This window comes from Bradyrhizobium sp. Mp27, from assembly GCF_029953005.1.
Classification (GTDB): domain Bacteria; phylum Pseudomonadota; class Alphaproteobacteria; order Rhizobiales; family Xanthobacteraceae; genus Bradyrhizobium; species Bradyrhizobium barranii.
In genome coordinates, this window is the sequence record NZ_JASAUS010000019.1 from 1 (window position 1) to 56,913 (window position 56,913).

Annotated in this window: 47 protein-coding genes, 1 tRNA gene and 3 pseudogenes; 22 read left to right on the forward strand and 29 right to left on the reverse strand. The window is 64.8% G+C overall.

Going from position 1 to position 56,913, the window contains the following annotated elements:
* Positions 1–106: 106 nt before the first annotated feature.
* The 4 genes and pseudogenes from QJT78_RS13235 to QJT78_RS13250 form a co-directional block, all read right to left on the reverse strand.
* Positions 107–1,180, reverse strand: a complete 1,074-nt coding sequence (locus QJT78_RS13235) for a HAMP domain-containing sensor histidine kinase (protein ID WP_028151531.1) — start codon at positions 1,178–1,180, stop codon at positions 107–109.
* Entirely contained in the window at positions 1,167–1,859 is a 693-nt protein-coding gene (locus QJT78_RS13240) for a response regulator transcription factor (RefSeq protein ID WP_028151532.1), read from the reverse strand. Before QJT78_RS13240 ends, QJT78_RS13235 begins: the two co-directional genes overlap by 14 nt.
* Before the next feature lie 100 nt (positions 1,860–1,959).
* Positions 1,960–2,561, reverse strand: a pseudogene (locus QJT78_RS13245) (hypothetical protein).
* 343 nt (positions 2,562–2,904) lie between these two features.
* Positions 2,905–5,241 carry a Tex family protein gene (locus QJT78_RS13250; RefSeq protein ID WP_028151534.1) on the reverse strand — a complete coding sequence of 779 codons (2,337 nt, stop codon included), beginning with the start codon at positions 5,239–5,241 and terminating at the stop codon, positions 2,905–2,907.
* Positions 5,242–5,569: 328 nt separating this feature from the next.
* On the opposite strand from QJT78_RS13250, the gene QJT78_RS13255 reads away from it, so the two are divergent.
* The gene (locus tag QJT78_RS13255; RefSeq protein WP_028151535.1) at positions 5,570–6,700 is read left to right on the forward strand and encodes a ring-opening amidohydrolase; all 1,131 of its coding nucleotides are present in this window, start codon (positions 5,570–5,572) and stop codon (positions 6,698–6,700) included.
* Between the two features lie 111 nt (positions 6,701–6,811).
* Positions 6,812–8,281 carry an amidase gene (locus tag QJT78_RS13260; RefSeq protein WP_038942776.1) on the forward strand — a complete coding sequence of 490 codons (1,470 nt, stop codon included), beginning with the start codon at positions 6,812–6,814 and terminating at the stop codon, positions 8,279–8,281.
* A 38-nt stretch (positions 8,282–8,319) separates the two neighbouring features.
* Here QJT78_RS13260 and QJT78_RS13265 read toward each other — a convergent pair whose 3' ends face one another.
* A complete protein-coding gene (locus tag QJT78_RS13265) occupies positions 8,320–8,637 on the reverse strand; it encodes a hypothetical protein (protein ID WP_028151536.1) in 318 nt (105 codons plus the stop codon).
* A 149-nt stretch (positions 8,638–8,786) separates the two neighbouring features.
* Between QJT78_RS13265 and QJT78_RS13270 the strand changes: the two genes are divergently transcribed.
* Both QJT78_RS13270 and QJT78_RS13275 read left to right on the forward strand, forming a co-directional pair.
* Positions 8,787–9,695 (forward strand): PaaI family thioesterase, encoded by a 909-nt coding sequence (locus QJT78_RS13270; RefSeq protein ID WP_038942775.1) that lies wholly within the window; start codon positions 8,787–8,789, stop codon positions 9,693–9,695.
* A 68-nt stretch (positions 9,696–9,763) separates the two neighbouring features.
* Positions 9,764–10,129: a hypothetical protein gene (locus QJT78_RS13275; RefSeq protein ID WP_038942774.1), complete on the forward strand. Its 366-nt coding sequence runs from the start codon at positions 9,764–9,766 to the stop codon at positions 10,127–10,129.
* On the opposite strand, the gene poxB is transcribed toward QJT78_RS13275, so the two are convergent.
* The 3 genes from poxB to QJT78_RS13290 are packed head-to-tail and all read right to left on the reverse strand — an operon-like array spanning position 10,126 to position 13,502.
* On the reverse strand, positions 10,126–11,862 hold the full coding sequence (poxB, locus tag QJT78_RS13280) for a ubiquinone-dependent pyruvate dehydrogenase (RefSeq protein WP_028151539.1): 1,737 nt from the start codon (positions 11,860–11,862) through the stop codon (positions 10,126–10,128). The genes QJT78_RS13275 and poxB overlap by 4 nt on opposite strands.
* Positions 11,863–11,920: 58 nt before the next feature.
* Positions 11,921–12,574, reverse strand: a complete 654-nt coding sequence (locus QJT78_RS13285; protein ID WP_028151540.1) for a 2-dehydro-3-deoxy-6-phosphogalactonate aldolase — start codon at positions 12,572–12,574, stop codon at positions 11,921–11,923.
* 13 nt (positions 12,575–12,587) lie between these two features.
* Positions 12,588–13,502: a 2-dehydro-3-deoxygalactonokinase gene (locus tag QJT78_RS13290; RefSeq protein ID WP_028151541.1), complete on the reverse strand. Its 915-nt coding sequence runs from the start codon at positions 13,500–13,502 to the stop codon at positions 12,588–12,590.
* 240 nt (positions 13,503–13,742) lie between these two features.
* On the opposite strand from QJT78_RS13290, the gene QJT78_RS13295 reads away from it, so the two are divergent.
* From QJT78_RS13295 to QJT78_RS13305, 3 genes are all read left to right on the forward strand, one after another.
* Entirely contained in the window at positions 13,743–14,840 is a 1,098-nt protein-coding gene (locus tag QJT78_RS13295; protein WP_028151542.1) for an LLM class flavin-dependent oxidoreductase, read from the forward strand.
* A 57-nt stretch (positions 14,841–14,897) separates the two neighbouring features.
* Positions 14,898–15,452 carry a flavin reductase family protein gene (locus tag QJT78_RS13300; protein WP_038942768.1) on the forward strand — a complete coding sequence of 185 codons (555 nt, stop codon included), beginning with the start codon at positions 14,898–14,900 and terminating at the stop codon, positions 15,450–15,452.
* Positions 15,453–15,678: 226 nt separating this feature from the next.
* Positions 15,679–16,638, forward strand: a complete 960-nt coding sequence (locus QJT78_RS13305; RefSeq protein WP_038942767.1) for an IS5 family transposase — start codon at positions 15,679–15,681, stop codon at positions 16,636–16,638.
* 148 nt (positions 16,639–16,786) lie between these two features.
* Here the strand turns inward: QJT78_RS13305 and QJT78_RS13310 are convergent, their stop codons facing one another.
* The 3 genes and pseudogenes from QJT78_RS13310 to QJT78_RS53155 all read right to left on the reverse strand — a co-directional run bounded on the left by QJT78_RS13310 (position 16,787) and on the right by QJT78_RS53155 (position 24,058).
* Positions 16,787–18,643 carry a sigma-54-dependent Fis family transcriptional regulator gene (locus tag QJT78_RS13310; protein ID WP_028153293.1) on the reverse strand — a complete coding sequence of 619 codons (1,857 nt, stop codon included), beginning with the start codon at positions 18,641–18,643 and terminating at the stop codon, positions 16,787–16,789.
* A 235-nt stretch (positions 18,644–18,878) separates the two neighbouring features.
* Positions 18,879–22,181, reverse strand: coding sequence for a carboxyl transferase domain-containing protein (locus tag QJT78_RS13315; protein WP_281460248.1), 3,303 nt, complete (start codon positions 22,179–22,181; stop codon positions 18,879–18,881).
* 194 nt (positions 22,182–22,375) lie between these two features.
* Positions 22,376–24,058 (reverse strand): annotated as a pseudogene (locus QJT78_RS53155) (cache domain-containing protein).
* 235 nt (positions 24,059–24,293) lie between these two features.
* Between QJT78_RS53155 and QJT78_RS13330 the strand changes: the two are divergent.
* A complete protein-coding gene (locus QJT78_RS13330) occupies positions 24,294–24,794 on the forward strand; it encodes a hypothetical protein (RefSeq protein ID WP_028153296.1) in 501 nt (166 codons plus the stop codon).
* An 11-nt stretch (positions 24,795–24,805) separates the two neighbouring features.
* Positions 24,806–25,285, forward strand: a complete 480-nt coding sequence (locus tag QJT78_RS13335; protein WP_281460249.1) for a hypothetical protein — start codon at positions 24,806–24,808, stop codon at positions 25,283–25,285.
* A 142-nt stretch (positions 25,286–25,427) separates the two neighbouring features.
* On the opposite strand, the gene QJT78_RS13340 is transcribed toward QJT78_RS13335, so the two are convergent.
* Positions 25,428–26,027, reverse strand: a complete 600-nt coding sequence (locus QJT78_RS13340; RefSeq protein ID WP_028153298.1) for a TetR/AcrR family transcriptional regulator — start codon at positions 26,025–26,027, stop codon at positions 25,428–25,430.
* A 171-nt stretch (positions 26,028–26,198) separates the two neighbouring features.
* Here QJT78_RS13340 and QJT78_RS13345 point away from each other — a divergent pair, with 171 nt between their 5' ends.
* A complete protein-coding gene (locus QJT78_RS13345; RefSeq protein WP_028153299.1) occupies positions 26,199–26,576 on the forward strand; it encodes a tautomerase family protein in 378 nt (125 codons plus the stop codon).
* A gap of 34 nt (positions 26,577–26,610) precedes the next feature.
* Here QJT78_RS13345 and QJT78_RS13350 read toward each other — a convergent pair whose 3' ends face one another.
* Together QJT78_RS13350 and QJT78_RS13355 are read right to left on the reverse strand one after the other, a co-directional pair.
* Positions 26,611–27,540, reverse strand: a complete 930-nt coding sequence (locus QJT78_RS13350) for a GTP-binding protein (protein ID WP_038942764.1) — start codon at positions 27,538–27,540, stop codon at positions 26,611–26,613.
* A gap of 4 nt (positions 27,541–27,544) precedes the next feature.
* Complete coding sequence (locus QJT78_RS13355; RefSeq protein WP_028153301.1) at positions 27,545–29,035, reverse strand: amidohydrolase family protein; 1,491 nt, start codon at positions 29,033–29,035, stop codon at positions 27,545–27,547.
* 285 nt (positions 29,036–29,320) lie between these two features.
* Here QJT78_RS13355 and QJT78_RS13360 point away from each other — a divergent pair, with 285 nt between their 5' ends.
* The 3 genes from QJT78_RS13360 (at position 29,321) to hflX (ending at position 33,168) form a co-directional block, all read left to right on the forward strand.
* Positions 29,321–30,316, forward strand: coding sequence for a tetratricopeptide repeat protein (locus QJT78_RS13360; RefSeq protein ID WP_028153302.1), 996 nt, complete (start codon positions 29,321–29,323; stop codon positions 30,314–30,316).
* Positions 30,317–31,155: 839 nt separating this feature from the next.
* Complete coding sequence (locus QJT78_RS13365) at positions 31,156–31,602, forward strand: hypothetical protein (protein ID WP_155258087.1); 447 nt, start codon at positions 31,156–31,158, stop codon at positions 31,600–31,602.
* 162 nt (positions 31,603–31,764) lie between these two features.
* Positions 31,765–33,168 (forward strand): GTPase HflX, encoded by a 1,404-nt coding sequence (gene hflX / locus QJT78_RS13370; RefSeq protein ID WP_080586527.1) that lies wholly within the window; start codon positions 31,765–31,767, stop codon positions 33,166–33,168.
* A 157-nt stretch (positions 33,169–33,325) separates the two neighbouring features.
* Here the strand turns inward: hflX and QJT78_RS13375 are convergent, their stop codons facing one another.
* From QJT78_RS13375 to QJT78_RS13385, 3 genes are all read right to left on the reverse strand, one after another.
* On the reverse strand, positions 33,326–34,348 hold the full coding sequence (locus QJT78_RS13375; protein WP_049807530.1) for a class I SAM-dependent methyltransferase: 1,023 nt from the start codon (positions 34,346–34,348) through the stop codon (positions 33,326–33,328).
* Between the two features lie 393 nt (positions 34,349–34,741).
* A tRNA-Glu gene (locus QJT78_RS13380) sits at positions 34,742–34,816 on the reverse strand.
* Positions 34,817–34,873: 57 nt separating this feature from the next.
* Complete coding sequence (locus QJT78_RS13385) at positions 34,874–35,218, reverse strand: hypothetical protein (RefSeq protein ID WP_028150710.1); 345 nt, start codon at positions 35,216–35,218, stop codon at positions 34,874–34,876.
* Here QJT78_RS13385 and QJT78_RS13390 point away from each other — a divergent pair.
* The 4 genes from QJT78_RS13390 (at position 35,217) to QJT78_RS13405 (ending at position 38,699) form a co-directional block, all read left to right on the forward strand.
* A complete protein-coding gene (locus QJT78_RS13390; protein ID WP_028150709.1) occupies positions 35,217–36,224 on the forward strand; it encodes an RluA family pseudouridine synthase in 1,008 nt (335 codons plus the stop codon). The two genes, QJT78_RS13385 and QJT78_RS13390, sit on opposite strands and share 2 nt — an antisense overlap.
* 216 nt (positions 36,225–36,440) lie before the next feature.
* Entirely contained in the window at positions 36,441–37,340 is a 900-nt protein-coding gene (rpoH, locus tag QJT78_RS13395; RefSeq protein WP_014492123.1) for an RNA polymerase sigma factor RpoH, read from the forward strand.
* 338 nt (positions 37,341–37,678) lie between these two features.
* The gene (locus QJT78_RS13400; RefSeq protein ID WP_028150708.1) at positions 37,679–38,020 is read left to right on the forward strand and encodes a hypothetical protein; all 342 of its coding nucleotides are present in this window, start codon (positions 37,679–37,681) and stop codon (positions 38,018–38,020) included.
* A 331-nt stretch (positions 38,021–38,351) separates the two neighbouring features.
* Positions 38,352–38,699 (forward strand): hypothetical protein, encoded by a 348-nt coding sequence (locus QJT78_RS13405; protein ID WP_223153852.1) that lies wholly within the window; start codon positions 38,352–38,354, stop codon positions 38,697–38,699.
* A 113-nt stretch (positions 38,700–38,812) separates the two neighbouring features.
* Here QJT78_RS13405 and QJT78_RS13410 read toward each other — a convergent pair whose 3' ends face one another.
* The 4 genes from QJT78_RS13410 to QJT78_RS13425 form a co-directional block, all read right to left on the reverse strand.
* Positions 38,813–39,439, reverse strand: a complete 627-nt coding sequence (locus QJT78_RS13410; RefSeq protein WP_028150706.1) for a peptidoglycan recognition family protein — start codon at positions 39,437–39,439, stop codon at positions 38,813–38,815.
* Between the two features lie 34 nt (positions 39,440–39,473).
* Positions 39,474–40,685, reverse strand: a complete 1,212-nt coding sequence (locus tag QJT78_RS13415; protein WP_028150705.1) for a GGDEF domain-containing protein — start codon at positions 40,683–40,685, stop codon at positions 39,474–39,476.
* Positions 40,686–41,327: 642 nt separating this feature from the next.
* Positions 41,328–41,939: a LysE family translocator gene (locus QJT78_RS13420; protein WP_028150704.1), complete on the reverse strand. Its 612-nt coding sequence runs from the start codon at positions 41,937–41,939 to the stop codon at positions 41,328–41,330.
* 55 nt (positions 41,940–41,994) lie between these two features.
* A complete protein-coding gene (locus QJT78_RS13425) occupies positions 41,995–42,369 on the reverse strand; it encodes a response regulator (RefSeq protein ID WP_028150703.1) in 375 nt (124 codons plus the stop codon).
* 119 nt (positions 42,370–42,488) lie between these two features.
* On the opposite strand from QJT78_RS13425, the gene QJT78_RS13430 reads away from it, so the two are divergent.
* Positions 42,489–43,313, forward strand: a complete 825-nt coding sequence (locus QJT78_RS13430; protein WP_028150702.1) for an SDR family NAD(P)-dependent oxidoreductase — start codon at positions 42,489–42,491, stop codon at positions 43,311–43,313.
* Positions 43,314–43,424: 111 nt separating this feature from the next.
* Here QJT78_RS13430 and QJT78_RS13435 read toward each other — a convergent pair.
* Positions 43,425–44,230: pseudogene (locus QJT78_RS13435) on the reverse strand (lytic murein transglycosylase).
* A gap of 148 nt (positions 44,231–44,378) precedes the next feature.
* Here QJT78_RS13435 and QJT78_RS13440 point away from each other — a divergent pair.
* Complete coding sequence (locus tag QJT78_RS13440; RefSeq protein ID WP_028150701.1) at positions 44,379–45,317, forward strand: OmpA family protein; 939 nt, start codon at positions 44,379–44,381, stop codon at positions 45,315–45,317.
* Positions 45,318–45,953: 636 nt separating this feature from the next.
* Positions 45,954–46,190 (forward strand): hypothetical protein, encoded by a 237-nt coding sequence (locus tag QJT78_RS13445; protein ID WP_028150700.1) that lies wholly within the window; start codon positions 45,954–45,956, stop codon positions 46,188–46,190.
* Positions 46,191–46,299: 109 nt separating this feature from the next.
* On the opposite strand, the gene rpoD is transcribed toward QJT78_RS13445, so the two are convergent.
* Complete coding sequence (rpoD, locus tag QJT78_RS13450) at positions 46,300–48,459, reverse strand: RNA polymerase sigma factor RpoD (protein WP_038942760.1); 2,160 nt, start codon at positions 48,457–48,459, stop codon at positions 46,300–46,302.
* 379 nt (positions 48,460–48,838) lie between these two features.
* On the reverse strand, positions 48,839–50,857 hold the full coding sequence (dnaG, locus tag QJT78_RS13455; RefSeq protein WP_028150698.1) for a DNA primase: 2,019 nt from the start codon (positions 50,855–50,857) through the stop codon (positions 48,839–48,841).
* 202 nt (positions 50,858–51,059) lie between these two features.
* Between dnaG and QJT78_RS13460 the strand changes: the two genes are divergently transcribed.
* Positions 51,060–51,623, forward strand: a complete 564-nt coding sequence (locus QJT78_RS13460; protein WP_028150697.1) for a chlorite dismutase family protein — start codon at positions 51,060–51,062, stop codon at positions 51,621–51,623.
* A gap of 76 nt (positions 51,624–51,699) precedes the next feature.
* On the opposite strand, the gene QJT78_RS13465 is transcribed toward QJT78_RS13460, so the two are convergent.
* A complete protein-coding gene (locus QJT78_RS13465; protein WP_028150696.1) occupies positions 51,700–52,098 on the reverse strand; it encodes a gamma-glutamylcyclotransferase family protein in 399 nt (132 codons plus the stop codon).
* 205 nt (positions 52,099–52,303) lie between these two features.
* Here QJT78_RS13465 and QJT78_RS13470 point away from each other — a divergent pair, with 205 nt between their 5' ends.
* Complete coding sequence (locus QJT78_RS13470; RefSeq protein WP_028150695.1) at positions 52,304–53,107, forward strand: N-formylglutamate amidohydrolase; 804 nt, start codon at positions 52,304–52,306, stop codon at positions 53,105–53,107.
* A gap of 46 nt (positions 53,108–53,153) precedes the next feature.
* On the opposite strand, the gene QJT78_RS13475 is transcribed toward QJT78_RS13470, so the two are convergent.
* The 4 genes from QJT78_RS13475 to QJT78_RS13490 all read right to left on the reverse strand — a co-directional run bounded on the left by QJT78_RS13475 (position 53,154) and on the right by QJT78_RS13490 (position 56,881).
* Entirely contained in the window at positions 53,154–54,137 is a 984-nt protein-coding gene (locus tag QJT78_RS13475) for a DUF3592 domain-containing protein (protein ID WP_028150694.1), read from the reverse strand.
* Positions 54,138–54,221: 84 nt separating this feature from the next.
* Entirely contained in the window at positions 54,222–54,842 is a 621-nt protein-coding gene (locus QJT78_RS13480; RefSeq protein ID WP_080586526.1) for a LysE family translocator, read from the reverse strand.
* A 45-nt stretch (positions 54,843–54,887) separates the two neighbouring features.
* On the reverse strand, positions 54,888–55,430 hold the full coding sequence (locus QJT78_RS13485) for a hypothetical protein (RefSeq protein ID WP_028150692.1): 543 nt from the start codon (positions 55,428–55,430) through the stop codon (positions 54,888–54,890).
* A gap of 2 nt (positions 55,431–55,432) precedes the next feature.
* On the reverse strand, positions 55,433–56,881 hold the full coding sequence (locus tag QJT78_RS13490) for a hypothetical protein (RefSeq protein WP_038942758.1): 1,449 nt from the start codon (positions 56,879–56,881) through the stop codon (positions 55,433–55,435).
* Positions 56,882–56,913: the final 32 nt, after the last annotated feature.

Here is a 56,913-nt window from a genome sequence, read left to right on the forward strand (position 1 = left end):
AGCACGCCTCAAGCACCTTGCGATCTTTCCTCGAAAGGTGGACTTCTCTTGCTTCGGGTATCATCCCGACCTTGAATCACGACTCACGTTCCAAGAAAAGTGGGTACTAGGGCGGGTGCGACGGGAAGCTGAGTTGGACCGTCAGGCCCGACGCGTTGTCATGCAGGGCTATCTCGGCGCCATGGAGGCGAGCGACGGCGGCGACCAGGCTTAAGCCCAGGCCGTTGCCGGGGGTGTAGCGGCTCTGTTCAAGCCGGTAGAAGCGCTTGAACACGTGATCGCGCTGATCCGCCGGAATGCCCGGACCGTCGTCAGCAATCGCGATCATCGCACCGCCATCGGCGCTGCGGCAGGTCACGCTCACCTGCCCGCCCGCGCGGCCGTGCTTGATCGCGTTGTCGACGAGATTGGCGATGGCGTCGAACAGCAGGTCGCGATCGCCGGTCACGGGCACCTCACGATCGCCGCCGAGGCTGAGACGGGTCGCGACCTGCTCAGCCGCGGCGTCGTAGAGCTCGACGACCTCGCCGGCGATCTCGGCGAGGTCGAGCGCACGAAAAGCGCTCCTGCGGGCGCGGGTCTCGATCTCCGAGATCCGCGTGATAGAGGTGAACATGCCGAGCACGGAATCGAGATCAGCGATGGTGTCGCCAATAAGCGCCGCATCCGCCTCGCCGTTTCGCGGGACGTGATAGGCCTTTTCCAGCCGACCGCGCATGCGCGTCAGCGGCGTGCGCAGATCGTGCGCGACGTTGTCGCTGACCTGTTTGACCTCGCCCATCAGCGTCTCGATGCGGTCGAGCATTTGATTGAGGTTTTCAGCGACGCGGTCCCATTCATCATGGCTGCCGCGCAGGGGGATGCGCTGATCCAGGCCCGAGAGCATGATGGCGCGGCTGGTGGCATTGATCTCTTCGATCCGTCCGACCGTGCGCCGCGTCACCAGCACGGCGGCGAGCCCCGCCAATACCAGGAGCAGCACGGCGACCGCAGCCATCGCGAGCTCGATCATGTCCCTGAAGCCGTCGTGATCGCCGGCATTGCCGAGCCTGCTCTCGACATAGGCGAGCGTGCCGAAATAGACGTAGGCCATGATCGCGGCGACGATCAGCCCGAACGCCGCGATCGCGATCAGCGCCAGCCTGAAGGTCGAGGAGCGGAGCGTCTTAGCCAGGAGCACGGAGGCAATATCCGATGCCGCGGATCGTGTGGATCAGCGGATAGGCCTGGGCATCGTCGACCTTGCGGCGGACGCGCCCGACATAGACGTCGATGATATTGGTGGAGGGATCGAAATGCAGGTCCCAGACATGCTGGAGCAGCATTGCACGGGAGACGACGCGGCCCTCGTTGCGGACGAGATATTCGAGCAGCTGAAACTCGCGCGGCAGCAGCGGAATTTTCCGGCCACGCCGGCTGGCGTTGCGCGCGATCAGGTCGATGGCGAGATCGCCGACCCGCAAGATGGTTTCCTTGGCGACGGTCTCGCTGCGCCGGCCGAGCGCCTCGAGGCGCGCCAGCAGCTCGACGAAGGAGAACGGCTTGACGAGGTAGTCATCGCCGCCGGCGCGCAAACCGCGCACGCGGTCGTCGACCTCGCCGAGCGCGGAGATGATCAGGAAGGGCGCGGCGATGCCGTCGTCGCGCAACTGGCGCATCACGGCGATGCCGTCGATGTCGGGCAGCATGCGATCGATGGTGATCACGGCATAGTCGCGGGCGACGCCGTGGCTCAGGGCTTCACGACCCGTCGCGGCAAGATCGACCTCGTAGCCCGAGGTGGTGAGTTCCTCGACGAGCTGGCCTGCGGTTTCCGGATCGTCCTCGACGACCAGAATGCGGCGGTGACCTCCGGTCATGCAAAACTCCGCGCGACGATCGCCACCAGACTATCCCGTTCCGGGGCTGAGCGGAACCGCCCGGTGGCGATCGCGACAATGGTGCGGTACCGCGATGCGACTACCAAGAGTCTCCGCACACATTGACCCATTGCCATCCATAGGCTGTCCAGCTCCTTTGCCAGCAGCCATCGTCGTAATAGTTGGCATAGTTGGCATAGAGAACGGCGCGCCGACGAAAGCGAACCGGTTGAAGCGGTGACGGTGGAAGAAGGCATGGCGACCAATGAACGGCCTGCCATGCCAGCCCGGGCCAGCAAACCGCGGGCCGAAGGCGGCGCGGGTCGCTAATGGTGCACCGACAAAGCGCGGCCCGATGGCAGCGCGGGCAGCCATTGGCGAGCCGACGAAGCGCGGCCCCATGGCGGCACGGGCAGCCATCGGCGAACCGACGAAGCGGGCGCCACCGAAACGGGCACCGCCCATGCCGCCAAATCGCATGCCGCCGCCACCCATACCGCCGACGTGCATGCCGCCTCCGCGCATACCGCCGCCGAAGCCACCCGCATGCATTCCGCCGCCACCGAAGTGCCCGCCGCCACCAAACCCGCCATGTCCGCCACCGCCGAAACCGCCGCCGCCACGGGCCAGCACAGGTGAAGCGAGCGCCATCATTGCGGCGAGCGTCACCGCAGTGACGCCTTTGAGAAGCCTGTTGTCCATCGAAGCATCCTCCGTGCTGCGCGGCGATCTTTCTGCCGCGCGAGGAGGATCAGATGAGAGGAAGGGACAGGCACCTTCAACTTACAAACGCGCCAGATTCTGACGCAGGTGTTAGGGACGAACGCTCGTTCGCTCCCTCGCCCCGTTCTGACGGGGAGAGGGTGGGGTGAGAGGCTGCGTCCCGCGAATGCGATCTAAAAAGTGATCGCGACGCTTGTCCCGTGCACCGTCAACTTACGAGCTGGAGGGGCCTTTGATCCGGTCAGCCGCATGCCTTGCCCCTCACCCGGATCGCTAGCGCGATCCGGCCTCTCCCCGCAAAGAGCGGGGAGAGGTTCAAGTATCACGCCCGCTTGCCGCCGTTCTTCTCGGCCGCGCGGCGCATGGCCTCCGCGAGCGCACCGCCGCCGGAGGATTCCTGGTTGCGCGGGGCCGACGACGTCATGCGCGCGGGGTTCCGCGAGCTGTTGTCCCGCTGCATGCCGGGCGCGTCCTTCTTGGCGCCGACCTCGTCGTCGAGGCGCAATGTCAGCGAGATGCGCTTGCGGGCAACCTCGAAGTCCAGCACCTTCACCTTGACGATGTCGCCGGGCTTCACCACCTCGCGCGGATCCTTGATGTAGTTCCTGGACATCGCCGAGATGTGAACCAAGCCGTCCTGGTGCACGCCGATATCGACGAAGGCGCCGAAGGCGGCAACGTTGGTCACGGTCCCCTCGAGGATCATGCCCTTCTGGAGATGCTTGATCTCCTCGACGCCCTCCTTGAACACCGCGGCCTTGAACGCCGGACGCGGGTCGCGGCCGGGCTTCTCGAGCTCGCGCAGGATATCGGTGACGGTCGGCAGACCGAAGGTCTCGTCGACGAAATCCTTCGGCTTCAGCGTGCGCACGATCTCGCTGCTGCCGATCAGCGCCTTGATGTCGCTCTTGGTGGCGCTGAGAATCCGGCGCACCACGGGATAGGCTTCCGGATGCACGCCGGACGCATCGAGCGGGTCCTCGCCGCCGAGGATGCGCAGGAAGCCGGCACACTGCTCGAACGCCTTCGGGCCGAGCCGCGGCACGTCCTTGAGCGCCTTGCGCGACTTGAACGGGCCGTTGGCGTCGCGGTGCGCCACGATGCTCGAGGCAAGGCCGGAACCGACGCCCGACACGCGCGCAAGCAGCGGCGCCGAGGCGGTGTTGACGTCGACGCCGACCGCGTTCACGCAGTCTTCGACCACGGCATCGAGCGACTTGGCGAGCTTGGCCTGGCCGAGGTCGTGCTGATACTGGCCGACGCCGATCGCCTTGGGCTCGATCTTGACGAGCTCGGCGAGCGGATCCTGCAGGCGGCGCGCGATCGAAACCGCGCCGCGCAGGGTGACGTCGAGACCCGGCAACTCCTCCGAGGCGAAGGCCGAGGCCGAATAGACCGACGCGCCGGCTTCCGACACCACGATCTTGGTCATCTTCAGCTCGGCCAGGCCCTTGACGAGATCGCCTGCGAGCTTGTCGGTCTCGCGCGACGCGGTGCCGTTGCCGATCGCGATCAGCTCGACACGATGCTTCAGCGCAAGCTTGCCGAGGATCGCGAGCGCCTCGTTCCACTGCCGCTGCGGCTCGTGCGGATAGATCACGGCGGTATCGACCACCTTGCCGGTCGCGTCGGTGACGGCGACCTTGACGCCGGTGCGATAACCGGGATCGAGGCCCATGGTGACACGGGTGCCGGCGGGTGCCGCGAGCAGCAGGTCGCGCAAATTAGAGGCGAACACGCGCACGGCCTCGGTCTCGGCGGCGTTCCACAGCCGCATGCGCAGGTCGATGTTGAGATGCACCTGGATCTTGGTACGCCAGGCCCAGCGCACGGTGTCGATCAGCCAGCGGTCGCCGGCGCGCTTGAGGTCGGCAATGCCGAACCGCTTCATGATCTTCAATTCATAAGCGCTCGGCACGCCCGGCGGCGGCGCTTCGGCTTCGGCCTGGATCTGGAGATCGAGGATCTCTTCCTTCTCGCCGCGGAACATCGCGAGGATGCGGTGCGACGGGAGCTTCGTCAGCGGCTCGGAGAACTCGAAATAGTCGGCGAACTTCTCGCCCTCGGTCTTCTTGCCGTCGCGCACCTTGGAGGCCATGCGCGCATTGGTCCACATCTCCTCGCGCAAAGCACCGATCAGGTCGGCGTCCTCGTCGAAGCGCTCGACCAGGATGGCGCGGGCGCCATCGAGCGCGGCAGCGGCATCGGCGACGCCCTTCTCGGCGTTGATGAAGGTTTCGGCCACGACCTTCGGATCGTTGCCCGGCTCAGCCATCAGCTGATTGGCGAGCGGCTCGAGCCCGGCTTCCTTGGCGATCTCGGCCTTGGTGCGGCGCTTCGGCTTGAACGGCAGGTAAATGTCTTCGAGGCGCGCCTTGCTGTCGGCGGCGAGAATGGAGGCTTCGAGCGCGGCATCGAGCTTACCCTGCTCGCGGACCGATTCGAGGATCGCCTTGCGGCGGTCTTCGAGCTCGCGCAGATAGCCCAAGCGCTCCTCCAGGGTGCGCAATTGCGCGTCGTCGAGCGCACCGGTCGCTTCCTTGCGGTAGCGGGCGATGAAGGGAACCGTGGCGCCGCCGTCGAGCAACGTCACCGTCGCCTCGACCTGCTCCGCCCGTACCCCAAGCTCCTGCGCAATTTTCTGGTTGATATTTGCCACGCGAGAATCCCTCTATCCAAGCACGCGACGCGGGGGCGAACCACCGGCAGCGGGACGCCGCTTATGGACCAACCGAGGTTGATTCATCAAGGTGCGGCGCGCAACCGTCGACAGAGGATTTTTTTGTTGAACCGGATGCGATCTCGCCACATTCGTGGGGATGCACGGGTTCTTCTTGCTTCGGCCGAGATACCAGCCCCGTCATCCCGAGGTGCGGGGCGAGCGCCTCTGGGTGACGGTCAGAGATGGCCGCTTGTGGCTTGACAGACGCAGCGCTTCCACGCCTGTTGGCTGCGCCGGACCACCGAACTCCACGTAAGGACCAGTCATGCGGACGACATCGGTCGGCGTCTTCAAGGTCGCCACCACCGGCCCCGGCGACGTCTCCGGCCTCATGGCCATCATCGGCTCCGGCGCGATCGACCCGACAACGATTTTGGCCATCCTCGGCAAGACCGAGGGCAATGGCGGTGTCAACGACTTCACCCGGGAATATGCCGTTGCTGCGTTGTGCACGGCGCTGGCGCCAGAACTCGGCCTTTCGCCAGAGGCGGTCGAGCAGCGCATCGCCTTCGTGATGTCGGGTGGCACCGAAGGCGTGCTCAGCCCGCATATCACGGTGTTCACGCGGCGCGAGGCTGAGCGCCCGGCAGGCATGTCCGGCAAGCGCTTGAGCATCGGCATGGCGCACACGCGGGACTTCCTCCCCGAAGAGATCGGCCGCTCCGCACAGATCATGGAAACGGCCAAGGCGGTGACAGCCGCGATGGCGGATGCCGGCATTACCGATCCCGCCGACGTCCATTTCGTGCAGATCAAATGCCCGCTGCTCACCAGCGACCGCGTCGAAGCAGCAAACGCGCGCGGCAGCAAGACGGCCACGACCAGCGCCTACAGCTCGATGGCCTATTCGCGCGGCGCCTCCGCGCTTGGGGTCGCGGTCGCGCTCGGCGAGATCGCTTCCGATGTCAGCGACGACGACGTGCTGCGGCGCTACGATCTGTTCTCGTCGGTTGCGTCCACCTCGTCAGGGATCGAGCTGATGCACAACGTCATCATCGTGCTCGGCAACTCGACGTCTTCAGCGAGCGAGTTCGAGATCGGACACGCCGTGATGAACGATGCCATCGATGCCCCGGCGGTGGTGTCGGCGCTGAACAGCGTCGGGCTTGGTATTGGCCTTGATGTTGGGCTTGGCGTCGCGCCGCTAGCCACCGAGGGCCGCGAGCTCGTCAACATCTTCGCCAAGGCCGAGGCCTCGCCTGATGGCAGCGTGCGCGGCTTCCGCCACACCATGCTGGAGGATACCGACATCAGCTCGACGCGCCACGCCCGCGCAGCCGTCGGCGGCCTGATCGCCGGCCTTGCCGGCACCGGCGCGGTCTATGTCTCCGGCGGTGCCGAGCATCAGGGGCCTGCGGGCGGCGGCCCGGTTGCGGTGATCGCGCGGCTGTCTTAATGACGCGGCGACCTCTCCGCCCGGCGCAACCCTGCCCTTCGCGCCGGCTCAGTTGATTCACGCGGGCCCTTGCGAAAAAGGTGGCGCCGCACCCACGGGGATTTTGACTTCATGACTTTGCCGATGAGCTGGAACGAATGGGCGCAGCACGATGGCGTCGGGCTGGCCGCACGCGTCCGCAAGGGCGAGCTGACGGCGAAGGAGCTGGCGCGCCAGGCCGCCGCGGGCGTCGCCAAGGTCAATCCGGCACTGTCGGGCGTGGTCGAGCTGTTCGAGGACGTGATCGCCGATCCGGCCAAGGACAGCGCCAATCTTGCCGGCCCGTTCGCCGGCCTGCCCTTCCTGATGAAGGACCTCGGACCGACCATGAAGGGCCGGCTGCAGGAAATGGGCTCGCTGCTGATGCGCGGCAATCGCGCCGCGGCCGATACGTTCCTCACCGGTAAATTCCGTCAGGCAGGCCTCAACCTGATCGGACGGACCACGACGCCGGAGTTCGGCGTGTGCAGCTCGGCCGACAATCCCGCCGTCTACGTGACGCGCAATCCCTGGAATACCGACTACACCACCTGCGGCTCGTCCGCGGGCAGCGCGGCGATGGTCGCGGCCGGCGTCGTCCCGATCGCGCATGCGACCGACGGCGGCGGCTCGATCCGCATTCCCGCCGGCGTCAACGGCAATATCGGGCTGAAAGTGTCGCGCGGCGTGTTCTCGCTGGCGCCACACATGTCCGACCTCACCGGCCTCGTCTCGATCCAGGGTTGTCAATCGCGCTCGGTGCGCGACACCGCTGCCTTCGTCGATCACGCCCGCGGGCCTGCGCCCGGCGAGTTCATGCCGTTCTGGACCACGGCGCAGCCCTATTCCGAGATGATCAAGCGCGACCCGTCAAAGCTTCGCATCGCGCTGTCGCACACCTGGGGCGACTACACCGCAACGCCGGAGATCGCCGCCGAGCTGGAGAAAACCGGCCGCTTCCTCGAAGGCCTTGGCCATCACGTCGAATACGCGCTGCCCGAGCTCGACTTCCGCGCTGCGTTTGCGGCGCAGACCACCTGCTACATCAGCAATTTTGCCGTGGTGATCTCCAACATGCTCGCCGCGCGCGGGCTGGAAAAGCCGCCGGAAGATCTGATCGAGCCCATGAACATCAGGATCTGGGAGGCCGGTCGGCACACGAGCTTCGCCGAGCGGGCAAAGATGCAAGGCGTGTTCAACACGACCTCGCGCGGCTTCGGCGCGTTCTTCGAGCAGTGGGACGTGATCCTGACGCCGATCACCGCGTTGCCGACGCCGAAGGTCGGCACGAAGGAATATCTCACCATCTCCGACAATCCAGAAGTGCTCGACTGGTTCGGCAATCTCTGGCGCTTCTTCGCCTTCACGCCGCTCGCCAATCTCTGCGGCATGCCGGCGGTCTCGATGCCGATGGCAGAGCAAGACCACGGCCTGCCGCTCGGCATCCAGGCCATCGCCAAGCAGGCCAATGACGGCCTGCTGCTGCAGCTCGCCGCCCAGATCGAGCGCGCGCTCGACGGCAAGTGGAACGGCGGCAAGAAGCCGAAGGTGCATGTGGGCTGAGAGATTGCGATCGCATTCAAAAGCGATCGCCCGCGATCTCAGTTCTTCACCGTCGGGATCACCTCCGCCGGCTGCTGCTGCCCCTGCCTGTACATCGCCAGCGCCTTGTCGAGCGCTTCGCGCAGCGCCAGCGCTGCGGCCACGCTGCAGCGCAAGTGCGCGGTCTGGACCACGTCGACCCTGACGGCGGCACCGACCGGCATCAGCAGGTTCGCGGCGAGCTCGATCTGGATCGCGCCGTTGTGGTGTCCGAAGCAGGATGCGCCGTCGAAATAGATGATCGGTGCCCGTTCCGAGCTGGAGCTCGAAATGGTCACGGGCCCCTGATTGGTGGCGGGTGTTTCGGGGTCGGCCATGGGCACTCCTTGGGGCTAGTCGACGGACGAAGCGCCCACCATCGTTGCTTCAGCACACCATGTCGAGGCCAAACCGGCCCAGGCAGACCTGCCTGATCAGCCCCATTCGGGGTTTTGCGCGGCGACCGACACTGGTCTAGAACGTCGTCATGTCCACTTCACCCACCACGCTGCCGTTCGAGGAACTCGCCGAGGCGATCAAGGGCCGTCGTTCCGACTTCGGCCATATCAGCGGGCTCCAGCTCGACCGCTTCGCCCCCGCCGAGGCCTGGTCAAGCCTGCCCTATCGTCCGGTCTTCGTCGGCGACACCGAGACCGGCGTGCTGCATGGCGGCGTCGTCACCGCGATGCTGGACGAGAGCTGCGGCATGGCGGTGCAACTTGCGCTCGACGGCACACGCGCGATCGCAACCCTGGATCTGCGTATCGATTATCAGAAGCCGGCGACGCCGGGCCTCGACATCAAGGCGCATTCGGTGTGCTACCGCACCACGCGTTCGATCGCCTTCGTGCGCTCCACCGCCTATCAGGACTCCGAGGACGATCCGGTCGCAACCGCGACCGCCTGCTTCATGGTCGGCGCCAATCGCACCAACATGCTCGCGGACCGCAGGATGGATTCGCGCAGCATCCCGACGCTGGAGGCGCCCGACGATCCGGACGGCCCGTTCGCCAACAGCCCGTTTGCGCGCTGCCTCGGCATTCGCGTCAATGACGACGGCACGCTGACGATGCCGTTCTCGCCGCAGATCATCGGCAACCCGATCCTGCCCGCGATCCATGGCGGCATGACCGGTGCCTTCCTCGAGACCTCCGCGATCCTCGGCGTGAGGCGCGAGCTCGGCATCGCCGCGCTGCCCAAGCCGATCGGACTCACCGTCAACTATCTGCGTTCCGGCCGCGCCCTCGATACCATCGCCAATGTCTCGATCGTGAAACAGGGCCGGCGTATCGTCGCCTTCGAGGCGCGGGCCTGGCAGGACGATGCGAACAAGCCGATCGCCACCGCTTTCGGCCATTTCATGCTGCGGCCAACGTCCGGAAGTGACGAGGAATAGGCGTATTTTCCCTTGACGACCGGAGTTCCGGCCACAACGATAGCGCGTTTCCTGCGAGGGGTATTGGGTTGCGGCATCCGCTCGACATCATCGCCATGTTCGCCGCGCTCTGGCTGCTGGCGTCGATGGTGCTCGACGCGCTGACGCCGAAGGAGCTGACCGCGGTGATGATCGGCATCGCGATCGGGCCCGCCATCGTCATCACCGCCGTGTTCTATTATTTGCGCTGCCCGCGCACCGATTTCGCGGTGATGTTCGCAGCGCTCTGGCTAATCTCCGATATCGCCATTGCGTTCATCTCGCCGACGCAGCTGCCGTATTTCCTGATCGCACTCGGCTTCGTGCCGGCCCTGCTGATCGGCATCGTGCTGCACTGGCAGCGCTTCCAGCACCGCCACGAGCGCCTGCCCGCGCCTTCGGTGAAGCGGGGCTAGCGCGGTAGCAGGTTTGTTTTAGCGAGATCGAGCACCTCGTCACCGCGCCCGTTCATCACCGCGCGCAGCACCCAGAGGCTGAAGCCCTTGATCTGCTCGGGCGTGATGGTCGGCGGCATCGACAGCTCCTGCTTCGCCGTGACGACATCGAGCAGCGCGGGTCCGTCATGGGCCAGCATCTCCTTCACGGCCCCCGGAAGCTCGCCGGGGTCCTCGACGCGTTTGGCGAAAATGCCCATCGCGCGCGCCATCGCCGCGAAATCGGGATTCTCAAGGTCGACATTGGTGTCGACGAACCCGGCCGCCTTCATCTCCAGCGCAACGAAGCCGAGCACACCGTTGTTGAAGACGACCACTTTCACCGGCAGCTTCATCTGGGTCAGCGTGATCAGGTCGCCCATCAGCATGGTGAAGCCGCCGTCGCCGGAGAGCGAGATAACCTGGCGGCCGGGCTGCGAAGCCTGCGCGCCGATCGCCTGCGGCATCGCGTTGGCCATCGAGCCGTGCACGAACGAGCCGATCAGCCGGCGGCGGCCGTTCATGTCGAGGTAGCGCGCGGCCCACACCGTGGGCGTGCCGACATCGGCGGTGAAGACGGCGTCATCAGAGGCATGGTCGCTAACGACTTTTGCCAGATATTGCGGATGGATCGGCTTGCTGCCCGGCGTCCCCTTCGCAAGCGAGTCGAGCCCTTCGCGCGCCTTCTTGTAGTGCGCGATGGCGTCGTCGAGATGCCTCCGCTGGGTCTTGGTCTTGAGCAACGGCAGCAGCGCCTCGATGGTCAGCTTGACGTCGCCGACGAGGCCGAGATCGATCTTGCAGCGCCGTCCCAGATTTTCCGGGCGGATGTCGATCTGCGCGACCTGCGCATCGGTGGGGAAGAACTGCTTGTAAGGGAAATCGGTGCCGAGCATTACCAGCGCGTCGCAGGCGTGCATGGCGGCATAGCCTGAGGAGAAACCGATGAAGCCGGTCATGCCGACGTCGTAGGGGTTATCGTACTCGACATGCTCCTTGCCGCCGAGCGCATGCACGATCGGGCTCTTCAGCGCTTCAGCCAGCTGCATCAGCGGCGCGTGCGCGCCGGCGCAGCCGCGACCACAGAACAGGGTGATGCGCTCGGCACGGTTCAAAAGGTCCGCGAGCGCCTTAAGCTCGTCGGCCTGCGGCACAACCTTCGGCGCCGACAGCGCAAGCCCGCGCATCGTCGACAGCGCGCGCTTGGGCGGGCTGCGGAACGCGACATCGCCGGGCATGGCGATCACGGCGACGCCGCGCAGGCCTACGGCCGCGCGGATGGCGTTCTCGATCACGTAAGGCAGCTGGCTCGCATCCGACACCAGCTCGCAATAATGGCTGCACTCCCTAAACAGGTTTTGCGGATGGGTTTCCTGGAAATAGCCGCCGCCGATCTCGGCTGACGGGATCTGCGCCGCGATCGCAAGCACGGGGACGCGACTGCGATGCGCATCGAACAGGCCGTTGATCAGATGCAGATTGCCCGGGCCGCAGGAGCCCGCACACACAGCGAGGCTCCCCGTCATCTCGGCTTCGCCGGCAGCCGCGAAGGCCGCGACCTCCTCGTGCCGGACATGGATCCATTCGATGGTGCCGCGGCGGCGCAGCGCCTCGGTGAGACCGTTCAGACTGTCGCCGACGATGCCGTAGATGCGCTTGACGCCGGCCTGTTCGAGCGTTGCCACGAACAGATCGGCCACGTTGTTGATCGCCATGTCGGTCTCCTGATCTCGCTGACGCGGCAGGATAGGATACAAATCCACGACGCCGGGATCACGGCTTGTTTATTACCACGGAGTCTTTCGCAATCGCCCGATCGTAAGCCGTGATCGTCGCTTTCGCGCGGGCCGCGACATCGGCCGCATTCATACCGGCCTTGTAGAGGCTGGAGCCGAGCCCGAACGCCGTCACGCCGCCCTTGATGTATTCGGCAAAATTCTGGTCGGAGACGCCGCCGACGGCGGCGATCATCACGCCCGCCGGCAGCACGGCACGGATCGCGGCGATGCCGGACGCGCCGAGCACGCTGGCCGGAAAGAATTTCAGGCCCGATGCGCCGGAGCGCGCGGCGAGCAGCGCCTCGGTCGGCGAGAACACGCCCGGCAACGTCACCATGGCGTACTGGTGTGCACGCGTGAGCACCTGCGTATCCACATTCGGCGAGACCATCAACTTGCCGCCGACATCGTTGAGACGATCGACATCTGCGGCGGTCAGCACCGTGCCGGCGCCGATCAGAACGCCGGGCGGCGCGAGCTTCGCGACAGTCGCGATCGAGCGGAACGGCTCCGGCGAATTCAGGGGGATCTCGATCGCGGTCATGCCGGCCTCGATCAGCACGCCGACGATCGCCTCGGTCTCCTCGGGCTTCACACCACGCAGGATCGCGACCAGCGGACGCTGCATCGGCGGAAAGGGAACGCTCATCTCAAGATTCCTCTCATTTCGTCCAGATCGCAGCAGCGGCCATCGACAGGCCACGGCGAACGGCTTCATCGGCATCTATCGGCCGCACGGTGACCGACAGCGCATCGAAGGCGAGCCGGTACAGCATCGCGAGCCGCCCCGAAGCAATCAGCGTGATGCCCGCTTTCGGCACCGTGCCGGAGAGCCCTGCCGCCAGCTCGACGCCGATCAACGTGCCCGACAGCGTCTCGCGCGCGGCGGCCGGCGTGCCGCCGAACAGGAGCTGCCGCGACCGCGCAGTGAACAAAAGGTTGGCCGCGAAGGCCGGCGCTTCATACGCGGCTTTCACGGCCGCCTTGAAGCTCGCGACATCCTCGGCATCATCGGCACTGGCGACCGCCAGCGACAGAATCGTCTCGCGCGAGACCACGCTGAAGAGCTCGCCGGTCATGAAGGTGGAGAAATGCGCGACCGTGCCGTCCTTCACGCGCACCCATTTCGAATGCGTGCCGGGCATGCAGACCAGCGCTTCGCCTGCGGCCTCGAGACCGAGTGCGCCGACCAGCTGCGTCTCCTCGCCGCGCATCACGTCCGGCGCCTTGGTATCGCGCTGCGCGATCCCAGGCAGGATGCGAATATCGCGCGTCTCGCCGGGCACAAGCGCGGCCTGCTTCAGCACGGCAGAGAGCGGCGCAGGTGTGTCAACATAGCCGGCCTCGACCCAGCCGGTTTTGGCGCCGGCCATGCCGCAGACAAGCACCGGCAGCTGGGCTGGGGCCTCGACTGCCTTGAGATGCGACTGCAGCACACCGGCAAAGCCGGCCTTGGCCGCGGCCAACATGCCCTCATCGCTGCGACGTTCAGCCAGCACTTTGCCGGCACGGTCGATCAGCCAGAGGCGGAAGCTACTGGTGCCCCAGTCCACCGCGACATAGGCGGGTTCGGTCATCTCAACGGGTATCCTTGGTCTCACCGGCAAGACGCCGTCTCGCGACAATGAGACGGACGCTCGCAAATCTGCCCCGGGATATCGGCTATTGTCGCCTCAAACCAGCAATTTTTCGCAAGTCTGAGGCGCTCGTCGCGTTGGCACACGGCTTGCGATGCGGTGGCACACCGCTTGCTAAAGCTGTCCTGTTCAAGTCCAGGAACGCGCAACAAGACGCGTCAACATCAGATGAGGAAACCCATGGAGATCGGCTATTTCACGATGCCTTCGCATCCGCCGGAGTGCGGCCTGAAGGAAGGAAACGACTGGGACCTGCAGGTCATGCGCTGGCTCGACGAGCTCGGCTACCAGGAAGCCTGGGTCGGCGAGCACCACACCGCACCCTGGGAACCCAATCCCACGCCGGACCTTCTGATCGCGCAGGCGCTGATGCAGACCAAGAATATCCGCATCGGGCCGGGCGGTTTCCTGCTGCCCTATCACCACCCGGCCGAGCTCGCCAACCGCGTCGCGATGCTCGACCATCTCTCCGAGGGTCGGCTCAATTTCGGCGTCGCAGCTTCGGGCCTGCCGAGCGACTGGGCGATGTTCAACGTCGACGGCATGAGCGGACAGAACCGCGACATGACCCGCGAGGCGCTGGAGATCATCCTGAAGCTGTGGTCCGATCCCGCGCCCTTCACCTACAAGGGCAAGTTCTGGACCGTGACCAAGCCGGACACGATGTTCGATTTCCTCAAGCCGCACATCAAGCCGCTCCAGGCCCCGCATCCGCCGATCGGCGTTGCCGGATTATCGAAGAACTCGGACACGCTGAAGCTCGCCGGCGAGCGCGGCTTCATTCCGATGAGCCTCAACCTCAACCCGGCCTATGTCGGCAGCCATTGGGACTCGGTCGAGATCGGCGCCGCCAAGACCGGACGCAAGCCGAACCGCGCGGACTGGCGCCTCGTGCGTGAGGTGTTCGTCGCCGACACCGACGAAGAGGCGTGGAAGCTCTCGACCGGTGACATGATGGGCCGGATGATGCACGAGTACTTCCTGCCCCTGCTCGGCCATTTCGGCTTCAAGGACTATCTGAAGCACGCGCCCGACGTGCCCGACAGCGACGTCACCGTCGAATATTGCGCCAAGCGGAACTGGATCGTCGGCTCGCCCGCAACTGTCGCCGAGAAGATCGAGAAGATCTACGACGAGGTCGGCGGCTTCGGCGTGCTGCTGGTGTTCGGCTTCGACTACAAGCACAAGCCGGAGGCCTGGCGCCATTCGCTCTCGCTGCTCAGCAAAGAGGTGATGCCGCGCCTGAAGCATCTCGGCTCCGCGAAGAAGGCCGCTTGACGCGCGGCGGGTGCGGCGCAATCGTGTCGCACCCGCCCTCGTTTCGGAGATTTCGGCGTGAGCGTCGACGCTAAGGATCTCAAACTGGCTATGCGCCAATGCGCCGGCGCGGTTGCGCTGGTCACGGTTGGCGCCGAGCACGGCAAGCGCACCGGGTTGACCGTGACATCAGCCTGCTCGCTGTCGGACAATCCGCCGTCCCTGATCGTCTGCGTCAACCGCAACGCCAGCGCACATGCGCGAATCCGCGAGGAAGGCGCCTTCGCGATCAACTTCTTGCACGAGGACCACGCCGTGCTCGCGCTCACCTTCAGCGGCCAGAAGGGCGTCAACGGCGACGACCGATTTGCGTTCGGGCAGTGGACACGCGGCACAACCGGCGCGCCGGTGCTGACGGATTCGGTCGCCGCATTCGACTGCGTGCTGGCGCAGGAATTCGAAACCAAGACGCATTCGATCTTCGTCGGCGAGGTGCGCGGCGTCTCGCATTCCGACGAGGCCGCACCGCTGGTGTATCTGCGCAGCGGCTTCCACGTCCCTCACGAGATCCGCGGCACCGTTTCAGTCGGCGACCTCGATTCGCGGCATCTGAGCTGGAGCGATTTTTCGTAAGAGCGCGCCCTAGTCTCGGTGCCCCTTCCTTCTCCCCTTGTGGGAGAAGGTGGCGCGAAGCGCCGGATGAGGGGTCTCTCTCCGCGCATTCGCTGCAGCAGGGGCATTCGCGGAGACATACCCCTCACCCGTCTCGCCGCTTTGCGGCGAGCCACCCTCTCCCACAAGGGGCCTGTTGCGTAATTCGTCAATTGTGATTCCCTAGGGCAAAGCCCCGGAGGTAGCGATGGCGGTCAAGCGGACGGGACAGCCGAGCTTTGTGGAAGCGTTGATGCCGAAGGGGGCCGGCGCCAATGCGGCGCTGGATCGGCTGGCTGGCCTGGTCAAGTGGTACCGGTTCGAGAAGCTGATCGGCCATTTGCGGGATGAAGGGAGCCCCGGTCGACCAGGCTATCCGGTGCTGGTGCTGTTTCGTGCTGTGCTGTTGCAGTCGCTCTATGGTCTTTCGGAGCGCGAACTCGAGGAAGCGCTGGGCGACCGGTTGTCGTTCAAGCGCTTCGTCGGTTTGAGCCTTGAGGATGCGACGCCCGACCACACGGTCCTGAACCGCTTCCGGAACCAGCTCGTTGAACAAGGCCTGCTGGAGAAGCTGTTTGGCGAACTGGATCGTCAGCTTGAGAATGCTGGCGTGATCCTCAAGCGCGGCACGATGCTGGATGCGACCTTGATCCAGGCAGTCTCGGCTCCGCCCAAGGAGGATCGCCCCTCAAACGACCCTGATGCCCGGTTTGCCAAACGGCAGGGCAAAAGCGGCTCGACCTTCGGTTACAAGGCCCATGTGGGTGTGGACGAAGGATCTGGCTTGATCCGCGCGGTGCTGACCACACCGGCCAACATCAACGACACGACACCGGCGGACGCTTTGATCCGCGGCGATGAAGCTGCGGTGTGGGCCGATGCGGCTTACGACACCCATGCCCGACGGGCCAGGCTGAAGGCGGAAGGCAAAAAGCCCCGCATCGCTCGTCGGCCCAACAGACATCACCCGGAACTGCCGCCCAGGCTCAAACGCTACAACCTCCTCATCGCGCGCCGCCGAGCCCAGGTTGAGACCACCTTCGCTACTCTCAAACGCCGCATGCGGCTAACCTGCATCCGCTACGTCGGCCTGATCAAGGCGACCGGGCAAGTCCTGCTCGCCTCGATCGCCTTCAACATGAGGCGGTGGGCCACAATCGCCGCGTGAGTTGCCCTCCGAGGGCGACAACTACGGATCTTGGCAGGCAATTGCCGGGACCAGGGCCTTCGCTCCTGACGTCTTCAGCCTCAAGAGCCCATAACGCAACAGGCCCACAGGGGGAGAGGGAAAGAACGCTCGCCGCATGGGACCGGCGCTACTGCGCAGTCTCGATCTTCAACTGCTTGATCTTCCGATAAAGCGTGGCGCGGCTGAGCTTCAGTGCACGCGCCGCCTCGGTGACGCGGCCGCTATGCTTGCGTAGCGCCTCGACGATTGTCGCGCGCTCGGCCGCTGCGAGATCGGGCTCTGCCGTCCTCCCACCAAACGGAGGCAGATCGAGATCGGCATCCGTGACGACACCGTCCTCCGCCGTGCAGCCGGCAAGCCGCAGCACGTGGCGGAGCTGGCGCATGTTGCCGGGATAGGGATAGGCCGAGAGCAACGCCCAGGCCTCGTCCGACAGGCGGCAATCCGGCGCCTCCTCGCGCGCGATCTGGCGGATGATATCGTCTCTATCGGCGCGCTCGCGCAACGCCGGCAGCCGCACCTCCATGCCGCGCAGGCGGAAGTAGAGATCGGCGCGGAAGGCGCCCTCCTCCGCCATGCGGCCGAGGTCGCGATGGGTCGCGCTGATCAGGCGGATGTCGACCGGCACCGGCTTGAGCGCGCCGAGCGGCCAGACCTCGCGGTTTTCGAGCACGCGCAACAGGCGCGTCTGCAGCGCGATCGGCATGTCGCCGATCTCGTCGAGGAACAGCGTGCCGCCATCGGCCTGCACGATCAGACCCTTCGAGCCGTCGCGGCGCGCGCCGGTGAAGGCGCCCGCCTCATAGCCGAACAGCTCGGCGTCGATCAGGCTCTCCGGCATCGCCGCACAGTTCAGCGCGACATAATGGTTGCGGGCACGGTTGCTCGCCGCGTGAATGGCGCGCGCGAACACGTCCTTGCCGACGCCGGTCTCGCCATACAGCAGCACCGGCAGATTGTGGTCGCCGATGCTCCGCAGCCGTTTGACACTTTTGATCAGGCCGGGATCGCGACCTGCGAGCCGATGCAGCGAATCGAAACGATCGACGGGAACGTCACGACGCTGAGTGGACGGCCTCGCCCGCAGCGGCGGCGCGACATGTCCCTGCCCGAGCGCGCTGCCGTCCGCGCGGCGCAGTTCGACGATCTCGTCCGCGCTGCGCGCAGCCCGATGCTCGAACTTGACGTAGCGCGACAGATCGATGCCGGTCGCGATCATGCCGTCGGTGAGGCCCAGCAGCGCGCGCGCCGAACGACAGGCGCCGACGATGCGGCGATCGTCGTCATAGGCGAGCAGGCCGCTGCCCCCGTCGCCCGGCACGGTGGCGATCCAGGCGTTCCGGAAATAGCCGCGGAAGATCGCGCCCTCCATCCGCCGCGTCGCCTCCATCGTCACGGCAAGCGCAAGCTGATGCGCGGCGCGTTCGAGATCCTCGCGGCACGAGGTGATGTTCACGGCACCGGCGAGCCGGCCGGCCTGATCGAACAACGGCGCCACGGCGCAGGAGAACATGTGCCACTGCGCGCGAAAATGCTCGTCGCGATGCACCAGGATGGGCTTCTCTTCGGCAAGCGCAGTGCCGAGCCCGTTGGTGCCCTCGAAGGTCTCGGCGAAATTCGAGCCGGTGTAGATCTTCCAGTCCAGAAACATCTTTGCGTCGGCTTCGCCCGGCAGGTGGCTGAACAGCATGGTCGCGTTCACGTCAGCGAGATTGACGCAGTAGCCGGCGTCGCGGAGGATACGGGCGAGATCGTCGAGCTCGGGGGTCACGAGCCTTATCGTCTCCTCCAGGGGCTCGGCGACGTGGCGAATCTCGGCTTCTGTCAGCGTTTGCGGCGGGCCCTGGCGGGCGGGGTCGAGCTTGTGGCTCACCAGGCAGCGCCGCCAGGAATTGGCAATGCGCGAAGAGGCATCGACGTCGGCCACGTGATTGGCGACGGACAAGACACGGGCGACATGGTTCGAGGCCGAAAGGCTGGCCATCGCGGACGTCTCCACCCTGCATTATTGTGCAAAGTCTGGCAGCACGGGCGGGGATGTCAATCGGGAACCGGGACGCAGTTGTAGGTCGCGATACCTCGGCGCCGTCATGGCCGGGCTTGTCCCGTCCATCCACGCATTGCCGCGCGTGCGAAAGAACGTGGATACCCGGGACAAGCCCGGGCATGACGGTGTGGATGCAGATTGCCTCAGGCGACTCGGATTTGCTGCACTGCGCTCACCACGTATCGATGCACGGCCGCTTCTTCTCCGTCCTCGCAGGCGGCTTCGGCACCGAGCGCACGCCCGCCATGATCCAGCGCCGCGTCTCGGCGGGGTCGATGACGTTGTCGATCTCGAACACCGAGGCGATCGAGACCGCCTTGCCGTTGGCATAGAGCTCGGCGACCTTATTGCGATAATAGGTCTCCCGCTCCTCAGGATCGGCGATCGCCTCCATCTCCTTGCGGAAGCCGAGGCGGACATAGCCCTCCAGGCCCATGCCGCCGAACTCGCCGGTCGGCCAGGCCGCGGTGAAGAAGGAGGCGTGGAAGCCGCCGCCGATCATCGACTGTGCGCCGAGACCATAGCCCTTGCGCAGCACGATGCCGAACAGCGGCACGGTAAGGCTCGCACCTGTCACGAACATGCGCGAGACGTGGCGCACGATCGCGGTCTTCTCGGCCTCCGGGCCGACCATGAAGCCGGGCGTGTCGCACAGCGAGACGATCGGCAGATCGAAGGCATCGCAGAGCTGGAGGAAGCGCGCGGCCTTGTCGCCGGCGTCGGCATCGATCGCGCCGCCGAGATGGCGCGGAACGTTGGCGATCAGACCAAACGGCTTGCCCTCAATGCGGACCAGCGCGGTGATCATGCCGACGCCGTAGTCGCGGCGCAGCTCCAGCACGCTGTCCTTGTCGGCGACGAGATCGATCACGCTGCGGATGTCGTAGACGCGCAGGCGGTTCTCGGGGATCGCACGACGGAGCAGGCGCTGATCGGCGGCCTGCCACTCCGTCACCGCGCCCTGGAAATAGGACAGGTATTTTTGCGCCACCCGCGTCGCCTCCTCCTCGTCCTCGACGAGGATGTCGATCACGCCGTTCGGCGACTGGAACGTAACCGGGCCGACCTCGGCCGGGTGATAGACGCCGAGACCGCCGCCTTCGATCATCGCCGGACCGCCCATGCCGATCGAGGCGTTCCTGGTGGCAATGATGACGTCGCAGCAACCGAGCATCGCGGCGTTGCCGGCAAAGCAGTAGCCGGAGACCACGCCGACAACCGGCACGAGGCCGGAGAGCTTTGCGAACTGGACGAAGGACGGGCCGTCGAGGCCGGTCATGCCGAGCCGGTCGGTGTCACCGGGCCGGCCGCCGCCGCCTTCGGCATAAAACACCAGCGGCACGCGCCAGTCTTCCGCCAGCGTCAGCATGCGGTCGATCTTCTTGTGGTTCATGTGGCCCTGCGTGCCCGCGAGCACGGTATAGTCGTAGGCCACGACGATGCAGCGGCTCCCCTCGGGGCCGAACCTCTCGGCATTCACCGTCGCAACACCCATCACGAGGCCATCGGCCGGCGTGCTCTTGATGAGATCGTCGAGCTTGCGGCGGCGCCGCTGCGCTGCAATCGCAAGGCTACCATATTCCATGAACGAGCCGTCGTCGACGAGCTGCGCGACGTTCTCGCGTGCGGTGCGCTGATTGGTGTTGCGGCGGCGCTCGACCGAGGCCGGCCGGTTCACATCGAGTGTATTGGCCTGGCGCGCGATCAGCTCGGCGAGATCGGGGCGGATGTGGTCGAGATCGACATCGGCTTCCGCCGCCGACGCATCGGCCGCGACGTCGAGCGGCTCCAGGTACATGATCGGTTCGCCATGCATCAGGGTAACGCCATCGCCGGCGACGAGCTTCATGACGCGGCCGCCCTGCTCGGCCATGACCAGATGCTCCATCTTCATGGATTCGATCACGGCGAGCTGCTGGCCCGGGCGCACGATCTCGCCTTCCTTCACCTGGATGGTGACGATGGTTCCCTGCAAGGGCGCAGCGACCATCACCGCGCCTTCGGGCACGATCTGCGCGACGTGCGTCTCCGCGCCATGGCCGCTTCGCTCGGTCGCGGCAAAATAGAGCGGCTTTGCCGCGCCATCGGCCGCCTCGACCAGCTTTGCGATGTTGCGATCGATGAAATCGGTCGCAATGCGGTTGGTCCTGAAATCGGGATGTGCGAGCACGGCCTGGAGGAAGGCGATGTTGGTGACGACGCCGTCGATCCTGAACTCGCGCAAGGCGCGCGAGGCTTTTGCCACGACGTCGTGCCAGGCTTCGCCCGGCGTATGCACGATGACCTTGGCCAGCAGGGAGTCGAACGCGGCGCTGGTCTTGTAGCCGGCGTAACCAAAACTATCGACGCGGACGCCGGGCCCCGACGGCGGCTCGAACACGGCGAGCACGCCGCCGGTGGGATGCGTCGCCCCCAGCTCGTCCAGCGTCTCCATGTTGACGCGGAGCTGCATCGCATAGCCCCGCGGCTTCGGGATGGCGCCCTGTGCTAGGCTAAGGGAGGCCAATGTTGCGCCGGCGGCGACCGCTAGCTGGGCGCGGACGAGGTCGAGGCCGAGCACTTCCTCCGTCACGGTGTGCTCGACCTGGAGCCGCGGATTGGCCTCGATGAACGCAAAGCTGTCCTCGGCCGTGCCGTCGACCAGGAATTCGAAGGTGCCGAGATTGTCGTAAGCCGCTGCGGTCGCGAGCTGCTTCGCAGCCTCGATGATGCGGCCGCGCAAGGCGTCGCTGAGCGACGGGCTCGGCGCCACCTCGATCAGCTTCTGGTGCCTGCGCTGGATGGTGCATTCGCGCTCCCAGAGATGGGAGATCGCGCCATGGCGATCGCCGATGATCTGCACCTCGATGTGGCGGGCCTGCCGGATCAGGCGCTCGGCATAGACGCCGTCGAAGCCGAACGCCGCCCTGGCCTCGGATTGGCAGCGCGCATAGGCTTCCGCGAGATCAGCGGCATTCTCCACGACGCGCATGCCGCGGCCGCCGCCACCGGCCATCGCCTTGATCACGATCGCCGCGCCCTTGCCGAGGGATTCGAAGAATGCCGTGATCTCCTCCAGCGACGAGGGCCCGCTGGTGCCGGCGATGATCGGCGCGCCGCAACGCTTGGCCAGTTGCCGGGCCGCGACCTTGTCGCCGAACAGTTCAAGCGCGGCCGGCTTCGGCCCGACGAAGGCGATGCCCGCATCCGCGCAAGCCTTGGCGAACGCGGCATTCTCGCTGAGGAAGCCATAACCGGGATGCACCGCGTCGCAGCCGGCGCTCTTCGCCGCCTTCACCACCGCTTCGATATCGAGATAGGCCCGTGCGCCGCGGCCGGGGATTTCGATCGCCTCGTCGGCAACGCGCGCGTGCAGCGACAGCGCGTCATCGGCCGGATGGATCGCGACCGTCGCGATGCCGGCATCGGCCGCCGCGCGCGCGATGCGGATGGCGATCTCGCCACGGTTGGCGATCAGGAGTTTCTTGAACGACATGCGGCGTCTCCATGCCCGCGGGCCGAGGCGCGGGTCGGCAGGTTCGATGATCCTGCTTCTTCACTTTAACCGCGCTCGTCAAGGGCGAGAAAGCCGGTCGCAATAGCCGGTCCCGCAGGCCGGAATATCAGTTGCCGGCGCGCGCCGTGACGAGGCGCATAATCCGCGTCACGGCAGATAGTATGAGCGCGATGTCAGGCCGCCCGCACGCCAGCAACGAAGGTGCTGACCTCGTTCTCCAGCGACTGCAGCTTCTGCGACAGCCGGCCGCTCGATTGCAGCACGAGGCCTGCGGCCTGGCCCGTTTCCGCCGTGGCGTCGGTGACACCGGAGATGTTCTGCGAGACCTGGTCGGTGCCGGACGCCGCTTCCTGCACGCTGTGGGCGATCGCCTGCGTCGCGGCGCCCTGCTCCTCGACCGCGGCGGCGATCGACGAGGAGATCTCGTTGACCTCCATGATGGTCTTGCGGATGCTCTCGATGTTGCCGACGACCTGGTTGGTCTCGGCCTGGATCGCGGTGATCTGCGCGCCGATCTCGTCGGTCGCCTTCGCGGTCTGGCTCGCCAGCGATTTGACCTCGCTCGCGACCACGGCAAATCCCTTGCCGGCCTCGCCGGCGCGCGCCGCCTCGATGGTGGCGTTGAGCGCGAGCAGGTTGGTCTGCGAGGCGATCTGGTTGATGAGGTCGATGACCTCGCCGATCTTGTGCGCGGCGGCGGCGAGCCCCTGCACGGTGTCGTTGGTGCGCTGACCGTCGGCGGCCGCCTTGTCGGCCACGCTTGCAGCCTGTGCGACGCGCTGGCTGATCTCGGTGATCGAGGATGACAGCTGGCCGGCGGCGGACGCCACCGTCTGCACATTGCTCGACGCCTGCTGGCAGGCGGACGCGACGAAGCTTGCGCGGTCGGTCGCCTTGTTCGCGGTCTCCGACATGCCTTGCGCGGCCTGCTGCATCGCGCGCGCCTCGGTGAAGACGTCGCGGACGACGGCCTAAACGCTCGCCTCGAACTTGCCGGCGAGATCGGCCATCGTCTTGCGTTTCTCGTCGTCGGCCCTCTGCTTCGCCTCCTGCTGCTCGGCATGCATGCGGCTCACCGCCGACGCATTGTCCTTGAACACGGCAAGCGCCTTGGCGAGCCCACCGACCTCGTCGCTGCGGTCGGTGTAGGGCACCTCGAACGCGCTGTCGCCGGCGGCGAGCCGCTCGGTCAGCGCGGTGATGTTCGCGAGCGGCCGGGTCACGCTGCGGCCGATCACGAAGGAGCAGGCCAGCACCAGGACCAGGACGGCCAGACAAATGTAGGCGAATGTCGTCGCGTTCTGGCGGAAAACGGCGTCGACGTCGTCGAGATAAATGCCGGTGCCGATGATCCATCCCCAGGGCGCAAAGCCCTTCACATAGGAGATTTTTCCGACCGGCTGCTCGAAGCCCGGCTTCGGCCAGAGATAGCTGTAGAAGCCGGCGCCCTGCTTGTTGACGACGTCAACGAAGCCCATGAACAGCGCATTGCCGGCGGGGTCCTTCATGCCAGAGAGATCCTTGCCGTCGAGCTCGGGCTTGATCGGGTGCATGACCATCTTGGGGGCCATGTCGTTGATCCAGAAATACTCGACCTTGTCATAACGCAGGCTCTTGATCGTTGCGATCGCGGCGGCCTGCGCCTGCTCGCGCGGCAGCTTCCCCTCGCTCTCGAGCTTCTGATAGTGCGTCAGGATGCCGTAGCCGACGTCGACCATGTGCTGCGTCTTGGCCTGGCGGTCGGCGACCATCTGCGCGCGCAGGGTCGAGAGCGCGATCGGCGCCAGAGCGATCATGCCGAGGAGGCTGATGCCGACAATCAGGACCAGCTTGAAACTGATGCGGGAGAAAAACATCGGTGCTCGCAAGAATTGGAAGGGCTGATATGCCAGTTTATCCCGCACCCCTTAGCGAAGCTTTAAGCATTCGAGTTCCCCAAATCCCCGCAAAATTGCTTCGGACGCTCTTTAGATCTAGAAGACCTCGATATCGGCGCTCCGAGCGTTGACTTGCGGTCGGCTCTGGCGGAACGATCCGCGCAGATCATCAGCGCAAGCTGTGGCGTGAGCTGCACAGAAGGCCAGAGGCTCAATGCATCAATCGACATATGGCAAGTCCCTCGACCTTCCCGCGCTGTGCGCGGCGGAGCGGCTCTTCATCTGGGGATTTCGGGCCAAGGCACGCAGCGGAAGCGCCGTTCCGACCGCGACCGATATCCAGCAAGTGTACGACCACTTTCGCGTGGGCGACGCCGTGCCCTCGCTGGAATCCATCATCGAGATCTTCGCTTGCACGGCGCATACGGCCATCGAAGTTCATTGCCCGACCTGTCCGAAGATGTCGGACAGCGAGCACGGAATCTTGCGGGCGATCGCCGCGGCACAGCAGGAACGCATCGACGTCGCCCGCGAGCAGTTCGAGAGCTGGCTGCCGCCGGTCGGTGCAGATTGGGCTCTCGCGCCCGTGCGCGGGCTTGCAACGATCTTCCGCATGGCCGGCCTCATCCTGCCCGACCGACACGTTCAGTCTTTCGACCATGACCGGACGATGGCGATGAAGAGCTGGCTGGTCGGAAGTCCCACGCTGCACTGACGGGATCGTTCATGCTCCACGACACGTGTGGTTCTGCGCCAGTCGAAAAAGCCGGCCAGCCGCGGCTCTGTCCGCTCCAGGCCGCGCTTGCGGTGCGTCCCTGCGTCGAGAGCTACGATGAATTTTCCCGCGTCGCGCTGTCGCTGTTCCGATTCATCGGAGCGGCCTATGCGACCGGCGCCTCCGATTGCTGGGAAGCGGCCTATCGCTTCGCCGACGAGGCGCCGGGCATCGCCGACAGTCCGCTGCTGGTGGCGCGCGCGGCTGCGCTCGTCAGGATCCTGCGCAGCGGCCGGCCGTGCGAACTGTGCTTCATGCCGCCCTCGTGCCGGCGCCTCTCGCAGGACGAGGCGGAATTGATGCGACTGCTGGCGGTCGCGCGCCGCAACCAGCCGGGCGAACTCGAATCCATCGTTTGCCAGTTCGTCGGGAACGAGAACGAGAACGAGATCGCGACGACCCGGGCCGTCAACGCGCTTGCCTTGTGCTGACGCTTTGATGGGTTCTAGTCGCATCTCCAGCGACCTTGCGCTATCAACATCGCCATGGAGACGCAGTGCTCGATGCCCTCCATAAAACCTCCAGACGGCCCCAGGGATCACCACCGCTGGGGTCGTCGTTTTGCGGCCCGACCTAACCGCCCTTCTTGCCGAGCACGAGATCGATGGTGTGAGCCGCGATCTTGCGCAGCTGCGGCTCGTCGCCGAAGGCACGTTCGAGCACGCCAAGGCCGCGCGTCACCGTGATGATGTGCAGCGCTGCGGCCGCAGGATTGCCATTGAACTCGCCGCGCTCTGCGCCTGCCGCCAACGTCTCTTGAACCAGCATGGTGATGCGCGAGACGAGGCCCGCAAAGGCCAGACGCGCGTCTTCATCCAAGCCTTCGCCTTCGGCCGCGCCGAGCTCCATCAATCCGCGCGTGGTCGGACATCCCCGCGGTGGCGAGCCCGAGCGGAAGTTGGTGATGGTTAGGTCGAAGAACGCGGTAAGGCGTTTTCGCAATGAGCCCGCGCCGAGCGCCTTTTGCAGGGCGAGGAGATAATCGCCCGCATAACGCTCATAGGCCTGGAGGAACAGCGCCTCCTTGCTGCCGAAGGCATTGTAGAGGCTGCCGCGCTGAACGCCGGCATCGCGCGCGATGTCCGATAGCGAGGTGCCGCGCACACCTTTGCGCCAGAACTGGTCGAACGCGATACGCAGGACATCGTCGTGGTCGAATTCGCGCGGCCTCAAATCCTGCTCCTCGGCATGGCAAAAATATTTGACACGATGTCAAGAACGTGATTTCTCGACACCACGTCAAAAACTAATAGGGATTGATAGTCCATTCCGTCAATGGGCCCAATGGCCGGCGCTTGCGTGCGCCCTGGCCGATCGGGCCCGCATGCCAAAAGGGACCAGCTCATGCCTCTCCTCCACATCTCGATGCGCGCCGGCAAACCGGAAGCCTATCGGCAGGCGATCCTCGATGGTTTGTACCGCGCCATGCGCGAGGCGCTGAACGTGCCCGAGGGCGACGAGTTCATGACCATCAGCGAGCATGACGCCTCGAACTTCCGCTGCGGCAATGCCTATGGCGTCAAACGCAGCGACGACGCCGTGCTGATCCAGATCACCGTGTTCGCATCGCGCACGGCGGAGCAGAAGAAGGCGCTGTACCGACGGATCGCGGAGCAGCTTGGTGAGAACCCGGGCATCCGGCCGGAGGACGTGTTCGTCAACGTGCTCGATGCCCCCGCGCAGAACTGGTCCGTCGGCCACGGCATCGCGCAATTTACGTGAAGTGAGGGGCTTGCTTCTAGCGTGATCGCTCGCTTCATCCACCCGCAACGCACGCCGCCATGATCCCGTCGAGCTCGGCCTTCGAGAGCACGCCGAGTTCGGCGATGAAGACGATCCGTGATCGCGGCGCGCCCGGCGCTGTCGCATCGCCAGGGGCGAGCGTCGCGCGGCCGGCGGCGAACTGAAACACCATCTGGCGCCCGGGTTGCTCGACGGTCTCGAACAGGCCTTTTGCGCGCGCAAGCTTTGGCGCAAGACGGCCGATCGCCTGCTGCAGGCGCGGCAGCGACAGCGGCTGATCCGAGGTCCAGCTCAGCGTCTCGAAGCGCTCTTCTGCCGGGCGTTTCGGCCCCGGCTCGCGCGGCGCGGGCGCACGATCAACGACCGCGGGAAACAGCAGCGCGGACGGAATCTCGCCGTGCCTGGCATCGATCACGACGACGGGGACACGCTGCGCGCGGATGGCTTCGCGCATGCGGGTGCCTGCGCTCTCGTCCGCCAGATCGAGCTTGCTCAGCGCCACGATATCGGCGACGCGCAGCTGCGAACGATGCAGCGCATCATCCAGGGCCACAGGCAACGTCGCCGCATCCATCACGCAGAGCACCGTTTCCAGCGGCGCCTCGCGCAGGATCACGGGATCCATCAGGTTGCGGACGATGTCGGCGGGATCGGCGACGCCGCTGGTCTCGATGACGATGTATTCCGGCTTGGGATCGCGTCGCAGCAGCGTCGAGAGCGTGCGCAGGAGATCGCCTTCGAGCGAGCAGCAGATGCAGCCATTGGCGAGGCTGACCACGCCGTCGCTCGCACCCGCGATCAGCTCCGCGTCGATGTTGATCGCGCCGAAATCGTTGACGATTGCCGCGATACGCCGTCCCTCCGCATTCGCCAGCAGATGGTTGACGACCGTCGTCTTGCCCGCCCCCAGAAAGCCCGTCACCAGGAGAATGGGGACCGGCATGGGATCAGCCCTCGACGACGGGGCGACGCACGGGGCGGCCGGGCCGCGCCGCCACGTCCAGCATGCCATCGCTGATCAGCAGCTGGCCGCTGACGATCAGATGCCGCACGCCTTCCGACGGACGGTTCATCGCCGTGAAGGTCGCGCGGTCCGAGAGCTTCTCGTAGTCGAACACGACGATATCGGCATCGGCGTCCTTCGCGAGCCGGCCCTTGGCGCGCATCGCCGGCGTGCTCTGCGACAGGATCTCCGCGGGGATCAGCGCGCATTTGCGCACGCCTTCCAGCAGCGACACGGCCTTGCGCTCGCGCACCCATTCGCGGATGAACTTCGTGAAGCAGCCGGCCGAGCGCGGATGCGAGGTGGCATCATCCGGCAGCGGCCAGGCATCGCCGGTGTAGGTCTTGCCGTCCGACGTCGTCCACGGCATCGCATCTGACGCGATCGCGCCGCCGGGATACAGCACTGACATGTCGAGCAGATCGCGATGATGCGCATTGTTGTCGGTATCGAGGATGTGCCAGAGAACCAGCGAGGACGGCTCTTCGGCCTGCGCCTTCAGCAGCTCCTCGCGATCGCGGAAGCGGTGACCGTCGGTCACGCGCTGCACTGAGTCATAACCGGTGCCGTTGCGCTCGACGAACTGGGGATCACTGAAGAAGGCCGCGGCCAGCACGGTCGAGCCCGTGCCATAGGGATAGGCCTCGACCGTGATGGGCAAGCCCTGCGCCTGCGCCTTTTCGACCAGCACACGGCAGCGCTCGATGTCGGTCTTGCTCGACGAGTTGAAATGGCAGATGTGCATGTGCGCGCCGGTGGCGCCGGCATAGCCGATCAGGCGGATATAGGCTTCCGCCGCACTTTCGGGGTCGACGCGCGACATGTAGGCGACGTGGGTGAAGGTCGGCACGTCCTGCCTGGCTGCGAGCTGACAGACCGCCGTCAGCTCCTGCACGCCAGCACCCGGCGCATAGGCGTTCAGGATGCCGATGCCGATGCCGCCCTCGTTCAGGCCGCGCGAAAGACGCTCGAGGATGCCGGCGACCTCCGCATCGCTCGCCACGTTGTCCATCCAGCGGCGATCGCGCATGGCGTTGCCGAACGCCTCCAGCGAGCTCTCCGCATTCGAGCCGGTCATCGCGCCGATGCGCGCAAACGCCCAGTTGGTGGCGGCGCCGTAGTTCAGCACGCGCCCCTTCCGCGCCTGGCGCTCATACCAGGAGGCGACCGGCAGCACGCCGGCCTCGAGATCGAGCGTCGTCGTCACACCGTCGAACGCCTGCATGCGATCGGCCGGGATCGACTGGCCATGCGCGTGCAGATCGATGAAGCCCGGCGCGACCACGAGCCCTGTCGCGTCGATCACCCGCTCGGCGCCGCCGAGGCCCGTGCCGACCGCGGCGATCTTGCCATCCATCACCGCCACATCGCCAATGGCATCCATCCCGCTTGCGGGATCCACCACCCGGCCGCCAGAGATCACCAAGCTGCTCATGTCGTCACTCCGCATGCTATTGCCAGAACCTCCGAAGACCCGGCAGCAGCTCCGGAGGCGCGGAGCGCATAGTGCAGATTTTGGGGAGAACGACTACCGCCACTGATGCCGATGCTGCATGCGCTCGCAACCTCGCGGCATGTCTTGCCCGACGGGCAACGGCCCAACAAGCCTCCGGTAGAACGATGGAAAAGATCGCTATAAGGTTGCCGTCGCGGCAGGTCGCGTTGCCTGCGTCGGGATCATCGGCAAATGTATCGCGCAAGGGGGGGCGGAATGTCTGCAATGTCAAATCAGGGCCTGCGCATCGGCTGCAGGGCAGCTTTGATCATCTCCATCGTCGTCTCGGCGGCAAGCGCGTTTGCGGCCACCCCACAAGATCTGAACGATTGTCAGGACAACAGCGATGTCCCGCGCATGATGGCAGCGTGCAGCAGCCTCTCCCAGGACGCCAGATTGCCTCCCGATGCAAGATCCATGGCGCTGCTCAAGCATGGCTTCGGAAATTTTGCACTCGGCAACATGGATGCGGCTCAAGCCGACTTTACCGAGGCGGTCAGGCTCAACCCGAAGAACAACTACGCTCATCACGAGCTGGGACTGACCTTGGCCAAAAAGGGCGACAACACACGCGCAATCGCTTCGCTCACCGAGGCCATCAATCTTGATCTCTCAGGTGCCGCAAGCCGGTTCATTCGCGGACAGATTTATATGTCCGAGGACAGGCTGGACGAGGCGATCCGGGATTTCACCGATGCCATCAGGCTTGGACCCGACAAGAACACCACCTTTGCCAAAGACCAGGAGGTGAGTCGTCCGGAGGCCGATCGCGTCGCGGCTGACTACTACGCGGCCCGAGGGGATGCGTACTATCGGAGAGGCGATTTCAGGGACGCTGCTTCGGACTATAACCGGGAGGCACGGTTTTCCGATCCCGACGGCTACGGCGTGATTTGGGGATCGGTGGCGCGGATGCAGGGACGATCCGCCGATGCGGACATCGCGCTGTCCACCGCACTCGACAAGGGCCAGCTCAGGGATTGGCCGAGAACCGTCGGCGAATTGCTTATCGGCCGGATCACTCCCGCCGCAGCCCTGGCTTCGGCCAAGAATGCAGATCAAACCTGCGAGGCCCACTATTACGCTGGGATTGTTCAGCTCAAGAGCAAAGATGCAGTCGCGGCCCGGAACGAGTTTGCAGCCGCGCGAGACGGATGCCCGACCTCGTTTCGAGAGTATCGTGCCGCCATTGCCGACCTGAAGCGATTACAGTCGCAGTGATCGCAGAGGCGGACAGATTCCCAGTCGCAATTCCCATGTTAACGGTCTCGATCAGGACGTCATTGTTTTGAGGCGCGTGAACTGGTCTGTGAGATGGGAATCCAGGATACCGGCGGCCACGATGGGCTTGGCCACGGTCGCAGCCTTGTTCCGAGATGGATTTGCCTTCCTACACCAATAGGGATCGGTGCCGTTCAGCCGGGGAAGGTTCTCGGACAGCAAGCGGAGATAGAACTCTCGCGCAAAAGAAATGGCGCTCCCTAGGGAAGAGTGAATAGCCTTGGATTTCAATGGGCTTGCCAGTTGTTCAGCGGTCAAACAGCCCATTGAAACACAATGGGTATTTTCGCGATTGGCAAACCTTCGCGCGCTCAGTCGTTCCAGTCCATCATGGGCTAACTTGAGCAAGCTTCAGCAAACAAAGTCCGACGAGATCACACCCTAGATGATCATCTGACCATGGAAATGGCTGGTTCGAACAAGACACGCGACTACTATATCGTGGCCGTTTCGTCCGTCTCGTTTCTTTATGTCGTTTTGCCTATCTTGCAGACGCTGTCGTTTACGTCTGCTTCTCAAGCGAGATGGTGTCATGTCGTTCCAACCCAGGCGCGCTGGCCCTTCGATCGCATCGAGACGAGACCGGCGCGCGGAGACCTTCACTCCAGGTAGTGATCGCGGCTACCGGCATTCCTGAAATCAACATGAGTGCGCAGGCCTCGCGGCAGCGACTGCTGCACGTTCAACGTTCAGGCCTCGCCTGAGCGAGACGCCGGTCGAGGGCCAGCCAGCCCGTCTTGCGGCAGCTTCAAACAATCGTCAGACCCGATGGTGACATCATGACTCTTACTCTCGCCACTCCGGCACGCGATCGAATCATCGAACCGATGATCGCGCTTGCACATTGCACGAAACAGGACCGGATCATCGTAGCCGGCTCCAGGGGCGTCGAACTGATGTTCGAGCTGCAACGCCTCGGCTACGCTCACGCAGCCGCTACGGCAAACTGCGGCCGTCCGGCCGGCCAATACGACGTAGCGTTGGTCGATTGGCGGCGGCGCACGTTCAATGCGCTTGAGCCAGTGCTTGATTGGCTGGCGGACTTCTTGCGTCCCAACGGCGTGCTGGTCGTCTGGGTTGATCCGCAGAAGGCCGCCTCCAACCAGGCCCTTCGCCAGTCGTTGGAAAGGCGCGGCTTTGTCATCGAGGCGGGAACCGTCCATGAATGCGGCTGCGCCGTTTCAGCGCGGCGCAGAGCAATGAATCCGGTTCGCAAAGCGGCGTGACCTGTCTGATCCCACCGCTGCGACACGGGCGCCACGGCCGCCTGCGTCGTCGCAGCAACCTGTCCGGCACAGGCCGGACACAAGAGACGACCGCCGCAGCATGGGCCTCGCGCAAACCGCCAGGTGCCACCGCAGCGGCGGCCATGTACGGGAGGATGCCAAATGGCAAAAACGGAAGCCTGGCACGCTGCCGGCGAGCGCCGCACCGTGGAAACCAAACCGCCCGTTCCGCGCGCGATCCTGGTCGGCGTCCAGCTTCCGGGCGTCGATGACGTCGCGCACGCCGCAAGCATCGAAGAGCTGGGCCGCCTGGTAAATACGCTCGGTTACGAGGTCGTTGGCACGATATCGCAGAAGCGCGACGAGATCGACGGCGCGACGGTGCTCGGCAAGGGGCGGCTCGAGGAACTCGCGGCGATGACCGGCGGCACGGGCGTCGTCGGATCGATGGCGGTACCGCGGAAGTCGAAGGCCCGCGAACGCTTTCAGGACGGCGACGGCAAGAAGCCGAACGCCAGGCAGCCGGAGCCTGATTCGGAGGTGCAGCCGAAGCCGGAGTTTGTGATCTTCGATCATGAAATCTCCCCAGGTCAGGCCCGCAACCTGGAGCGCGCGACCGGCGCGCAGGTGCTCGATCGGACCGGCGTGATCGTCGAGATTTTCCATCGTCACGCGCACAGTCGCGAGGCGAAGGTGCAGGTCGAGATCGCGCGGTTGAAGTACGTGTCGCCGCGCTTGCGGGAAGCGCCGGGCAGCGGACGGCAGCAGGGGCCCGGCTCGGGCGAGACCGATCTCGAACTTGATCGCCGCAAGATCCGCGATCGCCTCGCGGAACTAAAGGAACAGCTGGATGATATCCAGCGAGACGGCGACCAGCGTCGGTCCGCGCGCCGCGATCAGCTTCGGGTCGCACTCGTCGGCTACACCAACGCGGGGAAGTCGTCGCTCATGCGGGCGCTCACGGGCAGCGAGGTGCTGGTCGCGGACAAGCTGTTCGCGACGCTCGATACGACGGTGCGTGCCCTGCAGCCCGAGATGAACCCGCGCGTGCTGGTCTCGGACACTGTCGGGTTCATCAAGAAGCTGCCGCACGATCTCGTCGCGTCATTCCGTTCCACGCTCGCCGAAGCGCTCGAAGCGTCGCTGTTGTTGTTCGTCGTCGATGCGTCCGATCCGGCGTACGAATCGCAGCTCGAGGTGAGCCGCAGCGTGCTGCGCGAGATCGGCGCGGAAGCCGTCCCGTCGCGTCTGCTTTTCAACAAGATTGATCGCGTCAGCGAGGCGGACCGGGCCGCCCTCCACGCAAAGCACCCGGACGCGATCCTGCTTTCCGCAATGTCGCCCGCTGACGTAGCCTCGCTACGCGAGACGATCATCGCGTTCTTCGAAGCTGCAATGGTGGAGGACCAGTTGGTACTGCCCTACGCGAAGCAGGGGCTGCTCAGCGACGTGTATGAGCATACGTGCGTACTCTCCGAGGACTACGATGCCACTGGCCGGATCATGAGGGTACGCGGCCTGCCCGACGCGATCACGCGGCTGCGAAGAACGCTCGCCGTCCCATGAGTTCGGCCGCCGACCCGTCGGGTACAAAGACGATTCAGACAGGAATCAGCGATGCTAGAGCCCTTTCCGTTCCGATGGAATCGGAACGGGGCTCTGGATTCTTGATTTTGACGCGTTTTCTTGACGCGAACCGGTGTCCACTTCGCTGGAAAACGCTTTAGGTCGGCACCGCGACGCAGGCTGTTGGCGCAACGGCTCGCCGGCTGCGCGCCACGAGCAGGAGATGGGTGGCGCGGTCCATGAACTCCGTGCGCGAGGCATACGCCTTCTCGAGCCGCTCGAGTTCATCCGCAAGCTGACCTTCGCCCGTCGGAGCGCGGGGATTCCACCGTGAATCCGGCATAAATCGACTGTGAAAGAGGTCGAGGCCCCGCACATCCTCGATGTCGAAACAGCCGGTGAGATAATTTCGCAATTCAACCGCGGTAAACAAATGAAAGCTGAATGCAATCTGCCTGCCGTCGCTGAGGTCGATTTCGCAGCGGTCCCTGACGTGATCCTGTTTCAATCGGCGGACTTTCTCGATCGAGTCCACAAAGGCCGTTGGCATACTGCCGATCGGACGTACCGTGGTTATGAAATATCCCGATGTGACGCGTGCGATCTCTCTCGAGATTTCCGGCAGGCGTGCGACGGGCAGATGGCTCAGCGCGCTGTACAGGCAAAGAGTCAGATCAACCGAGGCATCCGCTTCCGGCAGCCGGTCCGAAAGGTCGGCGACGTCGAATGTGACACTTACGCCTGGAAGGCTGGAGAGATTTCGCGCAGCCCATTGCGCCCGCTGTATTTGCGCCTGTGCGATGTCGAATCCGCGCGCGGTAATGCTGCTGAATCCGAGCACGTGCGCGCGGATGACCAGTCGGCGCAGCCAGGTACCGGGTCCGCAACCCGCATCCAGGAACCTGACTGAGCTTGCGCCGGAAGCCCGTAGGTCGGTCAGTTTCTTCTCCAATACGGCCCAGACGCAGCGGTCTGCGTACGCGTGCATTCCGTCAAAGGCAAAGAGCCGCGAGGGATCCCCGTCAGCGTAAGAGACATAATCGTCACCAGCCTGGTTGTAGATATCGGCAACGTCATCAGTTGCCTCATTATCAACTGCCTGGACAGAGTGCCCAACGCTATGGGGGACGGGCAAATTTGACGCCCATTTCCGCGCAGGGATTGAATCGTGGTCAAACATGTCCAGCCTGCCAGATATGAAATGGGGTTTCCACTTTTGCGGCTCATGCGGCTTGAGAGCCGGCCGACGCGCAGAAGGTGTGCCGGAGGCGATATGAAATCGAGACTGATTGCTGTTGTGATTAATAGGCGCTTCATATACGGCAGATTCAACTCAGCCAGTTTGTCGCCGTTCACCGGCGAAAATTCGCCGCTTGCCGATCGAGACCACCCCTCCCGAAACATCGACCGGTCACTGACACTGCAACTCGTTCAGTTGCTGTGCAAATTGGCAAACCAACATCGCGCAAAGTGGCAAACCTGCCGAGCGGCTTGTGCGATCAATCGATTAGCGCACGGCGTCGCGCTCCAGAAGCGGAGCGGCATCGTACAAGATCGCAGAGTATCGTGGATTTGGCGCTCCCTAGGGGAATCGAACCCCTGTTTCAGCCTTGAGAGGGCCGCGTCCTAACCGCTAGACGAAGGGAGCGTGAGGGCTAGCCAATAACCTCGAAATTTGTCCGCCGCAAGGACCCGAACGAGCCTTTTACGGCTCATTGGCAAATTTCAGCTTTCCGGCCGGCTTCAGGGTGTGGGCGTCGAAGGTGCGGATCTCGACGACGCCGCCCACGTCCAGCGTGACCACGAGGCGGTCGCCGGCGACCCCGGTCGAGACGATCCTGGCGCCCTTGGGCAGGGCGGCGGTGACGTCGCCGGCCATTTCGGACGCCCTTCCCTCCGACTTGAAAAGGCGGTAGCCCACCGCAATCAGGACGGCGCAGATTGCCAGCGCCGTGGTCAACCCCACGATCAGCATCATCCGCCGCACCCGCGCGAACAGCGCGGCCTGCTCGGGGCTCGGTTCGGGAACAGCGGTATCAGACGTCGTCATGGAAAATTTTGGCTCTGCGCAAAGGTTGGAGGTGGTGGTCGCCGGCGACGAGGGCTCGGCCCGGCTCGACCGCGTGCTGGCGGCGCACCTCACCGACCTGTCGCGATCGAGGCTGAAAGCCCTGATTTTGGCGGGCGCGGTGAGCCTCAAGGACGCCGCGATCCGCGACCCCGCTTATCACGTCACATCCGGCGATACGATCACAATCGACGTGCCGGAGGCGGCTCCGCCCGAGCCCAAGGGCGAGGATATCGCCCTCGATATCGTGTTTGAGGACGACGACATCGTCGTCCTCAACAAGCCGAAGGGCCTCGTCGTGCACCCCGCGGCCGGCCACGAGACCGGCACGCTGGTCAATGCGCTGATCGCCCATTGCGGCGGCTCGCTCTCCGGCATCGGCGGGGTGCGCCGGCCCGGCATCGTGCACCGGCTCGACAAGGACACGACCGGGCTGATGGTGGTCGCCAAGAACGACCTTGCCCATGCCTCGCTCACCGCGCAATTCGCCGACCACGGCCGGACGGGGGCGATGCGCCGCGGCTACATGGCTTTCGCGTGGGGGCTGCCGGGACGCCACCGCGGCACCGTCGATGCGCCGATCGACCGCCACCCCTATGCGCGCGAGAAGATGGCGGTGCGCCAGGGCGGCCGCGAGGCGGTGACGCATTGGGAGCTTCTGGAGAGTTTTGCGGGGCGCGACGGCAAGCCGATCGCCTCCCTGCTCGCCTGCGAGCTCGAGACCGGACGCACCCACCAGATCCGCGTCCACCTCGCCCATATCGGCCATCCCCTGATGGGCGATGCCGTCTATGGCCCGCATTTCAAGACCAAGGCGAGCCACCTCGGCCCGGAGTCGCAGGCGACTCTGGCCACGCTTGGGCGGCAGGCCCTGCATGCCTATTTGCTGGTATTGGAGCACCCGAGAACCGGAGAATTACTCCACTGGGAAGCGCCTCTGCCGAAGGATTTGCTTCTCCTCCAGGGCGCCCTGAAAGCGGCGCTATGACGCAGGCCGCCTTGGAAAAGCGTTACATTACAAAAAGTTATAGCTGCCACACGGGGACGTGACGTCAGCAATCCTTCCCTTTTTGACCCCCCATAGGGTATATTGCGCTTGCGTTGGAAATGACCAACGGAACATCGCAGCTACGGCCGGCTTTAACACAGCGGTCGTCTGCCTGGCCCGCCGCTATCGGGGGCCTGAACCTTGGAGGGCTTCATCATGGCCCGTACCGCTGCTTTGCCGGTCCTCAATGGAGAATCCGGCCTTTCTCGCTACCTCGCCGAGATCCGCAAGTTCCCGATGCTGGAACCCCAGCAGGAATACATGCTCGCCAAGCGTTGGCGTGAGCATGACGATCGCGACGCGGCGCACCAACTCGTCACCAGCCATCTCCGCCTCGTGGCCAAGATCGCCATGGGCTATCGCGGCTACGGCCTGCCGATCTCCGAGGTCGTCTCGGAAGGCAATGTCGGCCTCATGCAGGCGGTGAAGCGTTTCGAACCCGAAAAGGGGTTCCGTCTCGCCACCTACGCGATGTGGTGGATCAAGGCGTCGATTCAAGAGTACATCCTGCGTTCCTGGTCGCTCGTGAAGATGGGCACCACCGCGAACCAGAAGAAGCTGTTCTTCAACCTGCGCAAGGCGAAGAGCAAGATCAACGCGCTGGACGAGGGCGATCTCCGCCCCGACCAGGTGAAGATCATTGCCAAGCGCCTCGGCGTCACCGATCAAGACGTGATCGACATGAACCGCCGCCTCGGTGGCGACGCGTCGCTCAACGCTCCGATCCGCGATGACGGCGAAGCCGGTGAGTGGCAGGACTGGCTGGTCGACAACACGCCCAACCAGGAAGCCATGCTGGCGGAGCACGAGGAGTATGACGAACGCCGTGACGCGCTGAACGGCGCCATGGGCGTGCTCAACCCGCGCGAACGCCGCATCTTCGAGGCTCGCCGCCTCGCCGATGAGCCGATGACGCTGGAAGACCTTGCCGCCGAGTTCGGCGTGTCGCGCGAGCGCGTCCGCCAGATCGAAGTCCGCGCCTTTGAAAAGGTGCAGGCCGCGGTCAAGGGCACGATCGCACGGGCGGAACAGGCCGCGCTGGAAGCCGCGCATTAAGCGGGCTTTTTTCGCGGTAGATATTGGCGGATCGACAAGAGACAGAAAGCCGGCGGCAACGCCGGCTTTTTTGTTTGCGGCGGTGCTCTGTTTGAGTGATCCGCCGTGCCTTCTCTGCGCGATGCGAAGCGCGCCGCACTCGCTGTCATGCCCGGCTTGACCCGGGCGATGACAGCGGTGGTTGTGGCTACAGTTGGCCGAGAGTCTTGCCACGTGGGACCGCCATCACGGTCTCCTTCCCGTGCCCGACGTAGAACCGAACCTGCCTTGAACCCGCGCGTGCGGTCGACCGACCCAGAATGATCGGGCCGGCGGCCTCAACTGAACGGACACCAACCGTGTCGATCATCCTGCAATCCACCGTCGGCGGCTTCTCCGCCCAGTTCATGCGCAAGCTGCCGCTGGTCGAGCAGGCGATGCGCGAGCACGGGCTCGATCCCGCGGAGTTCGTCATCTCCAAGGATTATGCCTCGACCGCGACGATCCCGCTCATCGGCCCGTTCTTCTATAATTACAGCGTGTTCTTCGGCGACGAACAATTCACCGTCACCGAGCCGAACGACATGGTGTTCCTGGATTACTTCTTCAAACGCGTGCTGGCGTCGGACGGTCCGCCGGAATTGCCACGGCGGCCGGGATTGATGCGACGGCTGTTCGGCTGGATGGCGCAGCCGGTTTAGCTCGTCATTCCGGAGCGCGTCATGAATGCTTCCCGCTCAATCGTCCTTGTCGATCACGCTTGCCGCAGGACGCTTGCTGATGTATGTGCTGCGCCCGGCGCGACATCGCGCCTTTGTTGTTCAGCGCAACCAAGGGAGGCGGCATGAAAAGTAGATCGATACGTTCTGACCGCCGACCTCTTTGATCGGCAATCGGTCATAAGCTGAACGCCGCTTCGCGGCTGTTCTCAATTCATTGCATCTGGCTGCGAGGGGCGCACGCAACACGGCGTCGCGCCGTGTCGTCATGTATTTGCGGTTCGTTACACCGCTCATCCACCCGCACAGTCGCGTGGAGAGCGGCTTCTTTCGTGCGTCCTGGTATGTCCAGCGAAACAACTGTCCGGACTGGATCCGGCATGAGCTCTCGGACCAGTTCAATTGGTTCGCGCAGCATCTGCCGCTTCCTGGACGCATCGCGCGTCACTTCAAGCGGCGCGATTCGATCTGGGGCATTTGCTGGTTCGATCCTCAAGCCCGCGAGGCTGTCAGCCGCGCGCGCTACTGCGCTTGGCTGCTCGAGGAGGGTGGCCTGCCGGTGCGCACGATTACAACCTCGCGCCAGCGCGAAGTGATCTGGCGCGACGCGCACCAGATCGTCACGAAGCCTTCCGCCGATCTTCCCAAGGCATTCCCCTGAGCCTGGGAAGACCCGGTGGACTTAGGATGGCAATGAGAGCCGATAGCGATCGCTCTCGATGGCCGTCCGGCACCGGAGGTTTCGGCCTTCGGTTTGCCGGACGCGCCTGCTCGTCACTCCCCCCACGTCCGCGCCAGCGTCGCGAGCCAGCAGCCTTCGCAATAGCGGGCGTCCTTGTAGTCGATCCAGTTGTGCGCATAGACGTGGTCGAGCGGGATGCCGTAGCGCGCGCGCAGCACCTTCACGAGGATCTTCCAGGCCGCGACCTGCGCCTCGGTCGGGCCCGCGGTGACATCCGGATAGTTGCCGGCGAACTCGACGCCGATCGAGTTGTCGCGCACCACCTGGCGGTAGGTCGAGCGGTTGTCGATATACTTGTTGTCGTTGCGGTTGGCGCCGTCGCCATGGGTCGGCACCAGATTCTCGGCGACCGCCCAATAGACCGTGCCGTCGGTCTCGACCCACACGGTGACGCCGCGGCGCGTCGGGTTCTTCGACTGCTCCGCCGCGCCGCCGCGCGCCGAGCCTGTCGGCCCCTCGGTCTGGTGAACGATGATGTTGCGCCAGGGATGGGCGTCGCGGACATCGCCCCATGGCGCGAGCCAGACCATTTTCAGGCCGGGAATGTCAGGCGTGCCGGAGACGCGCGCGATCTTTGCGAGTTCGGCATCCGTTGCAGCGGCTGGGGTGAGCAGAACAAGGGCGGCGAGAAAAGCCGCGAGCAGGCGGAATATCATCATACGGGTCCAAGGCGAGCCCAAATCCTAGCAGGCTTCATGCGAATTTGCGCGTGGCCTCGCCGAGCCCGGGCCGCTCAGGCGAGAGCGGCGGGGCCGGATCGTAGACGGCAAAGTCGTTCTTGCCGTTTTTCTTGGCGTCATAGAGGGCGTGGTCGGCATGGGCGATGAGGCGGTCCGGAAACTGGCCGATGCCGCGGTCCCATTCGGCAACGCCGATCGAGATCGCGATCGGGATGTCCCTGGTCGTACAGGCCGCGGCGTCCTGGCGGCAGACCTCGAGCACGCGGCGGGCGATCGCGGCAGCCTCGCGCAGGGACGAGGACGGCAGCACGACGCAGAACTCGTCGCCGCCGGTGCGAGCCAGCATGTCGCCCGGCCGCAGCCGCGTTTGCGCCATCAGGGTGAAGTGCTGCAGGCAGGCATCGCCCGCGGCATGACCATGGGTGTCGTTGATGGCCTTGAAGCCGTCGAGATCGATCACCATCAGCGAGAACGGCTCGCCGCTGCGCTCGGACCGGGCGCATTCCTCGGACAGGCGCTGCAACAAATGCCGCCGGTTGGCGACGCCGGTGAGATCGTCGAGCAGCGCGAGGTCGGCGACCTCGTTGCGCAGGCGATCCATCGCCATGAGCAGGAAGCCGAAATTAAGCGTCATCGACAGGAACAGGAGGCCCAGCACCATGACGCCATGAGCCTGACCGCCGGCGCGCGCGGAGAAATCGTGGCCGAGTAGATTGCCCAGCGTGCGAACCGCAAAGATCCCGATTATGGTGAGGATGACGATGCCGGACAGCCGCGCGCCCGGGCTGACGCGGCCTTCCGGCGGTGCCAGGAGCAGACGCAGCGCCAGCACCAGCGGCAAGGCCTGGCCGAGCGTGTAGCTGAGCATGCGCAGCTGCATGTGCTCGAAGCCGACCATGAAGAACACGACGCCGGCGAGGCTTAGCACGCCCGTCGCGGTCATGACGCGCCATGAGACCGGCCGATCATAGAAACGCTGAATGCCCATGGCGGCGAGGCAGCTCGCCGCGATGATACCGGCAGCGCCGACAAGAAGCGGCAGGGGAGAGGCGACGAACAGGCGGACCAGGGCCGTCATCGCGCCGGCGGCGCCCACGAACGACGATGCCATCCAGAACCGCGCGGCCGCAAATTTCGGATAGGAGCGCGTCACGTAGGCCCAGATCAGGCCAAGCGCCAGGAAGTTGACGACGAAGACCGTCCAGAGTGTCGGTACGTTCAGCATGGCGCGTGCGGCACGCGCAGCGTCGCACCCCCCGTCTCTGGCAGCCGTTCGTCCATGACACTTTCCCCGCGTTCTTGCGGAGAAGAATGCGCGGATTGCACTTAACGGAACCTCACTGCGATCTGCGAAAGCTCGCCCTTGGTTTTGGATTCATGAACAGTGCGCCGCGATTATCGGATCGTTAGGCATGTCGCAGCCTCCCTGCGCGGCCACGCCGATGCGCATCGCGATGCGGATTCGTGGGCAAAAATCACCCAAAAATGCATCTGAGCTGTGGATAACGTAATGACACAGATGTGACAGCACGGGGCAGCCGCCCGCGAATCTGCTGAGTTTGTGGTCGAGGATGTTGCGAGGCTGGCCCTCCGCCGAGCATCCCTCGTGTCGCGTTTAACCATGAACCCTTGAGAGGATACTATGGCTAAGAAAGCGAAGAAGGCGAAGAAGGCGACGAAGAAAAAGGCCAAGAAGGCCGCGAAGAAGAAGTAGCCAGCATGTTCTTTGCCCGGGTGGAGCCTCGCTCCGCCCGGGCGTCGGGTAAGGTCGAGAGAGTCTAGGGATGGCGGGCACAAGGCCCGCTTTTTTATTGGCCGCACTCAGCTGCGGCGTCTCCCCGCAAGCGGGGAGAGGTGAAGGAGAAGCCTACCGCTGCGCGAACGCCAGCTTGGCGCCGAGCGCGGCAAAGCCGGCGGCAAAGCTGCGGCGCAGCCAGGCCATGACATGCGGGCGGGAGATGACGCGCTCGCGCACCGACGCCGCACAGAGGCCGTAGAGGACGAACACCGCAAAGGTCATCGCCATGAAGGCGCCGCTCAATTCCAGCATCCGCGCCAGCACATGGGCTTCGTCCACCGCAATGAACTGCGGCAGAAAGGCCAGGAAGAAGATCGACAGTTTCGGATTGAGGATGTTGATCAGGAAGCCGGTGACGATGACGCGGCGGCCCGACCGCTCCTTGATCTCGCCATCGACCGCCAGCGCTCCGGTCTCACGCAGCGCCTGCCAGGACATGTAGAGCAGATAGGCGACGCCGCCCCATTTCAGCGCGGCAAAGGCGAGCGCGCTGGTGTGCAGCACCGCGGCAAGCCCGAGCATCGCAGCCATCATGTGCGGCACGATCCCGAGCGTGCAGCCGAAGGCGGCAGCGACGCTCGCGCGCGAGCCGCGTGTCAGCGCCGCAGCCAGGGTGTAAAGCACGCCGGTGCCGGGCGAGGCGACGACGATGAGCGAGGTGAGCAGGAAGGCCAAGGTCATGGGCAGACCCTATCACCGCGCCTCACGGCAAGAAAGCGAGCCTCCGCATCAACCGTCAGGACAGCTGCGCGAGCTCGGCCTCGCGGAGCACGTCGAGCGGAGCCCATGGCTTGGCCCAGAATTTCGCACCGTCGGGCAACGGCTGCGCCAAGGGACGGCCGGAGGTGACGACGATGTCGAGCTTTGGATTGCGGTCCTTGGCGACGTGCGCGAGCTCGACCCCGGTCATGCGCCCCGCAAGCTGGACGTCCGTCAGCATCAGACAGAGCGCGCCGGCGCTTCTGTCGAGCACCCGCTGGGCAGCCTCGGCGCTGTCGCACTGGATGACCTGGTAGCCGCTCTCCTCCAGCAGAAGACTGAGCATCTCCCGTTGCATGACGTCATCTTCGACGATCAGCGCCGTTGCGCGAAATGGTTCTGCCTGTCCCATGGGGCTGCTCCAGTGCTTGCTTGCGTAACGTATGTTAAGGAGCCAGTTCGCCCGTGGTTCAGTTCCATCATGAAAAAATGCAAATCCCAGTTCCAACTGACGGGCTTATGGGGGACATCATGACTGCCATTCGCGGCGCCGCCGCCATCACGGGAGCGGCGAGCGGCATCGGGCGCGCGCTGGCAATCGAGCTCGGAAATCGCGGCTGCGATCTCGCGCTCGCCGACCGCGACGAGGCCGGGTTGAAGACGCTTGCCGCCGAGATCGGTGCCGCACGCAAGGTCAGCGTGCATCGCGTCGGCGTCAGCGAGCTCGGCGACATCGCCGAGTTCCCGCGTGATGCGATCGCGGCGCATCCCGCGCTCGGAATCGTCATCAACAATGCCGGCGTGGCGCTGATGGGGACGTTCGAGGAGATCGACCAGGCGCAGATGGAGTGGCTGTTCGACATCAATTTCTGGGGCGTGGTGCACGGCACGCGCGCCTTCCTGCCGCACCTGAAGACGCTGGCAGAGGCGCATATCGTCAACGTCTCCTCGATCTTCGGCATCATCGCGCCACCCGGACAGTCGGCCTATGCCGCCGCCAAGTTCGCGGTGCGCGGCTTTTCCGAGAGCGTGCGGCACGAGCTTGCGGTCGCGGGCAGCCCCGTAAGACTGTCGGTGGTGCATCCCGGCGGCGTCGCCACCGCCATCGCGCGCAATTCGCGCACCGGGGTCGGCGTCACCGACAATGCGCGCCGCGCGCAATCGATCGAGCGGTTCGAGAACGCGGCAAAGACCACGCCGAAAGACGCCGCGCTGCGCATCATCAAGGGCATCGAGAACAACCAGCCCCGCATCCTGATCGGCAACGACGCCCGCTTCATGGACATTTTGCAGCGCTTCCGCCCGGGGACATACTGGGCGCCGCTACAGCGCAAGCTGGAGAAGATGGCGAAGTGAGTCCGTAGGGTGGGCAAAGCGAAGCGTGCCCACCACTTCCGACGACGCGAAGGATGGTGGGCACGGCGCTTCGCGCCTTTGCCCACCCTACAAACTACGTGCCAGCCCGCCTCACTGCCCCGCCAGCCGGTCCGCAAAATAGCCGATCGTCTTGCGGTAGATCACCGCCCTGTTCCACTCCCGCATCGCCTCGAAATTGGCGGTGACTTCGCCGTAGGGCTGGCCCATCTTGAAGCCGCTGGTGTGAAGCAGGTTCGCGGTCGAGGCGAGCACGTCGGGCACGCTGTGGCGCAGGTCGACGTGGCCGTCGCCGTCGAAATCGACGCCGTATTTGATGTAGGACGACGGCAGGAACTGGGTCTGGCCGATCTCGCCGGCATAGGCGCCGATCAGGTCGCGCAGCGGCAGGTCGCCGCGCTGCACGATCTTGAGCGCGGCGAGCAGCTCGCCCTGGAACAGCTCGGTGCGGCGGCAATCATGCGCGAGCGTGGCGAGCGTACGGATTACCGGCAGCTTGCCGATGTCGCCCTTGCCGAAATCGCTTTCCAGCCCCAGATCGCGACCAGGATGTAGCGGGGCACGCCGAACTGCTGCTCGATGCGCGAGAGCAGCGCGGCGTGGCGCTGCAGCAGCGCCCTGCCGCCATTGATGCGGCCGGGGCCGACGCGGGTCGAGACATACTGCTCGAAGCTCTTGTTGAAGGTGTAGCGCTGGCGCCGGTCGAACGCGAGCACCGCGCCGTCCTGGGCGATGCCGCTGAAGGCCGCGCTGGTCACGCTCGCCGAGACGCCGGCTCCTTGCGCCTCCGAGCTCATGCTGGCGACAAAGCTGTTGAAGTCGCCGCCGCAGCGCGCGGCCTGCGCCGATCCGCCGGCCAGACAGAGGATGAAGGCGGTGGCCAGGGCGAGTCTCGACATGCGGGAAAATCCTTGAAGAATGAACGCGGAAAGCGCGCGATCATGCCCGGGAACCGGATTCGCGTCAAAGCGGCAGATCCTCGCCAGAACCGATCGTATCTTGGCCGCGACAAATGAATTGCGCTCGCCCCGTCCCCAACCGATCGAGATGACCATGCCCATTCCGCACCGGATGCTCACTGTCCTCGCCCTGCTCTCCTTCACCGCCACCGCCGCCTCCGCGCAGACCCGCGATGTCGCAGGCAGCCGCGACTATCCCGGCATCGGCCGCTTCACCGGCAGCGTCATCACCAGCTACGTGGTGAAGGATTTTGACGCGGCACGGATGCAGGCGGCCGCCTTTAGGGACGGCCAGCCGGCCGATGCACGGCGGCTCGAAGGCCGCATCTTCCGCATCGCCTATCGCACCAACCCCGGCCCCTCGATCCTGGAAGTGTCGCGCAATTTCGAGACGCAGCTTGCGAAAGCCGGCTTCGAGACCTTGCTCGCCTGCGACACCGATGCCTGCGGTGCGATTCCCTTCACCGAGGCGATAGACACGCTACCGGTGCCGCAGATGTGGGTCGACGGCTTCAACTACCGCTATTTTGCCGGCCGTAAGACCGAAGGCGGGCGTGAGACCTATGCCAGCGTCATCGTCAGCCAGAACAACCAGGACATTTATGCGCAGGTCACGGTCGCCGAGCTCGGCGCCATCGCGAACAAGATGGTCGATGCTGCCGCGATGGCGAAGGGCTTAGGGGAGACCGGCCACATCGCGCTCTACGGCATCTATTTCGATACCGACAAGGCGGTGCTGAAGCCGGAGAGCCGCCCGACGCTGGAGCAGATCGCAAAGCTGCTGACGAACCAACCGCAGCTCAACGTCTTCATCGTCGGCCACACCGACGGTCAGGGCGCTTACGAATACAATCTCGATCTCTCGAAGCGCCGCGCCGAAGCGGTCGCAGCCGAACTCGTGAAAAGCTTTCGGATCGCGCAGACGCGGCTGCGCACCGCCGGCGTCGGATTGCTGGCTCCAGTCGGTTCCAACGCTACGGACGCCGGCCGCGCGCTCAATCGGCGCGTGGAGCTGGTGGCGCCGTGACGGCCTCACTCATCTTCCCACCCGCGCTCTGAGCATCTCTTGAATCGCATTGTTGTGGAGAAGTGGCTCGTTGTAGCGGAACTCGTCACGTGTACGCAGTGAGATGCGCAACCACGGACATGGAACTCGTTCGCACAATGGAACACAACCTGTGCACGCGGACGGAAGACGTGCAGGCGAACGCGCTCTTTTACAAAGCACATACCTCTCGTTGCGTTGCGAGAGCGGGAAATATGAACAAAGTGATTTGGCCGTCCAAACAATTTGCTTCGATGCGCATCGAAACCAGACGTCGCGACCAGCGCATATCTGACGCGCTCGATGCGACATCACAGCGTCAACGATTTGCCTTGCCACGCTATGGCGCAAGCTATAGTCTTCTATTCTAGGTTGTCGCCCCGCCAGCCCCGGGCGACGCTGAAGACCAAAAATAAACGGCGGGCTTTGCGGCCCGCCGTTTATTGAGCGTAAGGGACGCATCGGATTTTACGAAGCGCCGGACGCATCCGAATATCCCGCAAACGGACCCATCGATCGATTGCGCAGCCGATACCGCCGCGACAGGTCCGTTTGAGACCACCGGAAAACCCGCCAAAGTCATTTGACTATAGCGCCCTGATCGACGACAAGCCCGCCATGGCCAAAAAACCTGGAACCAATCCCAAGGGCGAGTTCGCCTTTTTCAACGTCTTCTACGAAGACGGCTCCCAACGCTCCAACCGGCGCGTACCTGCGGAGCTGCTCGGAGGCCTGGACGGCGACGAGCCCGCGCGCGGCTTCATCATGGAGCAGGACCGCGAGATCGCGGAAAAGTCCGGCCGCCCGCCGCTGGCAATCAAGACCCTCGACCGGGTCGGCGCGAAGAAGAAGTAGGCTCCGTCCGACTTGCGAAGCGTCAGTACAAATAGAAAACGGCGGGCTTTCGGCCCGCCGTTTTCGTTTGGATGGATGCCCGGGACTGGCCCGGGCACGACGATCCGAATTAGTTGTCCAGGAACGACCGCAGCTTCCGCGACCGCGACGGATGCTTCAGCTTCCGCAGCGCCTTCGCTTCGATCTGACGAATACGTTCGCGCGTCACCGAGAACTGCTGGCCGACTTCTTCCAGCGTGTGGTCGGTGTTCATGCCGATGCCGAAGCGCATGCGCAGCACGCGCTCTTCACGCGGGGTGAGCGAGGCGAGCACGCGCGTCGTGGTCTCGCGCAGGTTCGACTGGATCGCGGCGTCGATCGGCAGGATCGCGTTCTTGTCCTCGATGAAATCGCCGAGATGTGAATCCTCTTCGTCACCGACGGGGGTTTCGAGCGAGAGCGGCTCCTTGGCGATCTTGAGGACCTTGCGGACCTTCTCGAGCGGCATGCCGAGCTTCTCGGCGAGCTCTTCCGGGGTCGGCTCGCGGCCGATCTCGTTGAGCATCTGGCGCGAGGTGCGCACGATCTTGTTGATCGTCTCGATCATGTGCACGGGGATGCGGATGGTGCGCGCCTGGTCGGCGATCGAGCGGGTGATCGCCTGCCGGATCCACCACGTGGCGTAGGTCGAGAACTTGTAGCCGCGGCGGTACTCGAACTTGTCGACCGCCTTCATCAGGCCGATGTTGCCTTCCTGGATCAGGTCGAGGAACTGCAGGCCGCGGTTGGTGTACTTCTTGGCGATCGAGATCACGAGACGGAGGTTGGCTTCCACCATCTCCTTCTTGGCCTGGCGTGCCTCGCGCTCGCCCTTCTGCACGGAGTGCACGATCTTGCGGAACTCGACGATCTCGAGGCCGGTGAGCGCGGCGAGCTGGTGCACCTCGTGACGGAGGTCCTTGATGCGGTCCTTCTCGATATGGACGAAGTTCTTCCAGCCCTTGGCCGAGAGCTTCGAGACGCGGTTGAGCCAGCGCGGATCGAGCTCCGAGCCGGTGTAGTTGCGCAGGAAGTCCTCGCGCGCGACGCCATGGCTGTCGGCAAGGCGCATCAGGCGGCCCTCGTGCGACACGAGGCGCTTGTTGATGTCGTAGAGCTGCTCGACCAGTGAGTCGATACGCGCCTGGTTCAGGCGCAGCGACTTCACCTCGACGATGATCTCGTCCTTGAGCTTGCGATATTTGCGTTCCTGGTGCGGCGACAGCGAGGGCCCGTGCGAGGTGCTCTCGAGCTGGTTCTGGATGTCCTGCTCCTGAAGCTTGCGCAGCTTCTTGTAGCTGTCGGCGATCTTGTCGAAGATCTCGACGACCTTCGGCTTGAGCTCGGCCTCGATGGCCGCGAGCGACATCTGGTTCTCGAACTCGTCGTCCTCGTCCATGTCGGCTTCGGCGGCGGCTTCGCCCGGATCCTTCTCGCCTTCGCCGGCATTGCCGGGCGCAGGCGCGGCGCGGAACGGGGTCGGCGACGGCGGCGCGGCGGGCGGCGCGACATGCGCCGGCGCAGCTCCGTTCACGACAACGGCTTCGCCGCCTTCGGCGGACGCTTCGCCGTTCTCGCCGGTCGGACCGCCGATCATCGCGGTGTTCATGCCGCCCTTGGCGTCGGGCCCGGCATAGGTCGCTTCGAGATCGATGATGTCGCGAAGGAAGATCTTGCCTTCGTTGAGCTCGTCGCGCCAGATGATGATGGCCTGGAAGGTCAGCGGGCTTTCGCAGAGGCCTGCGATCATCGCCTCGCGGCCGGCCTCGATGCGCTTCGCAATCGCGATTTCGCCTTCGCGGGACAGGAGCTCGACCGTGCCCATCTCGCGCAGATACATGCGCACGGGGTCGTCGGTGCGCTCGCCCGGCTCGCTCTTCTTGACCTCGGTGACGGCCTTCTGGGTGACCTCGACGAGTTCGTTGTCGGTCTCGTCCTCGCCGCCCTCGTCCTTGTCCTCCTCACCGTCGCTATCGTCGGCTTCGGTGACGTTGATGCCCATGTCCGAGAGCATGGACATGATGTCCTCGATCTGCTCGGGGGAGGTCTGGTCGGACGGCAAAACTTCGTTGAGCTGATCGAAGGTCACGAAGCCGCGCTTCTTGGCCTGCTTGATCATCTTCTTCACGGCCGCGTCGGACAGATCGAGCAACGGCGACGGCGCGTCCTGGGAGTCCTTCTCCGGCGCGTCCGCTGCCTTGTCGTCCTTTTCTTTGTCCTTCGCCTGCAGCGTCTTTGCCTTGGTGGCCATCCATTGCTCCTAAACGCGCTTCATGCAGAAGGCCGAACGGCCCGCCCGCCTGAATTCACTTGAACCTGTTGTTCGACGCTCTCGCTTCGTCAGATCGCGACACGGAAAGGGCGGCGCGGATATCTCTCGCCACCCCGACCTTTTCTCTCGCCGGATTTGCCTAACGCTTCGTGAGCCTCTTTGTCGCAGCGGATGCAGGTGTAGTGCCAACAGCGATTGCGCGGATTCATTCCTGACGCGTCTGTTCTGCCTGCGGCCGCCTGGTGGCCAAAGTGCTACAAGACCGTTAAGCCTCGATTAACCCTGTTTTTGCCGCCAAACCTTGGATTTGGCGAGTCTTTTAGCGGTTCCGGTCCCGGCCGTCCGCATGATTCTTTCATCACACGCTCTTCTGGAACCGGCCCGACAGCTCGCCAAAACCCTCGATCAGGGCCTCGGTACCGTCGACTTCTCCTATCCGAGCCTTGACGTCACGCAGCCACGCCAAATTGGCCTCGCTGGGGTCCTCCCCCAAGGCCAGCTCGGCGTCTTTCAGTTCTCTAAGTAGTGAATGGTATTGCCGATGCAAGGCAACGAGCTGGTGCCAGGTGGAGAGAACGTCGTCCCGGGCGGCGCCCTCGCGGGCACCCCACACCGCCGCGGTCGTGATACCGTTCTCAACCCTTTGAAGAAGCTGTGAAAATCCGCCCTTCTCGATATCGGATCGCATCTTCTCGGCCTGCTCGCCGGGGTCCGGCGAGTGGTGGTGGTCGTTGGCGAAGGCGGCGATGATACCGGCCCGGAGCTTATGGGCCTCGGGATGGGCCAGCTCCAGGGCGGCGACCTCCTCAAGGTGGTCGTGCAGCAGCCAGGGGTGGTTGATCAGGATTTGCAGGATCAGGGCTTCGCGACGGGATATGGCGCTGCGCTGGCCCTTCATGATCGGGCTGGCCGCCAGCTGGGGACTCGCCGCCTGGTAAGGGCCGGAGGGAATAAAGGCAGGACCGGGGGCGCCACGCCGCCCTTGGCTACCGAATCCCTGCCCCCCGAATCGATTCGCCTGCCCCCCACTGCGGGGCTGGAAGGAGCGGCCGGAATTGCCCTGGAAATTGCCCCGGCCGGCAAAACCGCCGCGCCCGCCCTCGGGCGCGAAGGTGCGTCGAAGCCGCTCGGCAAAATCGTCGCGATAATAGCGCCGCACCACCTCGTCGCGGATGCCGTTGGACAGCTCCTTGACGCGCGCCTCGAGCGCAGCGCGACGCTCGGGCGTGGCAAAGTTGCCGCCTTCGAGTTCGCGCGACCAGATCATCTCGGCGAGCGGCTTCGCCGCCGCGATGACATCCTCGATCGCGCCGCGGCCGCCCGAGCGGGCGAGATCGTCGGGGTCCTGCCCTTCCGGCAGCAGCGCAAAGCGCAGGCTCTTGCCCGGCGCAAGAAATGGCAAGGCAAGGTCGGCGGCACGATAAGCCGCCTTCTGCCCGGCCCTGTCGCCGTCGAAGCAGAGGATCGGCTCGTCCGCCATCTTCCAGAGCAGCGCGAGCTGGTTTTCGGTCAGCGCGGTGCCGAGCGGCGCCACGGCACCTGCAAAGCCTGCCGTCACCATGGCGATGACGTCGACATAGCCTTCGACCACGATCAGCGCGCTGCCATCGTGGGTGGCTTTGCGCGCGGTCTGGTGATTGTAGAGATTGTCGCCCTTGTGGAAGAGCGGCGTCTCCGGCGAGTTCAGGTATTTTGCCGGAACGTCCTTCTCCAGCGCGCGCCCGCCGAAGGCGATGACGCGGCCGCGCAGATCCGTGATCGGAAACATCACGCGGTCGCGGAAGCGATCGTAGGGCACGGGAATGTCGTTGCCGGCAACGAGCAGCCCGGTCTCGATCATGTCCTCGACGGAGACGCCGAGCTTGCCGAGATGCTCCTTCAGCGCGAAACGCTCGGGTGGCGGCGGCGCATAGCCGAGGCGGAACTGCACTTGCGTCGTCGGCGAGATCGCGCGATCGGCGAGATAGCCGCGCGCCTTGGCGCCGGCGCGCGAGGCCAGCGTCTCGGCGAAGAATTTTGCGGCGAGCTCCATCACGTCATGCAGCGTGCGGCGCCGCTGCTCGTGCCGCGCCGCATCCGGCGTTACCGCCGGCAGCGCCAGGCCAGCCATGTTGGCGAGCCGCTCCACGGCCTCCGCGAACGGCAGGCCGTCGGTCTCCATCACGAAGGTGATGATGTCGCCGTGCTTGCCGGAGGAGAAGTCGTGGTAAAATCCCTTCTGGTCGTTGACGTAGAAGGACGGCGTCTTCTCCTGCTGGAACGGCGACAGCCCCTTCCATTCCCGCCCCGCCTTCTTCAGCTTCACGCGCTTGCCCACGACTTCGGAGACCGAAAGCCGGGCACGAAGCTCGTCGAGGAACTGGGGCGTGAAGCGCATGGGCTCTGGGTCTGGCGCGAATCAACGTGAGTCGGGCGAAGGGTACGGATATAGGCGCGGCCTGCCCAAAAGTCAGGTTTGTCCGGCTTATCCGGGTTATTCGACCTATGCACAGGCGTCATTCCGGGGCGATGCGAAGCATCGAGCCCGGAATGACAGCGGAAAGACTTGAACCCGGACCGGTTCCGCGCTTCCATAGGCCATGTTCAGGATGTTTCGCGGCGGCCACAGCGGGGGCTGGCGTGTGACCTCGATTTCACCCGTGGTGGGCGAGCCCCTGCCCTTCGTGCCGGCGCTGTCGGTGACCGACAGCGAGGCGATTTCATTGCCCCTGGTGCCCTCTCGCAATGCGTGGCGGCTGGTCGGCGTTGCGAGCACGCCGCGCTACACTGAGCGCGCCGAGAAGCAGCAGCTCACCGCGGTGCAGGCCGAGCTCGGCCGGTTAGAGGCCACTTCCGCGGCGCTGATTCCGATCCGCAAATCGGAGGCGTGGTGGGAGCTGACGCAGGAAGAGCGCCGCAAGATCTTCGAGGACAAGTCGCACCACATCGCCAGCACTCTTCGTTTCCTGCCCGCCATCGCGCGGCAGCTCTATCACAGCCGCGATCTCGGCGGTCCCTTCGACTTCCTGACATGGTTCGAGTTCGCGCCCCCCGATGCCTCGCTGTTCGAGGAGCTGGTGGCGATGCTGAGGCAGACCGAGGAGTGGAGCTACGTCGAGCACGAGATCGACGTGCGCCTGGTGAAGGAAGTGCTGTCGGCTTAGTGATCGAACGCCGGCCACGATGAAGGTGCGATCCCTCGCTCCGCTTGCGCGGGAGAGGTGAAGTCCGCATCCGCGCCTAGTGCTCGAGAAAGCGCCCGGACTCGATGCGCGGCAGATCGGTGACGGGCCAATTGTAGACGTAAGTCCAGGCCTTCTCCGTGGTGCCATCAGGCAGCGTCACGTCGATCAGCTTGCGCAGATATTCGGTCGGCTCCGGAAAGCCCTCGCCGCAGGCCTCGTACATGTCGAGCTCGCGCAGCAGCTCGTCGGGCACGCGCAATTGAAAAAGCTCACCATGGACGACATCGGAGGCCGCGTTCGACAGCAGCAATCCCGGATAATGCTTCACGAGAACGAGCCGCCCGCGACACGTCGCGTCACCCAAAAAGTCCGCATGCCCTGCAAGCAGCCGCGCCATCGGATGGTCGAAGCCGCGCATCAGGGTGCCGTAGACGAAAAGACGATCGGAGGTCATGGGGTGTCTATAGCCGTCAATCGAGCGAAACGACAGCCGCACATTTCCTCGTCCGAGCGAAGTCCCGGGGGCAAGCGAGATTTGGTCTTGTGATGAATCGCCGGCAACGGCATCGTCTGACGATCATGATGATTTTGGGTGGACCTACCTGCAAGCGATTGCTGCCCAATTTAGACGGCAACTGCTTTTTCCATAGGCAATCAGGATGGACTTGAACACGGCCGACGCGACCGATCAACTGCTCGGCGCGGGGGACATTCCGCCGGTGCATGAGGTCAATGCGGATGGGGCATCGCCCTTCCTGCTCACCTCGGATCATTACGGACGGATCTTGCCGCACGCGCTCGGCGACCTCGGCGTCGCGGAAAGCGAGCTGACGCGGCACATCGCCTGGGACATTGGCATTGCCGGCGTCGCCGAGCGGCTGGCAAAAATGCTCGATGCGCATCTGATCGCGCAGCGCTATTCGCGGCTCGTGATCGACTGCAACCGCTCGCCCGGCGTTGCAAGCTCGATCCCCGTGATATCCGAGGCGACCGCGATCCCGCGCAACGAGGGTATCACCGAGGGCGAGCGCGCGGCGCGGCGGCGCGAGATCTTCGAGCCCTATCACCGCCGCATCGATGCCGTGATCGACCGCCGCCTGCACGACACGCGGCCGACGGTGCTGGTGTCGCTGCACAGCTTCACGCCGGTTTATGCCGGCGTCGCCCGGCCCTGGCACATCGCCGCGCTGTATAACCGCGACACCGTGCTGCCGCAGCTGCTGCTGAAGCATTTGCGCGCCGAAGGCGATCTCGTCGTCGGCGACAACGAGCCCTATGCGGTGAGCGACCTCAGCGACTACACCATCCCCGTCCACGGCGAAGCCCGCGGCCTCGTCAACACCGGCATCGAGATCCGCCAGGATCTGATCACGGATCAGTCCGGCCAGCAGCAATGGGCGGAGCGACTGGCGAGGATTTTTGCGGAGATCGAGCTGGAGTTGCAGGCGGAGCTGCTGGTATAGGGAACGCAGCGGAGTACGACGAAGCTGCTGAGCGTTTGTCTCAGGCTCACCCGCCCCGCGTCGCGACGAACACCGCGAGCGCAGCGAAAATCGCGGCGATACCCCACAGCAGCCAGGCGATGCGGACGGGGCCGCTTGTATCGAGCGTTGCCTCGGCCGGGTTGTCGGGATTGACGCGCACCTCGACGGTCGCGCCGTGCTTGTAGCGCGACATCAGCTTCTTCAACATCTCGTCGGACCCGGACTGCGTTCCAGCCGCGACGCGCGCGCATTCATTGGTGTAGCTGACGTTCTGATAGCGATAGGTGTAGGTCACGCGCTTGCCGAACATCTCGGTGCCGCGGCGCTCGCCCGGCTCGCTGGCCTCGTGATACTGCTCGACCCCCGACAGCTTGATCGTGCCCGGCACCACCGGCCAGCGCGCCGCCTTCAACGCCTGCCGCCGCACCCCATACCCCATCAGCGCGATGACGAGGCCGAACGGGCCAAAGCCGACGACGAGGCCCGCGAGATCGGGCCGCCCGATGTGGTGCACAACGTAGGCATAAGTCTGGTTGAGACCGAACGCCGAGCCGAACACGATGCCAAACGCGATCGCCGTACCGATGCCGAGGCAGCCCCACAGCCCCTTGGGCAGGTCGCGCTCGAGCACGGCCTGATCGGGATGGCGCGGATTGTAATAGACGGTGACGATGCTGCCGGCTGGATATTTTGCGAGCTTCTCGGCGACCTCGAAATTGCCGAGGTCCTCGCCGATCGAGATGCGGTTACAGCTCAGCTTGCGGCTACCGACCGGATATTCGTAAGTTACGTTCGCAAAATTGCGGCTCTCGAGCCGATAGCCTTCCTCGCGGTCGCTGTCGGACACCCTGACCTCGCGCACCTCGGCGATCGAGCGGACGACCTTGCCCGATGCCTGCGGCCAGCTTCGCGCCTCGCGGACCTGCCAGGTCTTCACAACGGAGGCGACCAATAACAGCCCGAGCGGTGCGAACAGCATCGCATAGACGAACCAGGGCAGATCGGGCACGGCCAAATTCCTTCGTCAGCGGCAATGCCCGATTGGACGCATCGCCGCCGCGAAGGGTTCAAGCGCGAACCGGCACGAGGGAGGTTATTTTGCCCGTGTCAGCGCCAGCCAGATACCGCCGCCGATCATGAAGCCGCCGGAGATGCGCGACATCAGCCGCGTCCGGCGGGCCGAGAAGAATTTTCGGGCACGCCCCGCGGCAAGAGCGTAGAGCGCATCCGTCATCGCCGCGGTGACCATGAAGGTTGCGCCCAGCACCGCGACTTGCGGGAAGTGGTCGCGGTTCATGTCCATGAACTGCGGAATGAAGGCGCCGAAGAAGATCAGCACTTTCGGGTTCGACAGCAGCACAAGGAAACCTTGCAGGAAGAACCCGCCGCGCGGCGGCGCCGGCGGCTCGTCGACATTGAGGCCTTCGACCGGCGCCCAGATCAGCTTGATGCCGAGCCAGATCAGATAGGCGGCGCCGGCAAAGCGCACCCAGTCGAACCAGTAACCCATGGTCGCCATCAGCGAGGTCAGGCCGACTGCGACGATGCCGATGACGATGGCGAGCCCGGCCTGCGCGCCCGCGACATTGGTCAACGCCGCGCGCGTGCCGTGACGCAGGCCGTTGGCGACGACGAGGGTGACGATCGGCCCTGGCAGCAAGGCCAGCGCAATGCAGGCGGCGACGAAGGCGAAATAGGCTTGCATGGACATCATGGGGAGGACTCGCTGAGAGCGGTTTGGCGCATTAATGCATGACACTCACTGTCCGTCCAGCGCTGCGGTCGCCCATAGCTTCATCTCCGGCCTCTCCAGGAACGCCAGCGCCGCACGCTGCACGGCGCCTGCTTCGCCACGCCCCTGCGCCGCAGCGACGAAGAGATCGCAGCGGCGCGAGACGGCGATGCCGATCGCGGCATGACGGACGCCGTCGGCCATATCGAGATCATAGCGCCTGGCACGGCCGCGCATCTCGCCAAGTCCCACTTCCTCGCCCGGCGCGACGGCGGCAAAGCGCGGGCTGATCAGATCGATGTCGGCAACGCGATCGACCTCATCATCGTCGGCGACGCCGCGGTCGCAATTGCAGAAGCCGCGCTTAGCGCGCACGTAAAGCTCGGTGCCCGCGCAGGCCCCGTCGCAGCGGAACGCGCGGCCGGCGGGCCAGCCGTCGCGCGGGAACGGCCATGCGATCTCGCGCCAGCCCGCCGCTTCCGCCGCCGGCGCCGGCGCGAGCCGATAGGCCCCGACGCCGGACACACCGAGCGCGATGGCCACGGCCGCAATCGCCGTCCCGCGCCGCATCGTCAGTTCCTCGGCAGGCCGGCTGCCGCGCGCGCCGGTCCGGTCAGCTCGAGGATATGCAGGCCGGTGTTGGCGCGGTCGACGATGTAGATGTAGCCGCGATCATCGGTCTCGACATTGTTGGTCTGGATCGCGACCTTGCAGCGCTCGCCGCCCTCGACGGGAATGCAGCGCTTGTCGGTGGCCTGCGTGATTGCCGGGATGAAATAGCCGACCTCCTTCGGGTGATAGGGATCGCGGATGTCGAGCGCGCGCACACCCGCATTGAAGAAGGCAATGAAGGCCATCTTCTTGTAATAGACCGGCGCCATGCTCTCGTTCGAGGAGTGCGAGCCGAAGCGGCCGCCGCGCTGGCAGAACTGTCCGCCCGCTTCCGGCACGGTGTAGCTCGAGATGATCATCGGCCGCGTCTCGGTGGTGACGTCGGCGAACCACACCATCTGCCGCGCCTCGCCGCATTCGTTCAAGATCGCCTCGTCGACGATCATGACGATGTCGCGGGTCTTGCCGTCCTTGTCCTCGGCGAATTCGGTGACGGGCATGTCGAGCATCGGGAACGTCGTATGCGCGCCGTTGAAGGCGGACATCGGCATGCGCGAAATCTCGGGATAGCGCAGATTGTCCGGCGTCGGCTCCTTCGGCCCGTTCAGCAACTTGTCGCGATCGACGATCTGCAAAATGCCGCCCTTGTTGGTGCCGTAGCCGAAGAACACGCGATTGCCGTCGGGCCCGGTCGAGATCGGCCCGTGCAATTCGGTCGGCACGGCGCCGGTCGAGCCGGGCTCCTGGCCGGGCAGGCCAAAGTCGCGGATCTTCTGCGGATGCGCGGGATCGCTGAGGTCGTAGACCTGCGTCATGCGCCGCGTGCGCCAGTCCGGCGCGCCGGAGACGAGAAAGGCGATGCCGGTGTCGCACTCCCACCAGCTCTTGTGGGTGTCCTTCAGGCCGCCGATGCGGGTAACGAGCACGGGATTTGCTGGATCGGCGACGTTCCAGATCTCATGCGCCTCGCTGCCGAAGGTGCGGAGCATGTAGACCGCATTGGGATCGCCCTTCGGCAACGACTTGCCGTCGCAAACCCGCACCATCTGCGCGCCGCCGGATTCATACTTGCCTTCCTGTCCCGGCAGATGCCGCAGATATTTTGGACGCGCGGGATCGGTGACGTCGACGATGGACGTTCCGTTCGGTTCGGCCTGTCCCGTCATCGGGTTGACGGGCGCGGGCACGTCGTCGGTACCGCCGTGATGGCCGATATAGGCGATCCAGCGATCGCCCTGATGATGGATGGTCGGCTGGTACGCGCTGCGCGCCTGCAGGTCGTTGGTGCCGACCAGCTTCATGTTGGACGCTTCCGGCGGCGCGCCGATGGTCTGCTTCTGTTGTGCCTGGGCCATGGTGCTGCAGGCGAAAAGGACAAGACCTGCAGCGAGTGAGAAGCAACGGAACATCAAAGCTCTCCCGGAACCAATCTGCGTTGGCT

Excerpts from the sequence above, each read along its gene's own strand:
- QJT78_RS13345 (WP_028153299.1), top strand. The coding sequence starts at position 26,199 with ATGCCTCTCCTCCACATCTCGATGCGCGCCGGCAAACCGGAAGCCTAT.
- QJT78_RS13415 (WP_028150705.1), bottom strand. The coding sequence starts at position 40,685 with ATGCTGAACGTACCGACACTCTGGACGGTCTTCGTCGTCAACTTCCTG.
- QJT78_RS13365 (WP_155258087.1), top strand. The coding sequence starts at position 31,156 with ATGACTCTTACTCTCGCCACTCCGGCACGCGATCGAATCATCGAACCG.
- QJT78_RS13490 (WP_038942758.1), bottom strand. The coding sequence starts at position 56,881 with ATGTTCCGTTGCTTCTCACTCGCTGCAGGTCTTGTCCTTTTCGCCTGC.
- QJT78_RS13240 (WP_028151532.1), bottom strand. The coding sequence starts at position 1,859 with ATGACCGGAGGTCACCGCCGCATTCTGGTCGTCGAGGACGATCCGGAA.
- rpoH (WP_014492123.1), top strand. The coding sequence starts at position 36,441 with ATGGCCCGTACCGCTGCTTTGCCGGTCCTCAATGGAGAATCCGGCCTT.
- QJT78_RS13385 (WP_028150710.1), bottom strand. The coding sequence starts at position 35,218 with ATGACGACGTCTGATACCGCTGTTCCCGAACCGAGCCCCGAGCAGGCC.
- QJT78_RS13440 (WP_028150701.1), top strand. The coding sequence starts at position 44,379 with ATGACCATGCCCATTCCGCACCGGATGCTCACTGTCCTCGCCCTGCTC.
- QJT78_RS13350 (WP_038942764.1), bottom strand. The coding sequence starts at position 27,540 with ATGCCGGTCCCCATTCTCCTGGTGACGGGCTTTCTGGGGGCGGGCAAG.
- QJT78_RS13425 (WP_028150703.1), bottom strand. The coding sequence starts at position 42,369 with ATGGGACAGGCAGAACCATTTCGCGCAACGGCGCTGATCGTCGAAGAT.
- QJT78_RS13390 (WP_028150709.1), top strand. The coding sequence starts at position 35,217 with ATGGAAAATTTTGGCTCTGCGCAAAGGTTGGAGGTGGTGGTCGCCGGC.
- QJT78_RS13360 (WP_028153302.1), top strand. The coding sequence starts at position 29,321 with ATGTCAAATCAGGGCCTGCGCATCGGCTGCAGGGCAGCTTTGATCATC.
- QJT78_RS13470 (WP_028150695.1), top strand. The coding sequence starts at position 52,304 with ATGGACTTGAACACGGCCGACGCGACCGATCAACTGCTCGGCGCGGGG.
- QJT78_RS13410 (WP_028150706.1), bottom strand. The coding sequence starts at position 39,439 with ATGATGATATTCCGCCTGCTCGCGGCTTTTCTCGCCGCCCTTGTTCTG.
- QJT78_RS13310 (WP_028153293.1), bottom strand. The coding sequence starts at position 18,643 with ATGGCCAGCCTTTCGGCCTCGAACCATGTCGCCCGTGTCTTGTCCGTC.
- QJT78_RS13460 (WP_028150697.1), top strand. The coding sequence starts at position 51,060 with ATGTTCAGGATGTTTCGCGGCGGCCACAGCGGGGGCTGGCGTGTGACC.
- QJT78_RS13270 (WP_038942775.1), top strand. The coding sequence starts at position 8,787 with ATGTCCACTTCACCCACCACGCTGCCGTTCGAGGAACTCGCCGAGGCG.
- QJT78_RS13480 (WP_080586526.1), bottom strand. The coding sequence starts at position 54,842 with ATGATGTCCATGCAAGCCTATTTCGCCTTCGTCGCCGCCTGCATTGCG.
- QJT78_RS13255 (WP_028151535.1), top strand. The coding sequence starts at position 5,570 with ATGCGGACGACATCGGTCGGCGTCTTCAAGGTCGCCACCACCGGCCCC.
- QJT78_RS13290 (WP_028151541.1), bottom strand. The coding sequence starts at position 13,502 with ATGACCGAACCCGCCTATGTCGCGGTGGACTGGGGCACCAGTAGCTTC.
- QJT78_RS13295 (WP_028151542.1), top strand. The coding sequence starts at position 13,743 with ATGGAGATCGGCTATTTCACGATGCCTTCGCATCCGCCGGAGTGCGGC.
- dnaG (WP_028150698.1), bottom strand. The coding sequence starts at position 50,857 with ATGCGCTTCACGCCCCAGTTCCTCGACGAGCTTCGTGCCCGGCTTTCG.
- hflX (WP_080586527.1), top strand. The coding sequence starts at position 31,765 with ATGGCAAAAACGGAAGCCTGGCACGCTGCCGGCGAGCGCCGCACCGTG.
- poxB (WP_028151539.1), bottom strand. The coding sequence starts at position 11,862 with ATGGCGATCAACAACGTGGCCGATCTGTTCGTGGCAACGCTCGAACAG.
- QJT78_RS13355 (WP_028153301.1), bottom strand. The coding sequence starts at position 29,035 with ATGAGCAGCTTGGTGATCTCTGGCGGCCGGGTGGTGGATCCCGCAAGC.
- rpoD (WP_038942760.1), bottom strand. The coding sequence starts at position 48,459 with ATGGCCACCAAGGCAAAGACGCTGCAGGCGAAGGACAAAGAAAAGGAC.
- QJT78_RS13265 (WP_028151536.1), bottom strand. The coding sequence starts at position 8,637 with ATGGCCGACCCCGAAACACCCGCCACCAATCAGGGGCCCGTGACCATT.
- QJT78_RS13485 (WP_028150692.1), bottom strand. The coding sequence starts at position 55,430 with ATGCGGCGCGGGACGGCGATTGCGGCCGTGGCCATCGCGCTCGGTGTG.
- QJT78_RS13465 (WP_028150696.1), bottom strand. The coding sequence starts at position 52,098 with ATGACCTCCGATCGTCTTTTCGTCTACGGCACCCTGATGCGCGGCTTC.
- QJT78_RS13445 (WP_028150700.1), top strand. The coding sequence starts at position 45,954 with ATGGCCAAAAAACCTGGAACCAATCCCAAGGGCGAGTTCGCCTTTTTC.
- QJT78_RS13305 (WP_038942767.1), top strand. The coding sequence starts at position 15,679 with ATGGCGGTCAAGCGGACGGGACAGCCGAGCTTTGTGGAAGCGTTGATG.
- QJT78_RS13330 (WP_028153296.1), top strand. The coding sequence starts at position 24,294 with ATGCATCAATCGACATATGGCAAGTCCCTCGACCTTCCCGCGCTGTGC.
- QJT78_RS13285 (WP_028151540.1), bottom strand. The coding sequence starts at position 12,574 with ATGAGCGTTCCCTTTCCGCCGATGCAGCGTCCGCTGGTCGCGATCCTG.
- QJT78_RS13335 (WP_281460249.1), top strand. The coding sequence starts at position 24,806 with ATGCTCCACGACACGTGTGGTTCTGCGCCAGTCGAAAAAGCCGGCCAG.
- QJT78_RS13375 (WP_049807530.1), bottom strand. The coding sequence starts at position 34,348 with ATGTTTGACCACGATTCAATCCCTGCGCGGAAATGGGCGTCAAATTTG.
- QJT78_RS13260 (WP_038942776.1), top strand. The coding sequence starts at position 6,812 with ATGACTTTGCCGATGAGCTGGAACGAATGGGCGCAGCACGATGGCGTC.
- QJT78_RS13420 (WP_028150704.1), bottom strand. The coding sequence starts at position 41,939 with ATGACCTTGGCCTTCCTGCTCACCTCGCTCATCGTCGTCGCCTCGCCC.
- QJT78_RS13430 (WP_028150702.1), top strand. The coding sequence starts at position 42,489 with ATGACTGCCATTCGCGGCGCCGCCGCCATCACGGGAGCGGCGAGCGGC.
- QJT78_RS13315 (WP_281460248.1), bottom strand. The coding sequence starts at position 22,181 with ATGTCGTTCAAGAAACTCCTGATCGCCAACCGTGGCGAGATCGCCATC.